The following is a 57,671-nucleotide window of genomic DNA, read 5'->3' as shown; positions in this document are numbered from 1 at the left end:
CAGGGTCAATTTGGCCAGGTATCGCGGGTCGCGGTATTGGGATTCCCAGACCTGGAAGTTGCTGTGGTAGGTCTCGGCGGCTTTGATATCGCTGACCCATTGGGTGTAGTCGCCGTCGTCCGGCGCCAGCCAGGTGGGTGGCAGGGCAAAGCCGTCATGGTTGTCGAAGTAGCGCAGGAAGCCCTGGCGATCACGTTCCAGGGCCGGTTGCGGTTCGGGGAAGGCGGACCACGACGGCAAGTCTTGCATCGCACGTGCGGTGCCGAGCATATGCCGATGCATGAAGAAGAAGTCGATGCCCGAGCCGTTGCGATCCTTGAGCTTGCCCCGTGCGTCGCGCTCCTTGCCCCGTGGGCCGGGCTGCCAGCCGATGCCACGCAAGGCGTCGCGTTTTTCCTCGGAGAGCTTGTGCCATTGGTCGCGCGTGGCGTGCCACAGTTGGTGGAACAGGCGGTGCTCGGGGGAAATCAGCCAGGCCAGCAGCGAAGGGTTGAGACCGATGCGTTGGCGGGCTTCGGGAAACGGCTGTTTGTGGGCAACAAAGCGATTATCCGGCGCGGTCAGCGCCAGGGGGCGGTCGAGGTCGAGGATCTGCCCGCTGAGGGTGCCGCTGCCGGCGTTGCCGAAGATGCCCCAGACTTCATCGACGGTCATGCTGAATTCATAGGCCGGCGCGCCGTCGGCTGCATCACGGTCGATCAGCCGCCAATAGAGCTCGGTGCCCTCGCCCGCGAGCAAGTCACCCAACACGCGATAACGGGGTTCGCCATCGCCGCGCAGGTGCTCGGCCGTGTCGAGATAACCACGCAAACCACGCCCACGCGGCGCGACATCGAGCAGCAACGCCAGGCCCCGCGCGGGCAAACCCTTGAGGCCGGCATCGCGGCCTTCAAGCCGCAGGTTCCACACCCCGCGCAACGTGTTCGCCAGGTGCTGGCCGGCGGTATCGGCAAGATCCACCGTGGCTTCGCCGGGGGTGATGGGGAATTCTTCACGCGTCCACTCGCGATGGGCATATAAGGCCGCCGGCACGGCGGCGCCAGTCAGCGCCAGGCCTGCGATGAACCCACGTCGAGAGATCGTCATTGTCTACCTTAGGAAACGGCGTTATCAGAGCTAGAACGTTTACTCGCGCGGGAAATTTACCGCGCCGTCGCCGAGGCCTAAATTTCCGCGCTCATCGCTCGTTCTTCCCAGATAGCAAAGGCCTCAACTGACTGAGACGGCAATGACAAAACCACGTTCGAAAAAGGCGCTGTTTATCGGCCTGGCATTGGCCATCGGCGCCGGGGCCGGTTTCCTGGCCTGGGATCATTGGTTCCGAGGCAATGCCGGCTACCCGCTGGCGGTGATCAAGCAGGCCAACGACCTGCAGGAGCGCCTGTTGTCGTTCGACAGCCATATCACCGTGCCGCTGGATTTCGGCACCGCCGGCAATGAGGCCGACCACGACGGCAGCGGCCAGTTCGACCTGGCCAAGGCGCGTCGCGGGCGATTGTCCGGGGCGGCGCTGACGGTTTTCGGCTGGCCGGAAATCTGGAACGGCGCCAATGCTCCCCACAGGCCCGGCGACGGCTTTGTCGAGGAAGCCCGCCACGAGCAGGAGGTGCGCTACAAAATCATCTCCGGCATGGTGCGCGACTTCCCCAACGAAGTGGGCATCGCCTACACCCCGGATGACTTCCGGCGCCTGCATGGCGAAGGCAAATTCGCGATCTTTATCAGCATGCTCAACGCCTACCCGCTGGGCAGCGACCTGAACCAACTGGACCTGTGGACAGCACGCGGCATGCGTATGTTCGGCTTCAGCTATATCGGCAATAACGCCTGGTCCGACTCGTCGCGGCCACTGCCATTTTTCAATGACTCCACCGACGCTCTCGACGGCCTCTCGGACATCGGCCAGCAAGCGGTACACCGCCTCAATGACCTGGGGGTGATCATTGATGTGTCGCAAATGTCGACCAAGGCCCTGGAACAGGTTGCGCAGTTGAGCCGCACGCCACTGGTGGCCTCCCACTCGGCGCCACGCGCGGCGGTGGATATCCCGCGCAACCTCAGTGACAAGGAACTGCAACTGATCAAGCGCAGCGGCGGCGTGGTACAGATCGTGGCCTTCTCCGCCTACCTGCGCCCGCTGAGCCAGCCGACCCAGGACAAGCTCAACACCCTGCGCGCCCGCTTCGACCTGCCACCCCTGCCCAACCTGGCCGTGGCCCTGATGCCGGGCGACGCAATCATCGCCGCCTGGCCCGAGCACACGTTCGGCGAGTACGCCAGCGCGCTGTACGCGATCCTCGATGACGAACCCAAGGCCACCCTCAAGGACCTGGGCGATGCCATCGACTACACCGTGCGCAAGATCGGCATCGACCATGTCGGCCTGGCGTCGGACTTCAACGACGGCGGCGGTATCGACGGCTGGAACAACGTCGGCGAAATCCGCAACGTCACCGCCGAGCTGATCCAGCGCGGCTACTCCGAAGCCGACATCGCCAAGCTGTGGGGCGGCAACTTTCTGCGGGTGTGGGAACAGGTACAAAAAGCCGCCAGGCCCTTGGCCAACCGCTCATCACCCTCGACGTAAGCCCGCGAGCACAACATGACCGTGCTGAGCCAGCGGTGGCGACGCACGCCCTTTGCCCTTTGAACGAGAGGCCCACATGACGCCATCCGCCCCCCTGACCGCTTTGGCCCTCACCGCCCTGTGCGCAGCGCTGCTGCCCAACCTGGCCGAGGCCGCCACGCCGCAACCCGGCAAAGTGTTCAAGGACTGCAAGGACTGCCCGGAAATGGTCGTGCTGCCCGCCGGCACTTTCACCATGGGCACGCCCGACGATGAGGTCGGCCGCGAGCCGGACGAAGGCCCGATGCATGCCGTGACCTTCGCCAAGCCGTTCGCCATGAGCCGCTTCCAGATCACCGCTGGCGAGTGGGACAGCTATATCCGCCAGACCGGGGTCAAGATCGCCGACGGCGATACCCGCCCCGGCCGCGAATGCATCGCCAGCAAGCCGCGCTACCCCCAGAGCCCGCGTCAGCCGGCAGTGTGCATGGACATGGACGACATCAAACACTACGTGGCCTGGCTGTCGAAAAAGACCGGGCAGCCGTACCACATGGTCAGCGAAGCCCAGCGCGAATACGCCGCGCGCGCCGGCTCCAGCGGCCCCTTCCCGTTTCCGTTCGACGAGGGCAAGGGTTACAGCATTGCCGAACATGCCAACACTTACGGTCCGGCGGATGGCTACAGTTTTTCCTCGCCGGCCGGCAGCTACCCGCCGAACGCATTCGGCATGTACGACATGCACGGCAACGTCTACGAGCGCGTGGCCGACTGCGAACACCCCAACTACGTCGGCGCACCGACCGACGGCAGCGCCTGGGTGGAACCGAACTGCGAGAGCTACCAGATCCGTGGCAATGACTGGGGCGAAGCGCCAGTGTTCTCGCGCTCGGGCAATCGCAACAACATCTACCCGCAGACACGCGGGGACTGGATCGGTTTTCGGGTAGTGCGAGACCTGTAACAACAAATCCCCTCACTGCACCTACTGCACCTACTGCACCTACTGCACCCGCTGCACCCACTGCATCCGCTGCACCCGCTGCACCCACCGCACCCACTGTAGGAGCGAGCTTGCTCGCGAAGCCCCCGAGTACGCCGCGTTTATCCAGGATAAACGCGTTATCGTTGGCGATTTTCGCGGGCAAGCCCGCTCCTACAGGGGGCGTGCGTCAGCCCTGCCGAGCCAACCGTTCCAAACCTTCATGCAACGCCGGAAACAGGCTGTTGTTGAAGTTGTTCCAGCGCAATTCGAGGATGGTGTCGTCCGGGGAAATCTCGGTCTTGAGCACGTCGTGGAACACTTCACCGGAGTCGATGCCGTTGTCCACGTAGTGGAACGACGCACCGGTCAGGTACAGCGGCTCGCACGGCTGCGTCTCCTTGGTCGTCCAATCCACCACCGCCTGGCCACGGGCACCGTACAAGGCGTTCCAGGTAGCGTAGGCGCCCCGGCGCTCGTAGGGCGATTCGATACGGGTAATGCCCGGGTGAATGTTCATGATCCGCCGCGCAAATGGCGCACCCGGGCGCACCAGCTCATCGAGGATCACCAACAGGCCGTCCAGCACCACGATATCGGCCTTCAGCTCCACCAGCGTGTCGCGCAGGCGGCGTTCGAAATCCTGCTTGCCGGCGACGTGTTGCGCGCTGCCACGCGGCAGGCGGCGGTAGGTGGACGGCACGCTCAGCAGCAAATCGTTGACCAGACGCCCCTGCACCCGCAGGTCCGCCGGGTACAGCCACTGGCGGCCCGGCGCATAGGCAAAGCCATAGTCGGCGACCAATTGCCGGTCACGCGGGTTTTGCTCGTCGTCGTCATACACCACGCCCACCAGGTTATAGGCCTCGCCCAGCGACGTATCGTTGAGCGAGCCCACCAGAAACTCCAGCACCGACTTCATGTAGCGCTCGTGGTCCTTATAGGCCACTGGCTGCCCGGCCTTGTCGGCGGCGGCATTTCTCAGGGACCACACATACACCAGGTTCTTTTTCGTCATTGGTTCGCTCTCACTGGATAGATCCGGCACGCGACCCTACGCGTGCGCCTACCCAACAAGAACGAACCAGGCAGCGGGCAATTTATCCGCCACCGCCACCGCCGGGCACGCCGCGCTAAATACTCGCGCCGACGCTTCGTTTGTCATGGGTAAGGGTCTGTGTGCCCAGCCCCCTCCATTCACTTTCCGGGAAGTACCTATGACCGACCCCAAGCGCGGCGCCTTCAGCGGTTTGCTCGCATTGCTCAGGCCCTTTCGCGCCATCGTGAGCGTCTCCGTCGCCCTGGGCATGGCCGGTGGCCTGGCCATCACGCTGCTGCTGGCGACTATCAATAATGCGCTGCACTCCTCCGCCGGGATGACCCAGGGGGTGATTCTGACGTTTGCTGCGCTGTGTGTACTGGCGCTGGTCAGTTCGATCATTTCCGATATCGGCACCAATTACGTCGGCCAACGGATCATTGCCGCCCTGCGCAAGGACCTCGGCGAAAAGGTGCTGTCGGCGCCGATCGGGCAGATCGAGGGTTATCGCTCCCACCGGCTGATCCCGGTACTGACCCACGACGTCGACACCATCAGCGATTTCTCCTTCGCGTTCACACCGCTGGCCATTGCGGCCACAGTGACCCTGGGTTGCCTGGGCTACCTGGCCTACCTGTCGGTACCGATGTTCCTGATGATGGTGGTCGCCATCGTGATCGGCAGTGCCGTGCAGTTCATCGCCGGCGGCAAAGGCATCCAGGGCTTCGACCTGGCGCGCAGCCACGAGGATGAGCTGCAGCGTTACTACAACGCCATTGCCTCCGGCGCCAAGGAACTGCGCATGCACCGGCCCCGGCGCTTTCGCATGAACACCCAGCGCATTCAGGAAACCGCGGACCGCATCGCCGACATCCAGGTGCGTTCCGTGAACATCTACATCCTTGCCAAGACCTTTGGCTCGATGCTGTTCTTCGTGGTGATCGGCCTGGCCCTGGCGATGCAGGCCTATAACCCCAACCCCGACCCTAGCGTGATCACCGGTTTCGTCCTGGTGCTGCTGTACATGAAAGGCCCGCTGGAACACCTGCTCGGCTACCTGCCGGTGGTGGGCAAGGCGAAGATTGCATTTGGTCGTATCAGTGAGCTGTCACAGCGCTTCTCCTCGCCGGAACCGCACCTGCTGATGGATGACAGCGAAGCCCCGCAACCGGTGGTCAACAGCCTGGAATTGCGCGGTGTGCGCTACAGCCCGCCGGCAGTGGCAGGCAGCGAACCGTTCCACCTGGGGCCGATCGACCTGAACATCGCCCAGGGCGATATCGTGTTCATCGTCGGCGAAAACGGCAGCGGCAAGACCACCCTGATCAAGCTGCTGCTGGGGTTGTACCCACCGCAGGCCGGGGAAATCCTGCTCAACGGCAACGCTGTGAGCGACCCCGAGCGCGACGACTATCGCCAACTGTTCACCACGGTGTTCGCCGATTACTACCTGTTCGATGACCTGGTCCAGGGCAGCGCCGCCCAGTCACTCGACAGCGCGACAAAATACCTGGAACGCCTGGAGATCGCCCACAAGGTCAGCGTCAAGGACGGCGTGTTCAGCACCACCGATCTGTCCACCGGCCAACGCAAGCGCCTGGCGCTGGTCAACGCCTGGCTGGAAGAACGCCCGGTGCTGGTGTTCGACGAGTGGGCCGCCGACCAGGACCCGGCCTTCCGCCGGATCTTCTATACCGAGCTGCTGCCGGACCTCAAGCGCCTGGGCAAGACCATCATCGTGATCAGTCACGACGACCGCTATTTCGATATCGCCGACCAATTGGTGCGCCTGCGCGCCGGCCAGGTCGTGCGCGAAATGACGCCGGCGTGAATTTTCTTTTCCGGTTTCCCGGGATAGGAACGTCTCACTAGTGGTAATGAGAACCAGACTCAATAAACACTTATAATTGCCCACTTAAAACATAGAAGAGAAAACACCCATGCCAGCACGACTCGGTCTCAGCCCACTGAGCAAAGCGCTATCCATGCGTCGGGCCCTGAACATCAACCTCCTGCCGAACGCCCTGGCCCTGGCCATATCACTGCCGGTGGCCGGCTATGTGCAGGCACAAGAGATCGAGTTGGACATTCCCGCGCAGCCGCTGGGGAGCGCGCTGCAGGCCTTCGGTCATCAGGCCAACATGCAGGTGCTCTACAGCCCGACCGACGTGCAAGGCAAGAACAGCACCGCCGTCAAAGGCAAACTGGACCCGCAACAGGCGATCAATACCCTGCTGTCAGGAACGTCGACCACCCACAGCCTCAATGGCAATTCGCTGACCGTCACCGCCGCCGGTACCTCCGCCGGGCTGGAACTGAGCCCGACCCAGGTGACCGCCAACCAACTGGGCAACGTGACCGAAAACACCGGTTCCTATACCCCAGGCTACATCGCCACCTCGACCCGCCTGGTGCTGACGCCCAAGGAGACGCCGCAGTCGGTGACCGTCATCACCCGCCAGCACATGGACGACTTCGGCCTGAACAACGTTGACGACGTGATGCGCCACACGCCGGGCATCACCGTCTCGGCCTTCGATACCGAGCGCAGCAACTACTACGCCCGTGGTTTCTCCATCAACAACTTCCAGTACGACGGCATTCCGTCCACTGCGCGCAACGTGGCCTATTCAGCGGGTAACACCCTGAGCGACATGGCGATCTATGACCGGGTCGAAGTACTCAAGGGCGCCACAGGCCTGCTCACTGGCGCAGGCTCCCTGGGTGCGACCATCAACCTTGTGCGCAAAAAGCCCACCGCAGAGTTCCAGGGCCACGCCAGCGTGGGTGCCGGCTCCTGGGACAACTACCGCAGCGAGCTGGATGTGAGCGGCCCGCTGACCGAAACCGGGAATGTCCGGGGTCGGGCGGTGGCAGCTTACCAGGACAAGCATTCCTTCATGGACCGCTATGAGCGCCAAAGCCCGGTCTACTACGGCATCATGGAATTCGACCTGTCCCCGGACACCATGCTGACCGTGGGTGGCGACTACCAGGACAGCCTGCCAAAAGGCTCGTCCTGGTCCGGCAGCTTCCCGCTGATCGACGCCCAGGGTAATCGCAACAAGGTGAAGCGCTCGTTCAACAACGCCGCCGACTGGAGCAGCTGGGAGCAGTACACCCGCACCCTATTCGCCATAGTCGAGCACGACCTCGGCGATGGCTGGGTCACCAAGCTGCAACTGGACCACAAGATCAACGGCTACCACGCGAAGATGGGCTCGATCCAGGGCAGCACTCCCAACCTGGACGGCACTTCGCAGCTGACATCGGGCAAGTACACCGGCGAAACCGTCAGCGACTCCGCCGACCTATATGTGAGCGGCCCGTTCAGCCTGGGTGGCCGCGAGCATGAGCTGGTCCTCGGCGGCTCCATCAGTTCTTCCGAGTGGAACGGCAATGGCTACTGGAACCTCGCCCCCAACCTGGTGAACTTCCACAACTGGCACGGCAACGCGACCGAACCGGATTGGGGCACACCGCAGTCGAAGATCGACGACACCGTGCGCCAGACCGGCGCGTACATGACCACCCGCCTGAACCTCGCCGACGACCTCAAGCTGCTGCTCGGCGGCCGCGTGGTCGACTACACCGTCACCGGCAACAACCCGACCTACAAGGAAACCGGACGGTTCGTGCCGTATGCCGGTGTGGTCTACGACCTGAACGACACGTACTCGGTCTACGCCAGCTACACCGATATCTTCATGCCGCAGGAAAGCTACAACCGCGACCGCAACAACAAGCTGGTCGAGCCGGATGAAGGCCAGAACTGGGAACTGGGCGTCAAGGCAGACTTCCTGGACGGTCGTGTAAACGCCAGCGCCGCCTACTTCGAGATCCACGAAACCAACCGTTCCGTGTCCGACGACGAATACAACAACCGCACGCCGACACCGTCGAACTACGCGTTCAAGGGCACCAAGGCCGTGACCAAGGGTTACGAAGTCGAAATGTCGGGCGAACTGGCACCGGGCTGGCAGCTCCAGGGTGGCTATACCCACAAGGTTGTGCGCGACGACAACGACATCAAGATCTCGACCTTCGAGCCGGAAGATCAGGTCAGCGTCTACACCTCGTACAAGTTCAAGGGCAACCTCGACAAGCTGACCGTCGGCGGCGGCGCTCGCTGGCAGAGTGTTGGCTGGCAGGACATCTACAACAGCCCGAAAGGCGGCTACGAGGAGTTTTCCCAGGAGTCCTACTGGCTGGTGGACCTGATGACCCGCTACCAGTTCACCAAGAACGTGTCGGCAACGTTGAACGTCAACAACATCTTCGATAAGACCTACTACACCAACATCGGCTTCTATAACTCTGCCGCCTACGGCGAGCCACGCAACTTCATGCTCAGCACCCGCTGGGACTTCTAAGACCTGCTCGTAGCCGCCCTGGCGGCTACTGAGGGTTCCAACCCTAACGCCCCGTGCATTCATTGCCCGGGGCGTTTTTGCAGGGGCCGGTCGTTGAACCCCACCCCACGAAAAAGCCCCCGGTCACCATCAGTGGCCGGGGGCTTGTTCGTTCAGGCCCGGTGTTACGCCATCGCGTCGGCGAAGCTGCGCACGAACGCGGCGTTGTCGATCAACCGATCATGACTGGTCTCGATCAGCACCGAACGTTCAATCCGGGACTGGCCGGCGACCTCCAGCATGCTCGCCTCAATCAACCGATGATGCACACCCGTGCGGCTCAAGGTCGCCCACCAGCAACTGATCGGCGCCTTGATCGCCTTGAAATCGGCATCATGCAGGCGCTGGCCCAGCATGCGGTCGACCTCCCACGAGATTTGCGCCTCATGGCCGCTGAGCAACTCTTCCTTGAGTTCATGGAAGCGCTCACCCAGCACATCCCCAGCCCACTGGTTGAACCCGGCCCATTGCTCATCGTCGCCGTCAACCGTGGCCTGCTGGCCCGACCACTTGGCATGGATCTGCGCCGTGAACTCAGGGAACATCGCGCCCAACAATTCCACGCGCCGGTCATTGGCGGATATTTCGCGCTCATCGACCATCACCGCCGTGTCCCAGAAGGGCTTGACCCACTGGGGTGGCGATGCGTCGATCCAGCCCACGCACTCCACTTCCCGCCCAGCCTGCTCCAGGCCATGGGCAACTTCCATCGCCAGGTTGCCGCCCAGGGACCAGCCCGCCAGACGGAAGGCCCCCTCCGGCTGCGCCGTCAACAATTGCGCGGTGTAGTCCTCGACCATCTCGTGCCAGGCCGGCACTTCACTGCCCTCCTCGGCCAACGCCCGGCAGATCACGCCCATTACCGGCCGCTGCTCGCGCAACGCCAGGGCAATGGCCTTGTAGCAATGCACCGAACCATAGCTGGGGTGAAACAGGTACAACGGTGTGCCACGGGTCTGGCTGTTCAACCTGACGATCAACGAGTTGCCGGCCTGACCATTAACACAGGCGACCTGCCCCGCAACCGTCGGGTTGAGCATCAGCTGACTCACCGAAAGCTCCACGCCGGTAGCCTTGCGGATACGCTCCTTGAGCATCAACACCAGCAACGAGTGCCCGCCCAGCTCGAAGAAGTTGTCCTCCACCCCCACCTGTTCAAGGCCCAGGACCTCGCGCCAGGCGAGCACAACGGTGTGCTCCAGCGGGTTGCTCGGCGCAACGAAGTGCCGCTGATGCACGCTGGCGTCCGGTGCCGGCAGGGCCTTGCGGTCTAACTTGCCGTTGGGGCTCAAGGGCATGCGGTCCAGCACGACCCATTGCGCAGGCACCATGTAGTCGGGCAAATGCGCCAGCAAGTGATGACTCAGGGCATCACGCCAGGCGGCGGCCGGGTCGTGCAACACCAGGTAGCCCACCAGATGCTTGCCATCCTGAACTTGCACCGATGCTTCACGCACCTGCGGATGCTCCAGCAGGCGCGCTTCGATTTCGCCCAGCTCGATCCGCAAACCACGCAACTTGACCTGATGATCCAGGCGCCCCAGGTATTCAATCACGCCATCCCTGCGCTGACGGACCCGGTCCCCGGTACGATACAACCGCGCGCCAGGCTGGAACGGGCACGGCACAAAGCGCTCGGCGGTCAGGCCGGGACGGCGATGGTAACTGCGCGCCAGCCCGACACCGCCCAGGTACAACTCACCGGCAACACCCGCCGCAACCGGCTGCAACTGCGCATCCAGCACATGGGTGCGCAGGTTGGCGATCGGCTGGCCAATCGGCACGCTGTCGCGGTTTTCATCGACACACGTCCAATGGGTCACATCAATGGCCGCCTCGGTCGGGCCGTACAGGTTGAACAGCCCGGCCTTGGGCAGTTTGGCGAACACCTGTTGCTGGGCGTCCACCGGCAGGGCTTCGCCGCTGCAAATGATGCGTTGCAGGCCCTGGCAACTGCCGGCCTGCGAGTCCTGGAGGAACGCCTGCAACATTGAGGGCACGAAGTGCAAAGTGGTGACCTGGTGTCGATTGATCAACGTCACCAGGCGCGACGGCTCTCGATGATCACCCGGAGCCGCCATGACCAACCGTGCGCCGCTCATCAACGGCCAGAAGAACTCCCAGACCGACACGTCAAAACTGAACGGCGTCTTTTGCAGCACCGTATCACTGGCATCCAGTGCATACGCTTGTTGCATCCACAGCAATCGGTTGGTCAATGCACAGTGGCGGTTACCGGCGCCCTTCGGCTGCCCGGTGGAACCGGAGGTGTAGATGACATAAGCGAGGTTTTCGGCCTCGACGGCGACCTCGGGATTGAAGGTGGCAAACCCTGCCAGCCAGCTGTCACCCTGCTCCACTACCAGGCACTGTACGCAGTCACCGATGGGCAACGACGCTACCAGATGCGCCTGCGTCAACAGCAGTTGCACCCCACTGTCCTGCAGCATGTAGGCCAGGCGCTCGCGCGGGTATTCCGGGTCCAGCGGCACATAGGCGCCGCCAGCCTTGAGCACGGCCAGAAGCGCCACCACCATCTCCACCGAACGCTCCATCGCCACGCCCACCAGCAGGTCTGGCCCGACACCGGCCTGTATCAGGCGGTGCGCCAGGCGGTTGGCACGAGCATTCAGTTGGGCGTAAGTGAGCACTTCGCAATCAAACAGCAATGCCTGGGCATCCGGCGTGCGTTCGGCTTGCGCTTCGATCAACTGCTGCACGCTCTGCTGCAACGGGTAATCCTGCGCCGTGTCGTTCCACTGCTCGACCATCACCTGCTGCTCCAGACGCTCCAGCATCGGCAACTGGGTGACCCGCTGATTCGGATCGCCGAGCATGCCCTGCAACAGGTTCTGCCAATGGCGGGCCATGCGCTTGGGTGTCGCGGCGTCGAACAGATCGGTGGCGTAGGTCAGGGTCGCCCACAGCCCTTCGGCGGTCTCCTGGGTGTCCAGGCTCAAGTCGAACTGCGCGGTCTGCGCGCCCCACTCCAACCCTTCAACCCTCAGGTCGGCAAGCTGCTGGCCGCTGTTGGCCAGGCGCGCTTCGCTCTGGTGATTGAACAACACCTGGAACAACGGGTTATGGCTCAGGCTGCGCTCGGGTTGCAGCGCCTCGACCAATTGTTCGAAGGGCAGGTCCTGATGGCTCTGGGCATCCAGGGCCCGCCGCTTGGCCTGCTGCAACAATTGGGTGACGGTCAGTTGAGCATCGATATCGGCCTTGAGCACCTGGGTATTGACGAAGAACCCCACCAGCCGCTCGGTTTCGACCCGGCTGCGGTTGGCGATCGGCACACCGACGCGAATATCCTGCTGGCCGCTGTAACGGTGCAACAGGGTCTGGAACGACGCCAGCAGTACCATGAACAACGTGACCCCCTCACGCTGCGCCAGGGCCTTGAGCCCCGTCACCAGCGCCGGGTCCAGGACGACATCCAGGCTCGCCCCGCGATAGCTCTGCACCGAAGGTCGCGGCCGCTCGGCGGGCAGTTCCAGCACCGGCTGTTCACCGCCCAGCAGCGTTTGCCAGTAAGCCAATTGACGCTCGCGCTCCCCGCCCGCCATCCAGTCGCGCTGCCACTGGGCATAGTCGGCGTATTGAATCGGCAGCGCCGGCAGTTGCTGCTCCTGGCCTTGGCTGTAGGCCGCGTACAGTTGCACCAGCTCGTCGACCATCACCTGCATCGACCAGCCATCGCAGACGATGTGATGCTGCACCAGCACCAGCACATGTTCGTCGTCAGCCAGGCGCAGCAGGGTCACCCGCAGCAGCGGGCCTTGTTGCAGGTCAAACGGTCGCGCGATCTCGGCTTGCACCAGGCGCTGCACATCCGCTTCGTCGGCGTCGGCATGCAGGATCTCTACGGCACCCGCATCACGGATCATTTGCCGGGCGCGGCCTGCGTCCTGGTACACCTGGGTGCGCAGGCTTTCATGGCGCGCCACCAGCGTTTCGAAACTGCGTTGCAGCGCGGCCTGGTCCAGCCAGCCACGCAGGCGCAGGGTGCTGGGGATGTGGTACGCGGCGCTCTGGGGGTCCAGTTGCCAGAGGAACCACTGGCGCTCCTGGGCATAAGACAATGCCAACGGCTGCTGGCGACTGACGGGCAGAATCGCCGGCGCACTGTCCGTCTCGGCTGCCGAACGCTGCAGCGTCTCGACAAAACCCTGCAACCGCGGGTGTTCAAACAGGGTTCTGAGGGGAACTTCCCGGCCCAGCAACTGGCGCAGACGGGAGATGACCTGCATCGCCAGCAACGAGTGCCCCCCCGATTCAAAGAAGTGGTCGGCCAGGCCAACCCGTTCCAGGCCCAGGATTTCACCCCAGATCGCCGCCACGTCCTGCTCCAGCTCGCTCTGTGGCGCCACATACACCTGCTGCATCTGGCTCACATCAGGACGCGGCAGGCCCTTGCGATCGAGCTTGCCATTGGGGGTGAGCGGCATGCGCTCCAGGAACATAAGGTGCGAGGGCACCATGTAGTCCGGCAGGCGGGTTTTCAGGGCGCGGCGCAGGTTTTCACGGCAGGTGGACTGGGCCACCGCATCGTCCATCAGCACCGGATCCAGTGGCACCACATAGGCCACCAACTGCTTACCGTTCGGGCCTTCCTGGGCCACCACCACGGTTTCGCCGACGCTGTCCTGCTCGCGCAGACGCGCTTCGATCTCGCCCAGCTCGATACGAAAACCGCGGATCTTCACCTGGTGATCGACACGGCCGAGGTAATCCACCACGCCATCCGGGCGGCCACGGGTCAGGTCGCCGCTGCGGTACACGCGGCTGCCGGGTTTGCCGAACGGGTCGGGGACGAAGCGTTCGGCGGTGAGTGCCGGACGTTCCAGATAACCACGCGCCACGCCCTCACCGCCCAGGTACAGCTCGCCAGCGACGCCGATGGGTTGCAGGTTGAGTTGGGCGTCGAGGATGTAGCCGCTGCGGTTGCCCAACAGCGTGCCGATCGGTGCGTACACGGCGCCGCAGGGATCGCCCTTGTGTGCTTTCCACAACAACGGCGTAACCACAGTTTCGGTCGGGCCGTAGCCGTTGAACAGATAAGTGGGTTTCAGCGCACGCCAGGCCAGGTCGTAGCTCGCTTGCGCCACCGCGTCACCGCCAAAGCAATACACGCGCACCTTCGGCGGATTACCGTCGCGCTCGGCATGCTCGGCCAGTTGTTGCAGGTACACCGGCGGGAACACGGCCATGGTCACGTTGTGACGGTGCATTTGCGCGTAGGTGTATTCCGGCAGCCACAGGCTGTCATCGCGGATCAGCACGCTGGCGCCGTTGATCAGCGGGTGCATCCAGCCTTCGTGGGAGCCGTCGAAAGCGAAGGACATGAAGTGCAATTCGCAATCGGCCGGGCCGGTTTCGTAGCGTTCGCCGGTGGCGATGATATGCGCCACCAGCGGACCGTGGGCCACCGCCACGCCTTTCGGCATGCCCGTAGAGCCCGAGGTGTAGATCACGGAGGCGAGGTTGTCGCCGTCCAGAGCTACCGACGGCACAGTGTCGCTGAAGCCGCTCCAGGCTTCGGTGCAGTCGATAGCGAGCGTATCCAGGCCTTCGGCAATCGGCAGTTGCTGCTGCACGGCGGTATGGGTCAGCAGCAGCTTGGCGCGGCTGTCCTGCATCATGTACAGCAGGCGGTCGCGTGGGTACTCGATATCCAGCGGCACGTAAACGCCGCCAGCTTTCAGCACCGCAAGGAACGCCACCATGATCTCCGCACTGCGCGGCATGGCAATCGCCACGCGCACTTCCGGGCCGACACCCCGGGCGATCAACGCGTGGGCCAACTGGTTGGCCTGGCGGTCCAGCTCGCCGTAGGTCAGGGTTTGTGCGTCAAACTTGATCGCGATTGCCTGCGGGTTTTCCCGCGCACGCTCGGCCACCAACTCGTGTACCAGGCGCTGGGCCGGGAAGCCGGCGTCGGATTGATTCCACAACTGCAGGATGTGCCGCTGTTCATCCTCATCCAGCAGGTTCAACTGGCCGAGGGTCTGCTGCGGATCGGCGACCATCGCCTGCAACAGGTTCTGCCAATGCCGCGCCATACGTTGCACGGTCGAGGCTTCGAACAGGTCCTGGGCATACCCCAATGTGGCCCAGATACCTTCGGTGGATTCTTGAATATCCAGGTCCAGATCGAAATGCGCGGTCCGGCTTTCCCACTCCAGCCCTTCTACCCGCAGCGTCGGCAATTGGTGCTGGACCTGGGCCTGGCCGACGTCGGTCTGGTGGTTGAACATCACTTGGAACAACGGGTTGTGGCTCAGGCTGCGCTCGGGTTGCAACGCCTCCACCAATTGCTCGAACGGCAGGTCCTGATGGGCCTGCGCCTCCAGCGCCCGTTGCCGGGTCTGCTGCACCACCTGCGCGACGCTCATCTGCCCGTGAATGTCGGCCTTGAGTACCTGGGTGTTGACGAAAAAGCCGATCAGGCGCTCGGTTTCACTGCGGTTGCGGTTGGCGATCGGCACGCCGACGCGGATGTCTTCCTGGCCGCTGTAGCGGTGCAGCAAGGTCTGGAACGAAGCCAGCAACAGCATGAACAGGGTCACGCCCTGTTGCTGGGCCAGGGCCTTGAGGTCGCGGGCGAGCGCGGGCGCCAGTTCGATCGGCAGGCGTGCGCCACGGTGGCTTTGCACCGCCGGGCGCGGGTGGTCGAACGGCAGCTCCAGCACGCTCTGCTCACCGCCGAGCCGGTCGCGCCAGTAGTTCAGTTGGCGATCCTTCTCGCCCGCCTCCATCCAGCGGCGCTGCCACACGGCGTAATCGGCGTACTGGAGCGGCAGCGCCGGCAATACCAGGGTCTGACCCTGGCTGTAAGCCGCGTAGTGCTGCACCAGTTCCTCGACCATCAGTTGCATCGACCAGCCATCGGAGACGATGTGATGCTGCACCAGCACCAGCACATGCTCATCGGCGGCCAGGCGCAGCAGGCAGACGCGCAGCAACGGCCCTTGTTGCAGGTCGAAGGGCTGGGCGATCTCGGCTTCTACCCGGGCCTTCAGCGCAGCTTCATCGACATCGGCGCATGCGATGTGCAACGACACCTGCGGTTCAATCACTTGAACCGTGCGCTCGCGCTCCTGGCGCAGGGAGGTGCGCAGGCTTTCATGACGGGCCAGCAAGGCGTCGAAACTGCGCTGCAACGCCGCGCGGTCAAGCTGGCCTTTCAGGCGCAGCGCGCTGGGGATGTGGTACGCCGCGCTGTGCGGCTCCAACTGCCAGAGAAACCACTGGCGCTCCTGGGCATACGACAGCGGCAACGGCTGGTCGCGCCCGGCCGGCAGCAGGGCCGGGGCTTTCGGGGCGGCGGGATCGGAGGTCGTCAAGGCAGCGACAAAGCCTGCCAGACGCGGCTGCTCGAACAGCGTCTTGAGCGGGACTTCCAGGTCCAGGGCCTGGCGAATGCGCGAGACCACTTGCATGGCCAGCAGGGAATGCCCGCCCAGTTCAAAGAAATGATGGGCCAGGCCGACACGCTCGACGCCAAGGATATCGGCCCAGATCGCCGCGATCTGTTGCTGCAGCGGCGTGACCGGTGCCAACCATGCCTGCTGTGCCGAGCCGCCGACGGGTGTCGGCAGGGCCTGGCGGTCGAGCTTGCCGTTGGGGTTCAAGGGCATGCGCTCGAGGAAGATCAGGTGCGCCGGCACCATGTAATCGGGCAGTTGCTCGCGCAAGGTGGCCTTGAGCTGTTCGGCGGCGCTCACCTGCTCCGGCTCGGACAATGGCTGCGTCGCCACCAGATAGGCCACCAACTGATTGTCGGCGGCCAGCACGAAGGCCTCACGGACGGCATCCTGGGCCAGCAGCAGCGCCTCGATTTCACCCAGCTCGATACGGAACCCACGGATCTTCACCTGGTGATCGACGCGGCCGACGTATTCGATCACCCCGTCGGCGCGATAACGCGCCACGTCGCCGGTGCGATAAAGACGCTCGCCCAGGCGGCCGAACGGGTCGGCGACAAAGCGCTCGGCGGTCAGGCCCGGGCGTTGCAGGTAAGCACGCGCCAAGCCGCTGGCACTGGCGATGTAGAGTTCGCCCACGGCGCCGACCGGCAACAGGTTGAGGTCGCCGTCCAGCACATACAACGCCCGCCCCGGCAACGCGCGGCCAATCGGGCTGGCGCTGCCGCTGATCACCCCATCGTCGGCGCTGCAATCGAGCACGCTGGACACCACCGTGGCCTCGGTGGGCCCGTAGGTGTTGAGCAGCCGCACATGCCCCAGCCCGGCCCGGCGCCACATCGCCGGGCCGTCCAGGGGCATGGCTTCGCCGCCGATATGCACCTGGCGCAAGGCCCCGTAAGACCGTGGGCCCGCCGCCAGGCAATCGTGCAGGAACAGTTTCCAGTAAGCCGTCGGCAAGTCGGCCAGGGTGATGCCCTGATCGATGATCTGCCGGTACAGGTCGGCGCCGTCCCACAACTGCGGGCCGCGCAACACCACGGTGGCGCCCAGGGTCAGCGCCGGGTACAGCTGCTCGACGAAGCCATCGAAGTTCAAGGTGGCGAACTGCAGCACCCGATCCTGTGGGACCAGGCGCGAGTAGTCGGCCGCGATGCCGGCGAACTCACTCAGCGCCGCGTGGCTGATGGCAACGCCCTTGGGTTTGCCGGTGGAGCCCGAGGTGTAGATCACGTAGGCCAGGCTCTGCGGCTCGACGTCGAGCGTCGGAGCGTGTTCGGCATACGGCGCCAACGTCGCGTGGGCCAGGTCGATATCCAGGCAGGTCAACGACCCGGCCAACGGCAGGCGCTCACGCAGGTGAGACTGAGTCAACACCAGGCGCACGCCACTGTCCTCGATCATATGCACCAGGCGCTCGCGCGGATACTCAGGGTCAAGCGGCACGTAGGCACCGCCCGCCTTGAGCACCGCCAACAGGCTGACCACCATGGCAAAGGAACGCTCGACGGCGATACCGACCAGGCCGTCCGGGCCGATCCCCTGGTCGATCAGGTAGTGCGCCAGACGATTGGCCTGGCGGTTCAGTTCGCCATAGCTGAGCGTCTGGTCATCCAGGGCCAGCGCCTGGCGTTCAGGATGCTGGCGGGCCTGGGCCTCGAACCGGTGGTGTACGGCTTGTGCGACGGCGACGCTGGCCGGCGCGTTCCAATCCTGGAGCATCGTCTGCTGCTGCGCACGGTCGAGCATCGGCAGCGCGCTAAGACGGCTGCGCGGCGCACTCACCAGCGCCTGGAGCAGGTTTTGCCAATGTTGCGCAAAGCGCTCGATGGTCGCCGCCTCGAACAGGTCGGTGGCATAGGTCAGCGCGGCCCACAGGCCTTCAGCGGATTCATGGGTGTCCAGGCTCAGGTCGAAATGGGTGGTCTGGTTGTCCCAGTCCAGTTCCGTCACGCGCAGGCCGGGCAGGTGCTGGCCGTCACCGCTGGCCTGGGTGTCGGTCTGGTGGTTGAACATCACCTGGAACAACGGGTTGTGGCTCAGGCTGCGTTCGGGCTGCAACGCCACCACCAACTGTTCGAACGGCAGGTCCTGGTGCGCCTGGGCTTCCAGGGAACGACGCTTGGTCTGCTGCAACAGTTCGGCAAACGTCATCTGCCCGTCGAGGTCGGCCTTGAGCACCTGGGTGTTGACGAAAAAGCCAATCAGCCGCTCGGTTTCGACGCGGTTGCGGTTGGCATTCGGCACGCCGATGCGAATATCCGCTTGGCCGCTGTAGCGAAACAGCAGGGTCTGGAACGACGCCAGCAGGAGCATGAACGGCGTCACACCTTCTTGCTGCGCCAGGCGCTTGAGGCCCGTCACCAGGTCCGCCGGCAGCTGCACCTGCAGGCTCGCGCCGCGATGGCTTTGCTGCGCGGGGCGCGGGTGATCGAGGGGCAATTCCAGCACGGGTTGCTCACCGCCCAGCAGGTCCTGCCAGTACGCCAACTGGCGGGCCCTCTCCCCGGCCTCCATCCAGTTGCGTTGCCACAGCGCGTAGTCGGCGTACTGGATCGGCAGGCCCGGCAGGCTAAGGTCCTGGCCCTGACTGTAGGCGGCATACAACTGCACCAGTTCCTGGACCATCACTTGCATCGACCAGCCATCGGAAACGATGTGGTGCTGCACCATCACCAGCACATGCTCATCTTCCGCCAGTTGCAACAGGGTCACGCGCAACAGCGGCCCTTGTTGCAGATCGAACGGGCGGGCGACCTCGGCTTCGACCCGCGCCATCAGTTGCGCCTCGTGAACAACCTCCTGCCGGATCTCGACACGCGCCTCGGGCTCGATGGCTTGCGACAGTTGCTCACCGTCCTGGATCAGCCGGGTGCGCAGGCTCTCGTGGCGCGCCAGCAGGCTGTCGAAGCTGCGCTGCAACGCCGCCAGGTCCAGGCGCCCCTGCAAGCGCAATGCGCCGGGGATGTGGTAGGTGGCGCTGTCCGGGTCCAACTGCCACAGGAACCACTGGCGTTCCTGGGCATAGGACAGCGGCAGGCGTTGGCCGTCCTCGCGGATCGAGGCAATCGGCAGTTGGGCGAAGCTCATGCCACGGCTTTGCAGGCGCTGGTAAAACTGCTGGCGCTGTTCCAGCGGCAGGCGAAGAAAGCGCGAAACCAGATCGATATTAGGGTTGGAACGCATGGGTCAAATCGCCTCTAGTTCGCTCAAAAAGTCACGAAGGTCGTCGAAATCTTGCGCGCTGCCGGCGCGGAAGATGGCAGCGGCCTGCACGTAGGCGCGCAGGGTTTCGGTCTGGAACACTTCCACCAGCGGCACTTCCAGGCCCAGTTCGGCCTGGACCCGCGAGGTGATCTGGATCGCCAGCAACGAGTGGCCGCCGACCTCGAAGAAGTTGTCGTTCAGGCCCACGTGCGGCAGGCGCAGCACCTCGGCCCAGATCGCGGCGATCTGCTGTTCCAGCTCGGTTTCGGGGGCGACGTAGGCCTGTTGCATCAGGCTCGCGTCCGGCTCGGGCAGGCCCTTGCGGTCGAGTTTGCCGTTGGGGGTCAGCGGCATTTGCGCCAGGAACATGAAGTGCGCGGGCACCATGTAATCCGGCAGGCGGGTTTTCAGGGCGCGGCGCAGGGTGTCGCGCCACTCGGTGTGGTTGGCCAGGCTGGCATCTGCCGGCACCACGTAGGCCACCAGTTGCTTGCCGGTCGGGCCTTCCTGAGCCACCACCACGGTTTCGCCGACGTTGTCCTGCTCGCGCAGACGCGCTTCGATCTCGCCCAGCTCGATACGGAAACCGCGGATCTTCACCTGGTGATCGACACGGCCGAGGTAATCCACCACGCCATCCGGGCGGCCACGGGTCAGGTCGCCGCTGCGGTACACGCGGCTGCCGGGTTTGCCGAACGGGTCGGGGACGAAGCGTTCGGCGGTGAGTGCCGGGCGTTCCAGATAACCGCGCGCCACGCCCTCGCCGCCCAGGTACAGCTCGCCAGCGACGCCGATGGGCTGCAGGTTGAGTTGGGCGTCGAGGATGTAGCCGCTGCGGTTGCCCAACAGCGTGCCGATCGGTGCATACACGGCGCCGCACGGATCGCCGCGACGTGCCTTCCACAGCAACGGCGTAACCACGGTTTCGGTCGGGCCGTAGCCGTTGAACAGATAAGTGGGTTTCAGCGCACGCCAGGCCAGGTCGTAGCTCGCTTGCGCCACCGCGTCACCGCCAAAGCAATACACGCGCACCTTCGGCGGATTACCGTCGCGCTCGGCATGCTCGGCCAACTGTTGCAGGTACACCGGCGGGAACACGGCCATGGTCACGTTGTGACGGTGCATTTTCGCGTAGGGGGATTCCGGCAGCCACCGGCTGTCATCGCGGATCAGCACGCTGGCGCCGTTGATCAGCGGGTGCATCCAGCCTTCGTGGGAGCCGTCGAAAGCGAAGGACATGAAGTGCAATTCGCAATCGGTCGGGCCGGTTTCGTAGCGTTCGCCGGTGGCGATGATATGCGCCACCAGCGGACCGTGGGCCACCGCCACGCCCTTGGGCATGCCGGTGGAGCCGGAGGTGTAGATCACGTAGGCGAGGTTGTCGCCGTCCAGAGCTACCGACGGCACAGTGTCGCTGAAGCCGCTCCAGGCTTCGGTGCAGTCGATAGCGAGCGTATCCAGGCCTTCGGCAATCGGCAGTTGCTGCTGCACGGCGGTATGGGTCAACAGCAGCTTGGCGCGGCTGTCCTGCATCATGTACAGCAGGCGGTCGCGTGGGTACTCGATATCCAGCGGCACGTAAACGCCGCCAGCTTTCAGCACCGCAAGGAACGCCACCATGATCTCCGCACTGCGCGGCATGGCAATCGCCACGCGCACTTCCGGGCCGACGCCACGGGCGATCAACGCACGGGCCAACTGGTTGGCCTGGCGATCCAGCGCGCCGTAGGTCAGGGTTTGCGTGTCGAACTTGATCGCGATTGCCTGCGGGTTTTCCCGCGCACGCTCGGCCACCAATTCATGTACCAGGCGCTGGGCCGGGAAGCCGGCGTCGGATTGATTCCACAACTGCAGGATGTGCCGCTGTTCATCCCCGTCCAGCAGGTTCAACTGGCCGAGGGTCTGCTGCGGATCGGCGACCATCGCCTGCAACAGGTTCTGCCAGTGGCCGGCCATGCGTGCGATGGTCGCCGGGGCGAACAGGTCGGTGGCGTAGCTCAGGGACGCACGCAACAGCGTCTGGCTTTCCTCGACGTCCAGCGCCAGGTCGAACTGGGCGACGCCTTCATCCCAACTCAGGACCTCGACGTCAAGCTCGGTGAGGCGCTGCCAATGGCTATCGACCGACGTCACGCGGTGGTTGAACAACACCTGGAACAGCGGGCTCAGGCTCAGGCTGCGCTCGGGCTGCAAGGCCTCCACCAACTGCTCGAACGGCAGGTCCTGATGGGCCTGGGCCTCAAGGGAGCGTTGACGCGTCTGGTGCAGCAAGTGCTCGACGCTCATCTGTCCGTGAATGTCGGCCTTGAGCACCTGGGTGTTGACGAAGAAGCCGATCAGCCCTTCGGTTTCCAGGCGATTGCGGTTGGCAATCGGCACGCCGACGCGCACGTCCTCCTGACCGCTGTAGCGGTGCAGCAAGGCCTGGTACGACGCCAGCAACACCATCGGCAACGTCACCCCGGTGCGCTGTGCCAGGCTGCGCAAACCGGCGAGCAACGGCGCCGCCAGCTCAATACCCAGGCGCGCGCCACGGTGGCTTTGCAGCGCTGGGCGCGGGTAGTCGACCGGCAATTCCAGAGCCGGTTGCACACCGCCCAGTTGCTCACGCCAGTAAGCCAGTTGACGCGCGGTCTCACCGGCCTCCATCCATTGACGCTGCCACAGGGCGTAGTCGGCGTACTGGATCGGCAAGGCCGGCAGGTGCGGCGTGGTCCCCTGGCTGAACGCGGCGTAGAGCTGCACCAGTTCTTCGACCATCAGTTGCATCGACCAGCCATCCGAGACGATATGGTGCTGCACCAGCACCAGCACGTGGTCATCCTCGGCCAGGCGCAGCAACGTGACCCGCAGCAACGGCCCGCGCAGCAGGTCGAACGGACGCGCGACCTCGGCAGCGACCTGCGCCTTGAGCCCGGCTTCGTCGCTGTCGGCCTGGTCGACGTCGATCAGGCCCGATTCTTCAATCACTTGCCGTGTGCCGCTGGCGTCCTGATGCAGATGGGTGCGCAGGCTTTCGTGACGCGCCAGCAAGGTGTCGAAACTGCGTTGCAGCGCCGCCAGGTCCAGCGTGCCTTTCAGGCGCAGGGCGCTGGGGATGTGGTACGCGGCGCTGTGCGGGTCGAGTTGCCAGAGGAACCATTGGCGTTCCTGGGCATAGGACAGTGGCAACGGTTGGGTGCGGTCGGCCTTGAGCATGGCCGGTGCGACCACGCCCTCCTCGCCCAGCGCCGCGACGAAGTCACCCAGCGCCGGGTGTTCGAACAGGGTCTTGAGCGCCACTTCCAGCGCCAGCGCCTGGCGGACCCGCGACACCACGCGGGTGGCCAGCAGCGAATGCCCGCCCAGTTCGAAGAAGTGGTCGTCGAGGCCGACCTGGGGCACGCCCAGCACCTCGGCCCAGATCGCCGCCACCTGCTGTTGGCGCAGTGTGACGGGGGCGACATGGCCTTTGCGCAACAGGCTGGCGTCCACGCTGGGCAGAGCCTTGCGGTCGAGCTTGCCGTTGGGGGTCAAGGGCAGGCTGTCGAGGCACATCAGGTACGCCGGCACCATGTAGTCCGGCAAACGCTCGCGCAAGGCAGCTTGGTAGACCTGCGGCGTCTGTGGGGCGGAGGTCACCAGATAGGCGATCAAGCGGTCGTTGTCGGCCAGCACCACGGCTTCGCGCACGCCGGGGTGTTCGCGCAGGCAGGCTTCGATTTCGCCCAGTTCGATACGGAAACCGCGCACCTTGACCTGCTGGTCGACCCGGCCGATGTACTCCACCACGCCGTGGTCGCGGTAGCGCGCCAGGTCACCGGTACGGTACAGGCGTTCGCCCGGCGCGCCATAAGGGTTGGGCACGAAGCGTTCGGCGGTGAGCGCCGGCCGTGCGTGGTAACCGCGCGCCAGGCCGACACCGCCGATCAGCAGCTCACCGGCCGCGCCCAACGGGCATGGGCTGAGCCCGGCGTTGAGGATGAACAACGCGGTATTGGCAATCGGCCGCCCGACAAAAGGCTGCGGCGCCAACAGCCGATGGGCCGCCGACCAGATGGTGGTTTCCGTGGGGCCATACAGGTTCCACACCGGGCCTTGCAGATCGAGCAGACGCTGGGCCAGGTCGGCCGGCAGCGCTTCGCCGCCGCACAGCGCCTTGATGCCATGCAGCCGCTCGGCACGCGGGCTGTCCAGCAGCATGCGCCAGGTCGACGGCGTGGCTTGCAGCACGTTGGCGCGCTGGTGGTGCGCCAGGTCGATAATCGCCTCCGGGTCGAGGGCCAGGGCCTGCTCGCTCAGCAGCACCGTGGCGCCAACCGTCAGCGGCACGTACAGCTCCAGGGCGAAGATGTCGAACGAGAACGTGGTCAGCGACAGCACTCGCGCCTCCCGGTCGATATCCAGGCTGGCGGCCATGCCGCTGGTAAAGCTGCACAGCCCGCGGTGGCGCACCATCACGCCCTTGGGCTGGCCGGTGGAGCCGGAGGTGTAGATCACGTAGGCCAGGTGTTCCGGGCTGAGGTCCACTTGCGGGTTGTGTTCGCCAGCGTCGCTGTCATCGACCAGCAGCACATGCAGGCCTTGCGGTTGCGCCAGTCGGCCGATCAGCGCTGGCTGGGTCAGCAGCACCCGGGCGCGGCTGTCTTCGAGCATAAACGCCAGGCGCTCCGCCGGGAACTGCGGGTCGAGCGGCACGTAGGCGCCACCGGCCTTGAGGGTCGCCAGCAGGCCGACCGCCATGTCCAGGGAACGCTCCACATGCACCGCCACCAGCACGTCCGGGCCGACACCCGCCGCGATCAGGCGGTGGGCCAGGCGATTGGCGCGGCGGTTGAGTTCGGCATAACTCAAGGCGTCGTCGTTGAATTGCACAGCGATGGTGTCGGGCTGGGCCAGGGCCTGCGCTTCGAACAGCTGATGCACACAGCGCTCGCGGGGGTAATCGAAGGCCGTGTGGTTCCACGCTTCGAGCATCTGCCGCCACTGCGCCGCGCTGAGCAGCGCCAGCTCGTCCAGGGGTTGGGAGGCATCGCGCACCACGGCGCGCAGCAGGTTCTGCCAATGCTCGGCCAGGCGCTCGATGGTCGCCGGTTCGAACAGGTCGGTGGCGTAGGTCAACGCAGCCCAGAGGCCATCGGCCGACTCCTCGGTTTCCAGGTTGAGGTCGAACTGGGTGCTGTGGCCGGCCCAATCCACCGGTTGCAGGTCCAGGCCAGGCAACTGCAGCGGGCCGGCACGCAGGTTGTCCTGGTGATTGAACATCACTTGGAACAACGGGTTATGGCTGAGGCTGCGCTCCGGTTGCAGCGCTTCCACCAGTTGTTCGAAGGGCAAGTCCTGATGGGCCTGGGCCTCCACCGCACGTTGCTTGACCTGGGCCAGCAAGCGGTCGAAGCCCATCTGCCCATGCAGCTCGGCCTGCAGTACCTGGGTGTTGACGAAGAAGCCGATCAGCCGCTCGGTTTCCAGGCGATTGCGGTTGGCGATCGGCACCCCGACACGGATCGCGGACTGGCCGCTGTAGCGAAATAGCAAGGTCTGGAACGCGGCGAGCAGCAGCATGAACAGGGTCACGTCCTGACGCTGGGCGAGGGCCTTGAGTTCGGCGACCAGCGCGGCGTCCAGATGCAGTTGTCGGCGCGCGCCGCGATGGCTTTGCAGCGCCGGACGCGGGTGGTCCAGGGGCAGCTCCAGCAGCGGATGTTCGCTGCCCAGGCGGGCGCACCAATAATCGAGTTGGCGCTGTTTCTCCCCGGCGGCCATCCACTCGCGTTGCCACTGGGCATAGTCGGCATAGTGCAGCGGCAACGCCGGCAACGGCGCCTGGCCCTGATACAGGGCCAGCAGTTCGTCGACCATCACCTGCATCGACCCACCATCGGAGATGATGTGGTGCTGGGTGATTACCAGCACGTGGTGCTCCGCTTCGACGTGCAGCAACGTGACGCGCATCAGCGGGCCGTTGACCAGGTCGAACGGGCGCTGGATCTCCTGCGCCACCGTCGCTTCGATCGCGGCTGCAGCGATGTGCTGATGCGCCAGCGCAATCGCCAGGTCGGGGTGGATCACCTGCCAAGTCTGCTCGCCCTCCTCCACGAAGGTGGTGCGCAGCGGTTCATGACGCTGCACCAGGGCGCGGAAAGCGTGTTCCAGCGCAGCGATATCCAACGGGCCGCGCAGGTGCAGTGCGGCGGGGACGTGATAGGCGGCGCTGGTCGGGTCCAGTTGCCAGAGGAACCATTGGCGCTCCTGGGCGAACGACAACGCCAGCGGCCGGTCACGCCCGGCCGCCTGCAGCGTCGGTGCCGTGTCGCCCTGCACGCCGGCGCACGCGGCCGCGAAGGCCTCCAGCGTCGGCTGCTCGAACAGCGCGCGCAACGGCACTTCCAGCTTGAGGTCATGGCGCACGCGGGAGATCACCTGGGTGGCCAGCAACGAATGGCCGCCGCGCTCGAAGAAATGGTCATCGAGCCCCACGCGCTCGACCTGCAACACCGCTTGCCAGATCGCCGCCAACCGGATCGCCAGCGGGCTGTGCGGGGCGCGGTGGGCCTGTCGGGGCTGGTTCAGGTCCGGCGCCGGCAGTGCGCGGCGGTCCAGCTTGCCGTTGTTGTTCAACGGCAAGGCATCGAGCACCACCCACTGCGCCGGCACCATGTAGTCGGGCAACGCACGGTGCAAGGTCGCCGCCAGCGCCTGGGTGTCCAGGCGCTGGCCCTGGGTCGGCACCAAGTAGGCCACCAATTGCGCACCCACGGCGCCCGGCTGCGCGATGACTGCCGCCTCGCGCACCTGCGGCAAGCCTTGCAGGCTGGCCTCGATTTCGCCGATTTCGATACGGAAACCGCGAATCTTCACCTGATGATCGATGCGCCCGACGTACTCCAACGCACCGGCCTGGTTGTAACGGGCCAGGTCGCCACTGCGGTAGAGCCGCGCCCCCGGCACGGCGGAAAACGGGTCCGGCAGGAAGCGCTCGGCCGTCAGCGCCGGGCGGTCGAAATAACGCTGGGCCAGGCCGTACTCGGCACCGATGCACAGCTCGCCGACGCCCTCGGTGGCCAACAGCTCGAACGCACTGTCGAGCACATACAGCGAACGGCCTTCGATGGCCTGGCCGATGGGCACGCCGAACGCGTCACTGGCATCCAGCAACTGGCAGTCATGCACGCTGGACACCACCGTGGCCTCGGTCGGCCCATAGGTGTTGACCAGCCGCACGTGGCCCAGGCCGGCGGCGTGCCAGGCGCGCAGGCCTTCCACCGACATGGCTTCGCCGCCCACATGCACCTGGCGCAGATTGCCCAGGGCGCGGTGTTCGACCGCACATTCCTTGGCCAGCAGGTACCAGTACGCCGCCGGCAAGTCAGCGAGGGTCACGCCCTGCTCGACGATTTCCCGCGCCAGTTGCCCGGCGTCCCACAGTTCATCGCCACGCATGATCAACGCAGCGCCCACACACAGCGGCGGGTAGCACTGCTCGACAAAGCCGTCGAAGCTGAACGTGGCGAACTGCAGTACACGGTCCGCCGCACGCAGCCGGCTGTAGACCGCGGCGCTGTCGCAGAACTGGCCGAGGGCAGCGTGATCGATGGCCACGCCCTTGGGTTGGCCGGTGGAGCCGGAGGTGTAGATCACGTAGGCCAGGTCGACGGCGCCCACGTGGCTGGGCGGATTGGCACGCGGGTAAGCGGCCAACTCAGCGCCGGATGCGCTGAAGTCCACACGGATCAGACCTTGCGGCAGCGGCAGGTCGTCGAGCAGCCCGGTTTCGCTGAGCAGCAGGTCCACACGACTGTCCGCCAGCATGTAGGCCAGGCGTTCGTTGGGGTATTTCGGGTCCAGCGGCACATAGGCGGCGCCGCTTTTAAGCACCGCCAGCAGGCTGACGATCAACTGCGGGCCACGTCGGCAGGCCAGGCCCACGCGCTGCCCAGGCCCCACGCCCAGCGCCAGCAGGCGATGGGCCAGGCGGTTGGCGTGGTCGTTGAGCTGGGCATAGCTCAAGCGCGCTTCGCCGGCCTGTACCGCCAGCGCATCCGGGGTGGCGGCGGCCTGGGCGGCAATGCGTTGATGCACGTGCAGCTCACGTAGGGCCGCGCCGGGTGCCCGGCCCAGGGCGAGCACGTCGCGCTGCGTGGCGGGGTCGAGCAGGCGCAAGTTGCCGAGCGGCGCCTGCGCATCGACGAGCAGTTGCACCAGCAGGTGCTGCAGGTTGGCGCTCAATCGCGCGACCTGATCGGCACTGAAACGCGCGCGGTCGTAGCTCCATTCCAGGCGCAGGTTCGCCCCCAGCTCAATCCCCAGGGTCAGCGGGTAGTGGGTGCGTTCATGGTTGTGCAGGCGGCCAAAGGTCAGGCCTGCGGGCGCGCCCTGTTTCAGGGCTTCGGCCACCGGGAAGTTTTCGAACACCAGCAAGGTGTCGAACAACGCGCCCTGCTGGCCCGCCCAGCCCTGGATGTCGTAGAGCGGCACATGTTCGTGATCGCGCAGGCTCAGGTTCAGCGCTTGCAGCTCGCTGAGCCAGCACGCGGCCGATTGGGCCGGCGCGGCCAGGCTGACGAGCGGCAAGGTGTTGATAAACAGGCCCAGTTGCTGCTCGATCCCCGGCAGCGGCGCCGAACGCCCGGCGACGGTGGCACCGAACGCCACGCAATCCTGGCCGGTGTAGCGCTGCAGCAACAGGCTCCACGCCCCTTGCAGCAAGGTGTTGAGGGTGATTTTCTGGCGGCGGGCAAACTCGCCGAGCGCTTGGGTGAAGTCGCTGTCGAGCACCACCTGATGGTCAGCCATCCCTGTGGCGTGGGCCGGCACGCGCAGCGCCTCCGCCAGCAAGGTGGGCGCTTGCAACGGCGCCAGCGTGGCTTTCCAGAAGGCTTCGCCCGACCCTTGTTGTTGCAGCCAACCCAGGTAGTCGCGGAACTGTCCCAGCGGTGCCGGCACGGTATGGCCGGCATAGTGGGCGATGACTTCGCCCAGCAACTGGGCGTTGCTCCAGCCATCCATCAGGATGTGGTGGCTGGTGAAAATCAACTGCCAGGTCGCACCGGCACCGCGTACCAGCAACAGGCGAAACAGCGGCGCCGCGTCGAGCGCGAAGCCCTTGTCGCGCTCGGCTGCGGCGAGGGCCTCGACGTCGGCGTCGAGGTCTTCGATGACTTGCAACGGCAAGTCGACCTGCCGCTGGATCAACTGATGGGCACTGTCCAGGCCCAGCCAGTGGAAGCTGCTGCGCAGGATGTCATGCCGCTCCAGCGCGGCCTGCCAGGCGCGACCGAACGCCAAAAGATCAAGGCCGCCGATGTCCAGGCGCAACTGGTTGATATAGGCCTGGGCCTCGGGCTCGTACAGGCTGTGGAACAACATGCCCTGCTGCATCGGCGACAGCGGGTAGAGATCGGCAATGGCCGGTCCCGCGACGGGCAGCCCATTCAACTGGCGCTGGGTCAGACGCGCCAACGGGAAGTCCGACGGGGTGACCTGCCCTGCCGGCGTGGCACAACAATGCACGATCAGGGCCTTGAGTTCCGCCGTATAGTCATCCGCCAGGCGCTGGATTGTCGCAGCCTCGAACATTTCACGGCTGAAGCCCCATTGCAGGGTCAATTCCCCGCCGTACACCTGCCCTTCCAGCGTCAACCAGTTGGCCAGCGGCGCTTCGGGGTCCTGGGCCTGACCGCTGCCGCAAGTGGCGGGTACGAACAGCGCCGATTGGTTGAACTGGCGATCGAACTGGCCCAGGTAGTTGAAGGTGATGCGCGGCGCGGCAAGGCTTGATAGGGCTTCGCGGGCGTCCGGTGTGCCGAGGTAACGCAACAGGCCGTAGCCGATGCCTTTATCGGGCACGCCCCGCAGTTGCTCCTTGACCGACTTGATCGCATCCGCCAACCCGCCCTCGGCCTGCAGGCGCAGCGGGAACAGGCTGGTGAACCAACCGACGGTACGGCTCAGGTCGACATTGTCGAACAGGTCTTCACGGCCATGGCCTTCCAGCTGGATCAGCGCAGCCGTCTGGCCGCTCCACCGGCAGATCACCCGCACCAATGCGCTCAGCAGCAGGTCGTTGACCTGGGTGCGATAGGCGGCCGGGGCGTCTTGCAGCAGTTGACGGGTGTGTTCGGCGTCAAGGCGGATTTCCAGCTTGGCGCCCAGGCGATTTTGCAGGCCGCCTTGCGGGTTGTCGCAAGGCAAATTGGTGTCGGCCGTCTGCGCCTGCCAGTACGCCAGTTGCGCGTTGAGGGTCTGTGCATGGGCCTGCAACTGCCGGGCCCACACTTGGTAGGCGCAGGTCTTGGCCGGCAGCGGCGCAGCGCCGTAAGCCTGTTGCAGGTCTTCGAGCAGGATGCGCCAGGAGACGCCGTCCACCACCAGGTGATGGACCACCAGCAACAGGCGCTGGGTGCCGTCGGCCATGCTCACCAGGGCGGCGCGCAGCAGCGGGCCTTGTTCAAGATCGAGGCTGCGCTGGGCCGCCTCGCAGAGTGCGACCAGTTCCGTGTCGTCGCTGGCGTGGGATTGCCACAATCCGGGCGCGGTGATCGGCGCGGCATGGGTTTGCTGCCAGCCTTCGGCCTGCTCGACAAAACGCAGGCGCAAAGCGTCGTGATGATTGATCACCTGGGTCAAGGCCGCGTCGAGACGCGCAGGCTCCAGGGCTTCACGCGGGATCAACAGCAACGACTGGTTCCAATGTTCGCGCACCGGGATGGCCTGGGCGAAGAAGCTCTGCTGCACCGGGGTCAGCATCACCTCACCGCTGACCGGGCCCTGGTCGACGCTCGCGGCCTGCTCGAAGGTCGCCACCAACGCCAGGCTGCGCACGCTCTGGTACTGGAACAGGTCGCGCGGGCTGAGGCGAATGCCTGCCTGGCGCGCGCGGCTGACCACTTGGATGGAGATGATCGAATCGCCGCCCAGCTCGAAAAAATTGTCGTCCAGGCCGACCTGCGGGATGCCGAGCACATCGCCCCAGATTGCGGCCAGCGCCTGCTGCACGGGGCTTTGCGGGGCGCTATAGGCCTGCTGCGCGGCGGCGTCCGGCACTGGCAGCGCTTTGCGATCCAGCTTGCCGTTGGCGGTCACCGGCAATTGGTCCAGGTGCAGCATATGGGTCGGCACCATGTACTCCGGCAGGCTGCCGAGCAGCCACGCCTTGAGGTCGGTGGGCGCTTCGCCTTCCAACACCAGGTAGGCCACCAGTTGCTTGCCGCCCTGCACCAGCACCACCGCCTCACGCACGCCGGGATGCTGCAGCAGGCGCGTCTCGATTTCGCCCAGTTCGATGCGCAGACCGCGCAGTTTGACCTGATGATCGAGACGGCCGAGGTACTCGATCACGCCGTCGGCCCGCTGGCGCACGCGGTCGCCAGTGCGGTACACACGTGCGCCGTCAGCGAACGGGCTGGGCACGAAACGCTCGGCGGTCAGGGCCGCACGCCGGTGGTAACTGCGCGCCAGGCCGCTGCCGCCCAGGTAGAGCTCGCCGGAGACGCCGGCCGGCACCGGGTTGAGCTGGGCGTCGAGCACGTAGGTATGGAGGTTGGCGATCGGGCGGCCGATGGGCACGCTGTCGGCGCCTTCATCGACACAGCTCCAGTGGGTCACGTCGATGGCCGCTTCGGTCGGGCCATAGAGGTTGAACAGAGCGGCCCGTGGCAGTTTGGCGAACACTTGGCTCTGCGCATCCAACGGCAAGGCCTCGCCGCTGCAGACGATGCGCTTGAGGCCAGTGCAGGCCTGCACGCCCGGCTCATGGATAAACGCCTGGAGCATCGACGGCACGAAATGCACGGTGGTGATCGCGTGTCGGCCAATGGTCGCAATCAGGCGCGCCGGCTCGCGGTGTTCGCCAGGGGCCGCGACCACCAGGCGCGCACCGGTCATCAACGGCCAGAAGAACTCCCACACCGACACGTCGAAGCTGAACGGGGTTTTCTGCAGCACCGCATCGCTGGCCTCCAGCGTGTAGGCCTGTTGCATCCAGCACAGGCGGTTGACCAGCGCGCGATGGCTGTTGCCGGCGCCCTTGGGTTGGCCGGTGGAACCGGAGGTGTAGATCACGTAGGCGAGGTTCAGCCCGTGAATCGCCACGGCGGGCGCTTCGCAGCTGTAGCCGTCGAGCCACAGCGCGGGCGCGTCCAGGGCAATCACCTGGACAGCCGCGACCGGCAGCGACGGCAGCAGGCTTTGCTGGCTGAGCAGCAGCTGGATGCCGCTGTCTTCGATCATGTAGGCCAGGCGTTCCGGGGGATATTCGGGGTCGAGCGGGACATAGGCAGCGCCGGCTTTGAGAATCCCCAGCAGGCCGACCACCATTTCGATCGAGCGCTCGATGCAAAGACCCACCAAGGCATCGGGGCCAACCCCCTGCTCGCGCAAGGCATGGGCCAGCTGGTTGGCGCGGGCGTCGAGCTGGGCGTAGGTCAGCGTGGTCGCACCGAACACCAGCGCCGGCGCCTCCGGCGTGGCGCGCACCTGGTCTTCGATCAACTGATGAATGCCGCGCTCGCTCGGATAGGCCTGCGCGGTCTGGTTCCAGGCGCTCACCAGGACCTGCTGCTCATCGGCGGCGAGCATCGGCAACTCACCGACGCGCTGCTCGCCATCGGCGACCATGGCCTGCAACAGGCTGATCCAGTGCCGTGCCATGCGTGCGATGGATGGCGCGTCGAACAGGTCGTTGGCATAGGTCAGCGCGGCATGCAGGGTGCCGGACTGTTCGTAGGTGTCGAGGGTCAGGTCGAACTGGGTGGTGCGGCCCTGCCACTCCACCGCGGCCAGCTCCAGGCCGGAGGCCGTGCGGATCGAGGCGATGTCGGCCACCACCGGCTGGTGGTTGTACATCACCTGGAACAACGGCGTATGGCTCAGGCTGCGCTCGACGTTCAGCGCTTCCACCAGGCGTTCGAAGGGCAAGTCCTGATGGGCCTGGGCGCCCAGGGCGTGCTCCTTGATGGCGTGCAGCAGCTCGCTGACGCGGGTTTGCCCGGTCAGTTCGGTGCGCAGCACTTGGGTGTTGACGAAGAAACCGATCAGCCCTTCGACTTCGGTCCGGTTGCGGTTGGCGATCGGCACGCCGACGCGGATGTCGCCCTGGCCGGTGTAGCGATGCAGCAGCACATTGAACGCACCGAGCAGCAGCATGAACAGCGTGACGTTGTGTGTTTGCGCGCAGCTGCGCAGTTGCGCGGCCAGATCCGGATCGATCGCGAAGGTGTGGCGCGTGCCCCTGTAGCTGGGCATGGCCGGGCGTGGGCGGTCGCTGGGCAATTCCAGAACCGGATGCTCATCACCCAGCCGCGCTTGCCAGTATTCCAGCTGACGCGCCTGCTCCCCTGCTTCCAGCCAGCGGCGTTGCCACAGGGCATAGTCGCTGTACTGGATCGGCAGCGCCGGCAGTTGCGGCGCCTCGTTGCGCTCATGCGCGTCGTAGAAACGGATGAACTCGTCGATCAAGACGTTCATCGACCAGCCATCGGAGACGATGTGGTGCAGGGTCAGCAGCAGCACGTGTTCCTGCTCGTCGAGTTTCAACAGCTGCACGCGCAGCAGCGGACCGTGCTCCAGATCGAACGGCAGCAGCGACTGGCGGGTGGCCGCGGCGTTGACGGCCTGCTCGCGCTCGGCGGGGGCCAGGTCGCTCAGGTCGTGCTGCTCGATCGCCAGCGCCGGCTGTGCCGCCACCTGCGCCAGGCGCTCGTCGGCCTGGCGCTGGAACACCGTGCGCAGGGTTTCGTGACGCTCGACCAGGCTGGCGAACGCCTGCTGCATCGCGCCAAGGTTCAGCGCACCCTTGAGCCGCACGGCGCCCGGCAGGTTGTAGGCGCCGCTGGCCGGGTCCAACTGCCAGAGAAACCACATGCGTTGCTGTGCGTAGGACAGCGCATCGCGGTCCTCCACATCCACCCCGGCAGGAATCGGAAACCGCGAAAAATCCACCCCTTCCTTCTGCAACGCCTGGAGGAACAGCTGGCGTTTTTCCAGGGGCAACCCGATAAACCGGCGAGCAAGTTTCAAGGAGTCTTCAGCATTCATTTCTTGGAGTCCGGAGCAATAGGCGGGAAGCACAAAGGCACGTCGTCCCTATAAAACGAACCGGAGAGGGAAAAATTAGCGGGGGGATGGGAGGCTGTTGACTGCGAGGAATGCGGGCTGCCGGGAAATGCCCTACACGAAACCCGTATGCAACTGATACTTCTTGAAGCGCTTCGGGCCTAGGTTAAACGGCGCCAGATCCTAAGAACCATTACGCACAGGAGCAGCGGCTCAATGAATCGCCGACTTAAATACAAGGGTCATACCGGCTCAATAGAAACCAGCGTCGAAGACAACTGCCTGTTTGGGAGGCTTTTGAACATCGACTCACTGGTCAGTTATGAAGGGCAAACCGAAGCGGAACTGGAGGCCGCCTTTCGCCAGGCGGTGGATGACCTCCTCAGCGGTGAGTGCATCGCTCATCCGTCACCCTAACCGCCGATACCCCAACACCGCCGAACCCAACACCACCGCCCCCGCCGCCAGCGCCACCCAGAACCCGCTGGCCGCGCCGAAGTGGTCGATCATCCAGCCGGAGCTGGCGGCGCCGATGGCCACGCCGATGCTCAGGCCGGTGATCAGCCAGGTCATGCCTTCGGTCAAGCGGCTCGGTGGCACGATCCGCTCCACCAGGGCCATGGACACGATCAGGGTCGGGGCGAAGAACAGTCCGGAGATGAAGATCGCCACGGCCAGGCCGGGGATGTTGGTGACCAGCAGCAACGGCAAGGTGGTCAGCGCCGTGGCGACACCACAGCACAGGAACTGCCGGGGCAACGGCGCCTTGAGTTTCAACGTACCGAACGCCAACCCCGCCAGGCACGAACCGATGGCATACACCGACAACACAATGCTCGCCGCCGCCGGTTGGCCCTGGTGCTGGGCGAAAGCGACGCTGACCACATCCACTACCCCGACAATCACGCCCATGGCCAGCAGCAGGATCATCAGGATCAACACCGAGGGCGAAGCGATCAGCCAGCGCCCGTGATGATCATGGCGCTCATGCACGGGCGGCTCGGTCTGGCGTTGCATCACGAACACCGTGACACCGACCGCCAACAGCAACGCCGCCAGCAAAGGCCCGGCCTCGGGAAACAGCACCACGCACAACCCCACCGAAATCGGCGGGCCGATGATAAAGCACACCTCATCGAGCACCGACTCCAGGGCAAACGCGGTCTGGAGCTTGGGCTGGCCGCGGTACAGCTCGGTCCAGCGCGCCCGGACCATGGCTGACATGTTGGGCATGCAACCGGCCAGCGCGGCGAACACGAACAACGCCCAGTTCGGCGCCTGCAAACGCGTACACAACAACAGCAACAACAACGCACCGCCGCCGATCAGCGCGGCGATCGGCAGTACCCTGCCCTGGCTGTAGCGATCCACCAGCCGCGATACCTGCGGCGCGCAAAATGCCGTAGCCAAGGCAAACACCGCCGCCACCGAGCCGGCCAGGCCGTAGCCGCCATGCACCTGCGAGAGCATGGTGATCAAGCCGATGCCGGTCATGGAGATGGGCATGCGCGCGAGCATGCCGGCCAGTACGAACGCCCGGGCGCCGGGCGCCTGGAACAACTCGGCGTAGGGGTTTGCCATGATTGAAACGCCTTCTTTCCTTGATTTGCGCAACCTTTTATCACACCAGCCGTGTGATCTGTTTATGCCGCCACACCAACCGGTAATACGCGGTCTGCAAGCCGAGCATCGCCAGGTACGTCACCGGAAACGCCATCCACACCCCTTCCAGGCCGTACCGCGCATTGAGCAGGTAGGCCACCGGCAATTCCACGCCGAGCACACAGAAGATCGAAATCGCCACCGGGATCAGCACCACGCCGCTGGCGCGCATGATCCCGCCTATCACGGCCTGGAAGCCGAACACCAGGATGCTCCACAGCATGATATGCAGCAGGTGTTCGGCCTTGATCCGCGCGGCGTCGTCGGTGATGAACAGGCCGAGCAACCAGGGCGACAACAGGTAGCCGAGCAGGATCAGGCCACCGGTCAGACAGGTATTGATCAGCAACCCGGTGCGCAGGATCGGCCCGATCCGTTCCAGGCGCCCGGCACCGATGGCCTGGGCGCCGAGGATCGAGGCGGTGATGGCAATCGACAGTGCCGGAAACTGCACGTAGTTGACGATCTGCGTCACCGCGCCATAGGCCGCCGTTGCCTGGGAACCGTGGTTGTTGACCAAGGCCAGGATGACCAATTCGGATAATGACAGCACCACCATCTGTAGCCCGGTGGGCAGCCCGATGCGCAGGACTTTGCCGAGAATCACCCGGTCCAGCCGCAAGGCCGCGAGCAATGCGCGGTCCGGCGCCATCACGTGGTTTTTATGCCGCAGGCGCAGCACCAGAAACAGCATCGCCGCGGCGTTACCCACCAGGCCGGCATACACCGCACTCTGGATGCCCATGGGCGGCAGGCCGATCCAGCCGCGGATCAGCGCCGGCGTCAGCAGCAGACCGACGAATGTCGAGACCATCAGCGCCAGCAGCGGCGAAATCGTGTCGCTGACGCCGCGCAGCAGCTGGGTATAGAGGATAAACACCAACAACAGCGGCATGATCAGCATCATCACCTGGGCATAACCTACCGCGTCATCCAGCACATCCAGCGGCGTGCCCAGCGCCAGTAACGCCGGACGCGCAAACAGGCTGCCAAGCACCGCCGCCACCAAACCCACCAGCGCGCCAAGGGTCAGGGTGGCGCCGGTGATCGCCTTGACCATCGAGGTTTCCCGGGCTCCCCAGGCCTGGCCGATCAACACCGAGGCCCCCGCCCCCAGGCCGATCACCAGGGCGATAAAGAAAAACACGATGGGGAACATCCCCGACACCGCCGCCAACGCCTGGGTACCGAGCATTTGCCCGACATAGATGCCATTGAGCGTGCCGGTAAAGCTCTGCAGAAAGTTCGACAGCACCATCGGTGCGAGGAAGACCAGGTAGATCTGCCATAGCGGGCGTTGTTGGGTCACTTCCATGGTAGTTCGAGTCCCTGGATGATGATCAGGCAGTGAAAGCGTTGCGCGACAGCCAGGCCAGGTACGTCTGCACGTCCACCGGCCAGAGCGCGATCTTGTTGGAAAAGTCTGCGGCGTTGTGGGCAAACAGCGCCCGCGAAGCCTCTTCGAAACCCGGCAGGTCACCGCCGATGGCGCTCATGAAGCGATAGCTGGCCTCTTTGGCCTGGCGCATTTGATCACGACTGGCATGGGCATTGCGCGCTTCATCCACCAACCGCCGCAACGCAGCCGACGCGCCGCCACGCTGCTGGCTCAACCACTCCCAATGGCGCGGTAGCAAAGTCACTTCGCGGGCGACCACGCCCAGCTTGGGGCGCCCGACCGCAGGGGACGTCGGCGGCTCATCTGGTGCCTCTGCGGGCGCGGGTAGCTCGGGTGCATAACCCGGGGGCCAAGGGTAATCGACCTGGGTGCCGGTGGCATCGTCGAATACCAAGAAGCTGCCGGCCGGCAGATCAAGGTCTGCCAACGCCTGGGCAACGTGGGCATAGGGACCGTCCGTCACACGTCGGTGGTGAACGAAAGCGGTGCAACGAGGGGGATGTTGAGAATCCATGATTTATACCCGGGTAGTATTTGTTTTACCCGGGTTATATTAGAGGGGAATTTTCAGACTGCAAGTCTTATTGCGCAGAACTACCGAGCGTATGCCCTACCCCGCGGTTTTTCCGTGGCCGTCATGGGGCAATTGCCCGACCGGGCAGGCGGCGACGCCCACGGTGCCGCGGGTGATTTTCTCCACGTTCTCCTGGGCTTTTTGCGCATCGAGCACCCAGGTGCGGTAGAACTCGAACGGACAATCGGCCACGCCCTTGTCGCCATCGCCCGAGGCATGCATACCGGTGTAGCCGCGGTGCAGCAGCTTGAACAGGTGGTTCTGCGACTGATCATTGGCCCGCGCATCGCGGATCTGCGACACCGATAGCTGGGCGTACTGGATGCCCATCTCCTCTTCGCCGCATTCGCCTAGCGTGCGCCCGTCAAAACCGATGATCGCCGAGTGACCGAAGTACGAATACACACCATCGAACCCGGCGGCGTTGGCCACCGCCACGTAGCAGTTATTGGCCCAGGCCATACTCTTGGACATCAGCACCTGCTGCTCCTTGGCCGGGTACATGTAGCCCTGGCAGCGCACGATCAACTCGGCGCCCTTCATCGCGCAATCGCGCCAGATCTCCGGATAGTTGCCGTCATCGCAGATGATAAGGCTGATTTGCATGCCTTTGGGCCCATCGCAGACGTAGGTGCGGTCGCCCGGGTACCAGCCTTCGATGGGGCACCAGGGAATGCACTTGCGATAGCGCTGCACGATCTCGCCGAGGTTATTGATCAGCACCAGGGTGTTATAGGGCGCCTTGTGCGGATGCTCTTCGTGGCGCTCGCCAGTCAGGGAAAACACGCCCCAGGTATTGGCCTGGCGACACGCGGCGGAAAAGATGGCGGTCTCTTCGCCGGGGATGCTTGCGGCGGTGGCCATCATCTCGTCGCGGTCGTACATGATGCCCATGGTGCTGTATTCCGGGAACACCACCAGGTCCATGCCCGGCAGACCCTGCTTCATGCCGAGGATCATCTCGGCAATCTTCTTCGCGTTCTCGATGACCTCGGCCTTGCTGTGCAGGCGCGGCATCTTGTAGTTCACCACCGCGACACCGACGGTGTCCGGGCTGCTGGAAATATCGCCATGACGCATTGCAATGCTCCTGGTCTAGTGACTGATCATCCACGGCCGTGGACCGGTCTTGGTCTTGAGGCCCAGCGGGTTGGCCTTGCTCGGCAGCACCTTTTTGCTGGTGCCGCAGCAACTGCAACCGGCCGGGTGGCGACGGTTTTCCTGGTACTCGCCGACCGTTTGCGGCGCGTTGGCGCTGCGCTCGTTGCCGGCGATGGCCTTGCGCTGGTTGGTCGACAGCAGTTGCAAGGCCGGGGCCGACACCTGCAACGGCCCTCCCGGCCCGGCGCAGTACGGGCACTGGCTGGGTTCGTTGCGCTGGGCGATCGGCCGCAACATCGTGAACGTGCCGCACGCCTCGCAGGCGTATTCGTAGGTCGGCATGGCTACAGGTCCGGTGCGATGGGCAGGTCGACGCTGCCGTCGAGGAACTTGGTGGGACCGTTGGCGTTGGGGTTGATGTCGAACTCGAAGATTTCCGTAGGCAGCCACAAGGTCGCGCACGCATTCGGAATATCCACCACACCGCTGATATGCCCTTGTACCGGTGCCGAGCCAAGCAGCGCATAGCCCTGGGCCGGTGAGTAGCCGAACTTGGTCAGGTAGTTGATCGCATTCAGGCACGCCTGGCGGTAGGCGATGTTGACGTCCAGGTAATGCTGCTGGCCCTGCTCGTCGACCGAGATGCCTTCGAAGATCAGGTAATTCTTGTAGTTCGGCGTGATCGGGCTCGGCTTGAACACCGGGTTCTTGATCCCGTACTTGGCCATGCCGCCCTTGATCAGCTCGACCTTCATATGCACCCAGCCGGCCATTTCGATGGCGCCGCAAAAGGTGATTTCGCCGTCGCCCTGGCTGAAGTGCAAGTCGCCCACCGACAGCCCGGCGCCCTTGACATAGACCGGGAAGAAGATCTTCGAGCCGCGGGACAAATCCTTGATATCGCAGTTACCGCCATGCTCACGCGGCGGCACGGTGCGCGCGCCGGTGGCGGCGGCATCGTCGCGGGCCTGGCCCTTGAGCTTGCCCATGTGCGCCGTGGCGGCCAGCGGCGCGTTGGCCAGCGGCGGGACACGGGTCGGGTTGGTGTCGATCAGTTCCTGTTCGCGACGGTTCCAGTCGGCGAGCATCACCGGGTCCGGCAGGCAGCCGATCAGGCCAGGGTGGATCAGGCCGGCGAAGTTCACCCCTGGAATGTGCCGCGAGCTGGTGAACATGCCCTTGAAATCCCAGATCGCCTTTTGCGCACTGGGGAAGTGATCGGTGAGAAAGCCACCGCCGTTCTGCCGCGAGAAAAAGCCGTTGAAGCCCCACTGGGAATCGGCCTTGGCGCCGATGTCGAGCAGGTCCACCACCAGCAAATCGCCCGGCTCGGCGCCGTGTACACCCACCGGGCCGGACAGGTAATGCACGGTGGACAGGTCCACATCGCGCACATCGCTGGCGTCGTCGTTGTTCTTGATCGCGCCGGCGGTCCAGTCGTAGGTTTCGAGGATGAAGTCATCGCCCGGCTTGACCCAGCAGGCCATTGGGATATCTGGGTGCCAACGGTTGTGGATCTGCTCGTTTTCGGTGACGGGTTGGTTGAGGTCGACTTTGATCAGCGTTTCGGTCATGGACTGGCTCCTGGACGGATGGCTTGTGGCGTTGAAACCAGTCTCGTGGAGCGAGGTAAAACGGGAAATACGTTGGATGACGTATGGCTCTGCCAGAGAGTGAAACCCAAACAAAAATGTAGGAGCTGGCTTGCCAGCGAAGGTCGTTAACGATGACGCGCGTCGCCAGGATGAACGCGGCGCCTGGGCGTTTTTCGCCGGCAAGCCGGCTCCTACAGGGGGGTTCGCGGGTGCGCGTTTCTGTAGGAGCTGGCTTGCCAGCGAAGGTCGTTAACGATGACGCGCATCGCCAGGATGAACGCGGCGCCTGGGCGTTTTTCGCCGGCAAGCCGGCTCCTACAGGTCGGTTCGCAGCCCTGCGTTTCTGTAGGAGCTGGCTTGCCAGCGAAGGTCGTTAACGATGACGCACGTCGCCAGGATGAACGTAGCGCCTGGGCGTTTTTCGCCGGCAGGTTCGCAGGTGTGCTTTTCTGTAGGAGCTGGCTTGCCAGCGAAGGTCGCTAACGATGACGCACGTCGCCAGGATGAACGCAGCGCCTGGACGTTTTTCGCCGGCAGGTTCGCAGGTGCGCTTTTCTGTAGGAGCTGGCTTGCCAGCGAAGGTCGTTAACGATGACGCACGTCGCCAGGATGAACGCAGCGCCTGGGCGTTTTTCGCCGGCAAGCCGGCTCCTACAGGTGGGTTCGCAGGTGCGCGTTTCTGTAGGAGCTGGCTTGCCAGCGAAGGTCGTTAACGATGACGCGCGTCGCCAGGATGAACGCGGCGCATGGGCGTTTTTCGCCGGCAGGTTCGCAGGTGTGCTTTTCTGTAGGAGCTGGCTTGCCAGAGAAGGTCGTTAACGATGACGCACGTCGCCAGGATGAACGCGGTGCCCGGGCGTTTTTCGCCGGCAAGCCGGCTCCTACAGGTCGGTTCGCAGGTGCGCGTTTCTGTAGGAGCTGGCTTGCCAGCGAAGGTCGTTAACGATGACGCGCGTCGCCAGGATGAACGCGGCGCCTGGGCGTTTTTCGCCGGCAAGCCGGCTCCTACAATCGGTCGCTGCTAGACGGACAGGTAGCGGCTGATGGTTGCCTCGTCCACCCGGTCCCGGGTTTCTTCGATCACGAACCGGCCCTTTTCGATCACCAAAAAGCGGTCGGCGATTTCCAGGGTGAACGACAGCACCTGCTCCGAGACCACGATGGTCAGGTCCCTTAAGTTGCGAATCTCCTTCAGCGTGCGGGCGATGTCCTTGATGATCGACGGCTGGATGCCCTCCGTCGGTTCATCCAGCAGCAGCACCTTGGGGTTGGTCGCCAGCGCCCGCGCAATCGCCAACTGTTGCTGTTGCCCGCCGGACAGGTTGCCGCCCTTGCGCGACTGCATGTCGTAGAGCACCGGGAACAGCGCGTACAAATCCTCCGGCACCTTGCCCCGCGCCGAGGCAGGCAGGCCGGTCTGGATGTTTTCCAACACCGTCATGCTCGGAAAAATCATGCGGCCCTGGGGGACGTAGGCAATCCCGCGTTCAACCCGTTCATGGGTTTCCAGCGCCGACACATCGTGCCCGTCCACGCTGACCTGGCCTTTCCACTGCGGCAGGATGCCCATCAAGCTCTTGAACAACGTGGTCTTGCCCATGCCGTTACGGCCCATCACCGCGACGATCTCGCGCTTGGCCACGTTCAGGTCCAGGTCGTGGAGGATCTGGCTCTGCCCGTAGCCGCAGGACAACTGGTCGATCTTGAACATGCCGGACTCCTCAGTGGCCCAAATACACTTCGATGACTTTCGGATTACTTTGCACCGACTCCATGCTGCCCTCGGCGAGTACCTTGCCCTGGTGCAGCACCGTGACCTTGTGGGCGATGCTTTTGACAAACTCCATGTCGTGCTCGATCACCAGCACCGAGCGGCCCTGGCTGATGCGCTTGAGCAGCTCGGCGGTTTGCGCGCGTTCATTGACGCTCATGCCGGCCACCGGTTCGTCGAGCATCAGCAACTCGGGGTCCTGCATCAACAGCATGCCGATCTCCAGCCACTGCTTTTGCCCGTGGGACAGCAAGTCCGCCTGTTGTTGCAGCAAATCGCCAAGGAAGATCTCCCGCGCCACCTCCTCCACCCGTGCGATCACCTGGGCATTGCGCTTGAAAAACAGCGCGCCCCAGACCTTGCGCCCGGCCGGATAGGACATCTCGAGGTTCTCGAACACCGTGAGGTTTTCGTAGATCGACGGGTTCTGGAACTTGCGCCCGACCCCAGCGCGCACGATGTTGTACTCGCGCATCGTGGTCAGTTCCTGGCCGTCGAACTGGATGCTGCCGCTGGTGGCGCGGGTCTTGCCGCAGATCAGATCGAGCACCGTGGTCTTGCCGGCACCGTTGGGGCCGATGACCACGCGCACTTCATTGCGGTCGATATACAGGTTGAGGTTGTCGACCGCCTTGAAGCCGTCGAATGACACGGTCAGGCCCTCGATGGCCAGCACCGGTTTGTTCATTTCAAAGCCGACGGCGGTCATGGCTGGGTCTCCAGGATTTTGCTTTCAGTCTTGGGCTTGACCAGCGGCGCCACGGCTTGCACCGGAGGTTGACGGCGCAGCAGCCGGGCCAATGCCTGCCGACCATGGCTGTCCCACAAGCCGGCCAGGCCATTGGGGAAGTACATGACCACGGCGATGAACAGCCCGCCCATCAGGTACAGCCACAGCTCGGGAAAGGACTCGGAAAAGTAGGTTTTGCCATAGTTCACCAGCAGCGCACCATACACCGCGCCGAGCAGCGACATGCGCCCGCCCACGGCGGCAAAGATCACCATCTCGATCGACGGCACGATGCCCACGAACGACGGCGACATAAAGCCCACCTGCAACGCGAACATGGCCCCGCCAATCGCCGAGAACGCCGCGGCCACGCAGAACACGAAGATCTTGAAGCTGGCCACGTCATACCCGGAAAAGCGCACGCGCTCTTCCTTGTCGCGCATCGCCATCAACAACCGGCCAAGCTTGGACGCGAGGATGAAGCGGCCGATGAAGATGCAGCCGAACAGCAACCCGGCATTGATGAAGTACAGGATCAGCTTCGCGCTGTCGGTGCGCAGGTCCCAGCCGAGCAGGGTCTTGAGGTCGGTGATGCCATTGACGCCGCCGGTCAGCCCTTGCTGGCCGACGATCAGCACGGTGAGGATCAGCGCAATCGCCTGGGTCACGATGGAGAAATACACATCGCCCACGCGCCGCTTGAACAAGGCCATGCCGATAATGAATGCGAGCAGCACCGGCACCGCAATCACCGCCACCAAGGTAAAGCTGAAACTGTGAAACGGTTGCCACAACCAGGGCAGCTCGGTGATCTGGTTCCAATCCATGAAGTCCGGGATGCCCGGCGTGGACTGGATCTTGGTGCTTTCCGGGTCGGACGCTTCCAGCTTGAGGAACATCGCCATGCAGTAGCCGCCGACGCCGAAGAACACGCCCTGCCCCAGGCTGAGAATGCCGCCATAGCCCCAGCACAGCACCAGCCCCACCGCGACAAACGCGTAGGTCAGGTACTTGCCGACCATGTTCAGCCGGAACGCATCCAGGGTCAGGGGGAACACCACGAGAATCAGCAACGCCAGCAGCGCGATGCCGATCAGGTTTTGCTGGCCGCCCAGCAGCTTGTCTAAAGCCTTCATCTGCTCGCCTCTACTTGCGCACTTTGATGGAGAACAACCCTTGCGGGCGCAGCATCAGGATCAGAATCACCGAGGACAAGGTCAGCACCTTGGCCATCGAGCCACTGAGGAAAAACTCCGACAGCGATTGCGTCTGGGCGATCACGAACGCCGAGGCAATGGTGCCGAACAGGCTTTGCGCGCCGCCGAACACCACCACCAGAAAGGTGTCGACGATGTACTGCGAACCCGCCGTCGGCCCGGTGGAACCGATGGTGGTGAACGCCGCACCGGCCACCCCGGCCACGCCGCAACCGAGGGCGAAGGTCATGCGGTCGACCTTGCGCGTATTGATCCCGACCGCGCGGCTCATCAGGCGATTCTGCACCGTCGCACGCACCTGCAGGCCCCAACGCGAGCGGTACAGCATCAGGAAGATCGCCGCCGTCAGCAGCACGGTCAGGGCCATCATGAACAGGCCGTTACGCGGGATTTCAATCGCGTCGGTGAAGTTCACCGAGCCCATCAGCCAGGCCGGCGGCTCGGCGCTGACCTCCCGGGCGCCGAACACCGAGCGGAAGGTTTGCTGCATCACCAGGGACAGGCCCCAGGTTGCCAGCAAGGTATCCAGCGGCCGCTTGTACAAGCGGCTGATCATCGCCCATTCCACCAACCAGCCCACCGCGCCGGCAACGAGGAACGACAAGGCAATGGCGAAGAAGAAGTAATAGGGTTGAAAACTCGGCGCAAAGTGCGCGGTGAGGCTGGAACACACGTAGGTGGTGTAGGCGCCGATGGTCAGGAATTCTCCGTGGGCCATGTTGATCACGCCCATCTGGCCGAAAATGATCGCCAGCCCCAACGCCATCAGCAACAGCACGCAGAACACGGACAAACCGTTGAACCCCTGCATCGCCGCGATGGCTCCAAATTCCGATAGCCATTCCATGATGATGGTCTCCTGAGAGCGGGAGGTGATAGTTGGAATGCGATGTGCTTTTGCTCTATGTGGGAGGGGGCTTGCCCCCGATGGCGGTGGCTCAGTTATAGAGATGTCGACTGACACTCCGCTATCGGGGGCAAGCCCCCTCCCACATTTGAATCGGTGTGCTTGAAGGTTATTGGTAACCCTTTGGAAACGGATTCGGTTCGATCAGATCCGACTCGTAGATCACCTTGAACTGGCCGTTGGGCTGCACTTCACCGATGCGCGACTTGCTCCACAGGTGGTGGTTCTCGTGAATCTTCACGTAGCCTTCGGGCGCGGTTTTCAGTTCGATGCCCGGGGAGGCGGCGACGACTTTATCCACGTCGAAACTGCCGGCCTTCTCCACCGCCGCTTTCCACAGCCATGGGCCGAGGTAAGCCGCCTGGGTCACATCGCCGATCACCGCATCCTTGCCGTACTTGGCCTTGAAGGCTTCGACGAAGGCTTTGTTGTTCGGGTTGTCCAGGCTCTGGAAGTACTTCATCGAGGCATAGAAGCCGGCCATGTTTTCGCCGCCGATGCCGAGCAGTTCGTCTTCGGTCACCGACAGGGTCAACAGGGTTTGCTTGGACGCATTCACGCCCGCCGCGTTGAGCTGTTTGTAGAACGCCACGTTGGAACCGCCCACCACAGCGGCGAAGACCACGTCAGGCTTTTTCAGCTTGACCTTGTTGATCAGCGAACCGAACTGGGTGTTGCCCAGCGGGTAGTAGTCTTCGCCGACCACGGTGCCGTGCAGTACGTTTTCAATGTGCTTGCGCGCGATCTTCATCGACGTGCGCGGCCAGATGTAATCGGAGCCGACCAGGTAGAAGGTCTTGGCGCCTTTGGTCTTGGCGATCCAATCCAGGCTGGCGAGGATCTGTTGGGTGGCTTCCTGCCCGGTGTAGATCACGTTTTTCGACTGTTCCAGGCCTTCGTAGAAGGTCGGGTAGTAGAGCAGGCCGTTTTCTTTCTCGAAGATCGGCAGCACGGCTTTACGCGAGGCCGAGGTCCAGCAGCCGAACACGGCGGCGACTTTGTCGTTGACCAACAGCTTCTTGGCCTTTTCGGCGAAGGTCGGCCAGTCGGAGGCGCCGTCCTCCTGGATCACTTTGATCTGGCGTCCCAGAATCCCGCCCGAGGCGTTGATTTGCTCGATGGCCAGGCGTTCGGCCTGGATCGAGCCGGTCTCGGAGATAGCCATGGTGCCGGTGGCCGAGTGCAACTGGCCGACGGTGACTTCGGTCGGCGTCACGGCCAGGCCTTCGTTGTCGGCCAGCACGCCCTGGCTGAACAGCGCGGCCGCCAGCAACGACAGGGCCAACAACGGTTTGGAGCGGATCAATCGTGGTTCCATGGGGCGACTCCTCTGCAATGAGGGCTCCAGCATGGCGGCACCAGGCCAGCGCGGGTATACGCAGCCTGACGTAACGCAGTACGTCATTTGACGTATGCCGTTGCGCACCAATGCAGGGCAGGATCGCGTCCGCCCAGCCACCGCTGACCCATGTGGGAGGGAGCTTGCTCCCGATGGCGGTGGGTCAGTCAACTGATTGGCGACTGACACAGCGTCATCGGGAGCAAGCTCCCTCCCACATTTGGATATCAGCGCAGTCGAGGGCATGGAACTTGCTCACTCCCTTCGTCCACCCTGCGGAGCCTCACCATCGTGCAATCCCCTCCCGGCACCCAGCGCATCGTCAAGATCCGCCGCGACTACAACTCCTGGGTCGCCGACGAGACCATGGAAGACTACGCCCTGCGCTACACCCCCAAATCCTTTCGCAAGTGGTCGGAGCTGCGCATCGCCAACACCGCCCTGGGCGCGGTGTCGTTCCTGGCGCTGGAGGCGATCGGCGGCGTCTTGGTGCTGAGTTACGGCTTCACCAACACCTTCTGGGCGATCCTGGCCATCAGCCTGGTGATCTTCCTCACCGGCCTGCCCATCAGCTATTACGCCGCCCGCTATGGCGTGGACATGGACTTGCTGACCCGTGGCGCCGGCTTCGGCTATATCGGTTCGACCATCACCTCGCTGATCTACGCCAGCTTCACCTTCCTGTTCTTCGCCCTGGAAGCGGCGATCATGGCGCTGGCACTGGAGTTGTATTTTCATATCCCGCTGGCCTTCGCCTATGTGATCTGCTCGCTGCTGGTGATTCCGCTGGTGGCCTACGGCGTCACGCTGATCAGTCGCCTGCAACTGTGGACCCAACCGCTGTGGCTGTTTTTGCTGGTGTTGCCGTATGGTTTCGTGTGGTGGAAAAACCCCGACGCGTTCAGCGACTGGACCAGCTTTGTCGGGCGCAGCGGCGACGGCGGCGGTTTCAACCTGCTGGCGTTCTGCGCCGCCTGTACCGTGGCGCTGTCGCTGGTGACGCAGATCGGCGAGCAAGTGGACTACCTGCGCTTTCTCCCGGAAAAGACCGCCGCCAACCGCAAGCGCTGGTGGGCCGCCCTGCTCTGCTCCGGCCCCGGCTGGATTATCCCCGGCGCGTTGAAGATGTTTGGCGGCGCGTTCCTGGCGTTCCTTGCCCTGCAACATGAAATCCCCATGGAACGCGCCGCCGAGCCGACCCAGATGTACCTGGTCGCCTTCCGTTATGTGTTCAGCTCGCCGGAGTGGGCCCTCGGCGCCATGGTGTTGTTCGTGTTCATCTCGCAGATGAAGATCAACCTGACCAACGCCTACGCCGGCTCCCTGGCCTGGTCGAACTTCTTCGCCCGCGTCACCCACAGTCACCCCGGGCGCGTGGTGTGGCTGGTGTTCAACGTGGCCATTGCGTTGATGTTGATGGAGCTGGGCGTGTTCGATGTGATCGATCAGGTGCTGGGGCTGTACGCGAATATTGCGATTGCCTGGATCGGTACATTGGTCGCCGACCTGGTGATCAACAAGCCCCTGGGACTGTCGCCCAAACACATCGAGTTCAAGCGCGCGCACCTCTACGACATCAATCCGGTGGGTGTCGGCTCGATGCTGATTGCCTCGCTGCTGTCGATCCTCGCCCACTTCGGCCTGTTTGGCGCCCTGGCCCAGGCCGCGCCGCCCTTTGTCGCCCTCGGCACGGCGCTGGTGATGGCGCCGCTGTTGGCCTGGATGACCCAGGGCAAGTACTACATCGCACGCACCAGCGACGCCCAGTTGATTCACCCAGTGGCACCCGCCACCCATGCGGTCTGCGGGCTGTGCAGCAACCCGTTCGAGACGGCGGACATGGCGTTCTGCCCGGCCTACAGCACGCCCATCTGTTCGTTGTGTTGCTCGTTGGATGCGCGCTGCGGCGACCGTTGCAAACCCCATGCGCGGCTGGTCAGCCAGTTCGAAGGCGTGCTGCGCCGGTTGCTGCCCAACAGCCTGATGCCGCGCCTGCATACGCGGCTGGCCCATTACCTGGGGCTGTTATCGGTGCTGGTGCTGCTGCTCGCCGGCGCCCTGGCCTTGATCTACGTGCAGGCGGCCCAGGGTTTGCCGCATTCCGAGACCTTGTACCAGGCGTTCTTCAAAGCGTTCCTGACCCTGTCGGTGCTGGCCGCCGTGCTCGCCTGGTGGGTGGTGCTGACCCGCGAAAGCCGCCGCGTCGCCCAGCAGGAATCCGACCGTCAGACCCTGCTGCTGATGCAGGAAATCGACGCCCACAGCCTCACCGACCAGGCCCTGCAACAGGCCAAGGAAGCCTCGGAAGCCGCCAACGCCGCCAAGAGCCGCTACGTCACCGGGCTGTCCCACGAGCTGCGCACACCGCTGAACAGCATCCTCGGTTTCACCCAGATCCTGCAGCGCGACAGCGCCATGCCCGAGCAGCACCAGGACGCGCTGGCGACCATCCTGCGCAGCGGCTCGCACTTGCTGTCATTGATCGACGGCCTGCTCGACGTGGCCAAGATCGAGGCCGGCAAGCTACGCCTGGAACTCACCGAAATCCCCTTCCCCGAACTGATCCACGACCTGGAGCAGATGTTCACCCCCCAAGCCCAGGACAAGGGCCTGCGCTTTCGCCTGGACTGCGTCGGCAAGATCCCCGCCGTGGTGCGCGGTGATGAAAAACGCGTGCGCCAGATCCTGATCAACCTGCTCGGCAATGCGGTGAACTTCACCGACAGCGGCGAAGTGTGCCTGCGGGTCAGCTACATGCGCGAGACCGCCAACTTTGAAATCATCGACACCGGCATCGGCATCGACCCCGGGCAGATCGAGCGGATCTTCCAGCCGTTCGAGCGCGGCGACCTGATGCGCCAGGACAAAGGCGTAGGCCTGGGGCTGACCATCACACGCATGCTCACCGCGCTGATGGGCGGCGAGCTACGCGTTACCAGCGAGCTGGACAAGGGCACCTGTTTCCAGGTGCGCCTGTTCCTGTCCCAGGTACGCGCGCCGCAGGCGGTGGTGCATGTGGAACACGACATCATCGGCTACCAGGGCGCACGCCGGCGCATTCTGGTGGTGGACGACCATGTGGACCACCGCAAGGTGCTCAGCGGCATGCTCACACCTCTGGGCTTTGAGGTGATCCAGGCGAGCAACGGCCAGGATGCGATTCGCCAGGTCGCGCTGCTGACGCCCGACCTGATCCTGATGGACCTGTCGATGCCGACCCTGGACGGCCTGGAAACCAGCCGGCTGATCCGCCGCAATGCGCTGTCCACCGCGCCGATCATCGTGATCTCGGCCAACGCCTTTACCGACGACCGCGAGCGCAGCATCGCCGCCGCCTGCAACGACTACCTGGCCAAGCCGGTGCGTACCCCGGAACTGCTCGGACGCCTGCAACAACACCTCGGCCTGCAATGGCTGCGGCGCACCAAAACCTTCGTCGCACCGCCACCACCCAGCGTGCTGCCGAGCGCCGACGACCTCGCCGTGCTCGCCGAACTCAGCGCGATCGGCTACGTGCGGGGCCTGCACGAAAAACTCGACACGATCCTCGAACGCCGCCCGGACGCCGCACCGTTCATCAGCAAAGTGCGCGGGTTGCTCAAGGGTTTCCGCCTGGATGAACTCAACCGAACCCTCAAGGAGGCCGAAGATGAATGTACTCACCCGTAGCACTGAACCCGGCGTGGTACTGATCGTCGACGACACCCCGGACAACCTGGCCATGCTCTCCGACGCCCTCGACGACGCCGGCTACATGGTGCTGGTGGCGCTCGACGGGCTCAGCGCGCTGAACCGCGTGCAACGCCGGCGCCCGGACCTGATCCTGCTGGACGCGATGATGCCGGGCCTGGACGGTTTCGAGACCTGCCGCCGGCTCAAGGCGTTACCTGCCAGCGCGGACATCCCGGTGGTGTTCATGACCGGGCTGACCGACAGCAAGCATGTGGTGCAAGGCTTTGAAGTGGGCGGCAGCGACTACGTGACCAAGCCGATCCAGACCGACGAGGTGCTGGCGCGCGTGGCGGCGCATTTACGCACCTCGCGCATCCTGCTGTCGGCGCGGGCGGCGACGCAACCGAGTGTGTTGACCCTGGAGGATGAGCCGGCGCACAAGCTGTTGTCGGCACGCTTTCAACTGACCGAGCGCGAGGTCGAGGTGCTGCGCTGGGTGGCGTGCGGCAAGACCAATCGGGACATCGGCGATATCTTGGGGCTGAGCCCGCGGACGGTGAACAAACACCTGGAACATGTGTATGTGAAGTTGGGGGTGGAGACGCGCACGGCGGCGACGTCGGTGGCCTTGGCCGCGATGAGCCCGAGCCGGGCGCCCATGTTGGCGACGCTTTAATGTGGGGGCTGGCCAGTGCCCGCATCGGCTTGTCGTTGCTTGTGTACGCCAGCCAGTTCGGCGTCATCCTCGATGAGTTGTTCAACCGGGCCGAAACAGCGGCGCATCACCGTCACCAGCTCCGGATCAAAATGCACGCCCGATTGTTCAAGAATATAGGCCTGCGCCCGTTCAGGGCTCCAGGCCCGCTTATAGGGACGTTCCATACGCAACGCGTCATAGACATCACACAACGCGACAATCCTTGCCGACAGCGGAATGTCCTTTCCGGCAAGCCCTTGCGGATAGCCGCTGCCGTCCCATTTTTCATGGTGACCATAGGCAATGTCCGCGGCCATATCGGTCAGGTCCGTGGCGTGTGCATCTTGCAGGATTGCATGGCCGATGCGCGGATGCTCCATCATCTGCTGGCGTTCCGGCACGGTTAATGGGCCTTCCTTGTGCAAGATCCGATCAGGAATGCCGATTTTCCCCAAGTCATGCATCGGCGCCGCCAATCGAATCAGCTCGCACCACCTCTGCGGCATACCGATTGCTTCGGCCATCAAGGCCGCGGTTTCGCCAATGCGCAATACATGGGCGCCCGTTTCATCATCGCGATAGCAGGCCGCGCGACTCAATGCGCGGATCATGGCGCAATAACTTTCCTGCAACTGAGCGGTGCGCTCAAACACCCTTTGCTCCAACTCGCTGTTCAGGTCTTGCAGTTGGCGGGTGGCATGGGACAAGCGCAGAGCGTTGCGTATGCGCAATAGCAGCTCAGGCAAATCCAACGGTTTGGTCAGATAATCGTTGGCCCCCAGTTCAAGGCCGAGACGCCGGCTTTGCGGCTCGCTCAATGCCGTCAAGATAATCACGGGAGACCTTGAGCGATTGCGATCGCTGAGTTGGCGCAGAATCTCAAACCCATCGGGCGCGGGCATATCCAGATCCAATAGCAGCAGATCCCACGGTTGCTCTTTGAGCCAAACCAGCCCGCTGGCCGAGTCGGCGAAACTCAAGACGTTGCGCAAACCAAAGGCTTTCAGGCTGGACTCCAGCAAGCGCAGGTTCGCAGCCACGTCATCGATAATCACAATTCGGGTATCGGCGGGGATATCACTGAACATTCGGTTTCTCCACTTGCATCATCGCGCGTATGAGTTCGCGTAGCTCATTGGGTTCCAGCGGTTGTTTAAGCACTGCTTGAAACTCACACCCCAACGTCGCGAGCAGGTGTGGTGATGTACACAGCAGAATAAGAAGGATTTGATCGCCACCTGGCAAACGTCGTAACCGCGACAGCGCATCGATCAAGTCATTTCCCAGTAAGTCACAGTCAATCAGCATGACGTCCGGCGCCGTGTCGCGCCGTACCTGCTCCAGACACTGCGCAAGCGTTCCGTGGCGCAGTTCCACCATGCCCGTCAACGTGTCTTCAAGACAGCGCAGCGTCTTGTCGTCCTGCCCCACGAAACACAGCGAGAGCAAGCGCTTGTGGACCTTGGGTGCCGCGATGCCTTGGGGCAGATCGACCCAAAAGCGACTGCCGACGCCCGTTTCGCTGATGAGCCCCATGCTGCCGTTCATCAACGTGGCGAGTTCTCGGCACAACGCAAGGCCGATACCGGTGCCTTGGATCGCGGTGTTTTCCTGGCCCAAACGCTGGAACGGCTCGAACAACGCGCCTTGCAGGGCCGCGGAAATACCTGCGCCGCCATCTTCGACAAACACCCGCACGCGCCCCTTGTCATGGAGTTCAGCCCCCATGAACAAGCGACCGTGAGGACGGTTGTACTTGATGGCGTTGGACAGCAGGTTCAGCAGGATCTGGCGCAGGCGTCTGGCATCGGCCAGCACACTCAGCGCGGGGCTCGTCGACTGCAACTCAAGGTCAAGACCCGCAGCCTTGGCCTGGGAACGGACCATTTCGGCACATTCGCGCATCAGTCCGTCGACCTCCAGGACACGCATCTGCAAGCGCGGCGCCTCCGCCTGCAGGCTCGACCAGTCGAGCAAATCGTCGACCAGGTGAGCCAGGTGCTGGCTGGCGCCCAGGATCTCATCAAGGGATTTGGCCTCCTCCTGCCCATCGGCCACTTGCAGGCGCAATAACTGGGCGAATCCATGAATCGAATTCAGCGGTGTGCGTAATTCGTGGCTCATGCTGGAGATAAAACGCGACTTCGCCTTGCTCGCCCCTTGCGCTTCAAGGGTACGGCGACGCAGATCCTCTTCAACCTGTTTAAGCGTGTCGATATCGACAAACGTACCCGCGGATAAACGCATGCGCGCATCGGGAGACTCGATCAGGCGTCCACGGCACAAAAACCAGATTGGCGAGCCATCGGGCCGCAATAAACGTAACTCCAGGTCGATCACCGACGCGGTGCCGGTGCGCAACGCGTTGAGCGCCTGATCAAGCGCCTGCACATCTTCGGGGTCGACGTGATCGTAAAAACAGAAGCGCTCCAGTTGGCACGCCGGCACCCCGAAACGCGTGCAGAACGCTTCGCTCAACGACAGGCGATCAGTATCCAGGCGGTATTCCCAGAGCCCGGCGGTGATGCTTTCAACGACAAGATTGAGGCGGTTCTGCGCCGCGTTGCGCCGTGCTTCACTGGATGACAGTTGGGCGCCCATTGACAGCACGTTGCCCGCCATTTCATCCAGCTCACGAATGCTCGAACGCGCGCGCTGCGGGAGCCACTGGCCGTTGCCAATTTGCTGCAGCATGTCTCTGATATCGCGGATCGGCCGCCGCAGGCTATGGCTCAATTTGCGCGCACGAATCCACATGTAACTGAAGAACGCGAGGTAAAACATCACCAGGCCGGCAATCATCAAATAGCCGATGTTGCGGTAATGGAGCGCCAAGCTGTTCGTGGCCGCCATGACGTCTTCTTCATCGGCGACCGCCAGCAATCGCCAGCCCGCCGGCTTCACTTCGGCCCATGCGACCAGATGGGAGCGCCCGTTGAGCACGATTTCGGCGCTGCCACGACTATTGCGCGCGACAGCGGCCGCCAACTCCCGAGGGTCCACCGCATCGATCAGATTTGAACCCGCAAGGTTGACCGCGCCTTCATTCGTGGCCTTTGCCCCCGAACCACTCCAGTTGCCTTTTTCAAAGTCATGTTCGGCTTCGGGCGGTAACACCATGATCTTCATGTCCGCGCCGACGAGCATCAAGTACCCGCCCCACGGCACCTTAAGCGTGGAAATTTCTTTCAGCAGATCGCCCACGGTGATATCCAGCCCGACCACGCCTTCGAGAAAGTTGCGCTCATAAACAGGCGCGATCGCGGACATCATCAAGCCATGACCCGCCGGGTCGAGGTAGACGTCAGTCCAGCGAACCCCTCGCTGCGGGTTATGTTCGGCATCGGCCAGATAATAAAAGTTATAACCGGGTATCTGCATATCATGCGGATATTGTTCATCGGCACGAATCCACGGATAAATCCGGTTGTAACTGTCCCACGTATTGAAATAGACACTGGCGACCATCGCTTCATGATCTTTGATCGCACGCATCAATGGGTCGAGGCTGGACAACTTCTGCACTTTACCCAGGTTCTGTTGCGCGACAGGTGTGACCGACGAGTAGAACGACGCCGCTCCGCCCAGGTCTTTTCCACTGTAAAGAGCCCCATCGGCAGAAGTGCTTAATGTTTCACTCAAGGGTGTTGAGGCGGCACGCAGTGAGTTGGCCGTCATATCCGCAAATAGCTGAGTGACATCGGCGATGTGGGTTAATTGATCTTGGATGATTCGGGTGTTTTGGTCGGCAGTTGCGCCAAGGCTTTCAATTGCACTGCGTTCCAAATAATCGAGTTGCGATACACGGATCGCCTGATTGGTCAGCAGGTAACAAGCAATCAGAATCGTCTCCACCAGGACCAACGGGATTAATGCACTCTGCATGAACGCCCGCCAGATCCACTGACGCAAGCCTATTTGAGAAGAGCTTTCATTCACTACCAGCACTCCTGCAAATGGCATCAGCCTGTTATTTGAATAGTGGCAATACGATGTCAAAAAAACGATAGCTCATTCGGTGAAACGTTTCCATACTTTTTATGAGGGCAATCATTGAAAATGACTGGAGCGCTGTACTGCGCGCCGCAAGCGAAATGGAAGAATCAAGCGCGGCGGTCAATCGTCTGCTGACTGGGCTTGGCTCGCATCAAGGCGGATAAATCCAGGGCAAACAGCTTCCGCGTTTAGGCAGACACCATCGCACCAAGCAAGAGTGGCATGAGGTCGTATTCGCCTGGCATACGTGCTCCCATACTTGCCGGTAAGATTACTCGCCGCTGGCCTTATCGATCAGGCTATGATCGCGCTCTATGAATCGGATATCCCCCATGACTTATGGCCGTTGACCTACAAGCGCTCTACCCCAAACTGATCCATCTGATGTTGGATACAGTGTTTGTGGTTGATAGAGACGACCACATTGTTTTTGTGAGTGATGCCTGTGAGGCCCTGCTGGGTTACCGTCCTGACGAGCTGAACGGCACCCCTATCACCCGCTATATGCATCCTGAAGACCTGGCTAGCACACGGGACTCGATTGCCCGCGTCATGAATGGTCAATTCCACTTCGATTTCCGCAACCGTTACATCCGCAAGGACGGAGGCGTCGTGTACATCCTGTGGGCGGCATTCTGGTCGGAAGAGGTTGGTGCAAGGATTGGCGTCGCACGCAACGTGACGGCTTTGACTCAGGCCGAGGAGGAGTTACGTTTCCTCGCGCATCATGATCCGCTGACAAAACTAACCAACCGCTCGATTTTCAGTGATCGACTGAAATCTGCCCTGCACGTCGCGCACCGTCACAATAGTCAGTTGGCTTTGCTGTTTCTGGATATCAATGACTTCAAGAGTATCAATGACGTCCATGGCCACGCCGCGGGGGATCGTATTCTTTGCATGATTGCTCGACGTCTAGAAAGCTGCATACGTGAGACGGATACCGTGGCCCGGATGGGCGGCGATGAATTTACGGTGCTGTTGACCGATATCCAGTCGAGAGACGCCATTTCCAAGAAGTTAGAACAGATTCACGACGTCATGGCTGCGCCACTACCGCCTGAATTCGGCGCACTCAAGATGCCGTCGTGCAGTATCGGCGTTGCCTATTATCCCGAGGACGGCAAGGATGCCGACACACTGCTCACCTACTCGGATAATGAAATGTACCGGATGAAAAGGCATCGTTTTTTAGACAATAAAGAGCCCGGTACATAAGTCAAACTCAAGAAGTGCGTCCGCCCGGCCAAGTCATCCAGCGGACGGCGCGAAACCAAGACATGGTATTCACTTACGTGGTCACCCGCCCATCAGATGAGAAATCGTTGAGGGCAGTTGAGTGGTTGGATCAATCCGAGGCGGGTGCGGGTTCTTGCTTCGGTTTGCTCTTGCTGAGAACGAACCACACCGCTAAACAAATAAGCCCGCCGCCGTACAAATGTGCGGCCGAAAGACGTTCACCAAGGAACATCACACCCCACAGTACGCCAAAGGGAGGGATAAGGAAGGTCACGGTCAGCGAACGCACCGGCCCGATATCCGCGATCAGGCGGAAATACAGAATGTACGCACACGCGGTGCAGATGAAACCCAGCGCAACCAGTGCTATCCAAACCTGCGGGTTACCCCAGGTCGTCGGTGGGTTTATCGCGGTTGAGATTCCGAAGAACGGCACGAGAAACAGCGTCGCGCCAATCTGACTGCCAAAAGCTACGAGTTTCGCGTCCAGCCCCCCCTTGTCAGCTACCCATCGTTTAGCCAGAAATCCGGCTGCGCCGTAACAACTGGTGGCGACTAAACACGCCAGCGCGCCCATGACCACGCTCATTGAAAGTGTGACGGGGCCGGTGCTGGTCAGCAACGTAATGCCCATAATCCCGATCAACACGCCGGCAGCTTTTTTCAGTGTCAACGGATCGTTGAAACACATCCAACCGATCAAGACGCCCATCATCGGTGTGGTCGCATTGAAAATGGCTGAATAGCCGGCAGGTAACAGCAGTGCCGCCACGCTATACATCAAAAATGGGATGCCCGAATTGATAACACCCAACACCATGATCTGCCGGAGCTTGCCGTTGAAGTCGACGCTAGTGTTTAAAATGGCAAGAATGACGGCCAAGCCAATGGCCCCCAACAACACGCGGAAAAATGCCGTCGGCAATGCGCCCAGAACAGGAGCCGAGATACGCATGAAGAGAAAACTGGCGCCCCAGATCGCCGCCAGCGCAAGTAGTCGAACATAATCGGATAATTTCATGGGTTGCCTTCGGCGCTGTTCGTTAACTAAAAAGATGACTCGAGAGTTGCATCGCTGATGTCGGGCAATCCAAAAAGTTGTTGGCGTGGTTAAGGGGAAAAGAGCAGCTATACGGAAGCCATGGTGGACGCCTCTAAGTTTGGAGTCTCACCGTAAGGGTGTTCGAAATGTACCCGCACTCCGATTCTTGCTGCCGAAAACGGATGTGCGGCAAGGGGCTTGGACGCTACGCTCTGGAGCTGGCGCGCAATCTGGATGACCTACCCACCAAAGGTCTGTGAGGGCCGGCGCAGCGTCGGATCAAACGGATTGATCCGGGGCCCGATCGCCGCTGCTTCGCGCTTGAGCAACTCCACCACCATCGGCAAGCGACTCGGCCCCAATCGGTCGCTGATGGTCGCCACGCTCAATGCTGCCACCGCGTGGCCGTCCCGGTTCAGGATCGGCACCGCCAATCCCGCCATGCCTTCCAGCACACCGGTATTGCGCGCCGCATAACCCAGATTGCGCACGTTCTCCACTTCCGAACGCAACAGCACCTCGTCATACAGGTGAAAATCCTTGAGCCTTGGCAAGTTGTAGCGGATCACCGTCTCGCGCTCTTCCTCCGGCAAAAAGGCCAGGATCGCCAGGCTGCCCTGCCCCACGCCCAATGCCACGCGCCCGCCGATATCACCCGTGAAAGTACGAATCGGGTACGGGCCTTCGCTGCGGTCCAGGCAGATCGCATCAAAGCCGCTGCGCGCCAGCAAAAACAATGAATCCCCCAGGGACGCACTGAGGCGCAGCATGCTCGGCCTTACCAGGTCGCGCAGGTTGCCGGTCTTGCCCGCGTTCGCCGCCAGAGCGAAGAACTCCAGGCTCAGGCGATAGCGTTTGCTGCGCGCGTCCTGCTCGACCATACCTTCATCTATCAGGCTGCGCAGCAGGCGGTGGGTGGTGGGTTGGGACAGGCCGACCTGTTGTGCGAGCTGGGTCACGCGTTCGCCGCCGTCGGGCACGCCGCCCAAGGTACGCAGCAATGCGAACAAGCGAGACACGCCGCCCGCCCCCACTTCCTTGGTATTTTCATTCCGCTCAGTAG

General features: G+C 63.4%; 26 protein-coding genes and 1 pseudogene (1 of these 27 running past the window's edge). 8 read left to right on the top strand and 19 right to left on the bottom strand.

The features are described 5' to 3' along the window. Nucleotides 1-1,086 carry the 5' portion of a PvdJ/PvdD/PvdP-like protein gene (locus INT12_RS21755; protein WP_193040135.1) on the bottom strand. Its footprint begins 543 nt before the window's first position, so the window shows 1,086 of its 1,629 coding nt (coding positions 1-1,086); it begins with the start codon at nt 1,084-1,086; its stop codon lies off the left edge, out of view. A 142-nt stretch (nt 1,087-1,228) separates the two neighbouring features. Here INT12_RS21755 and pvdM point away from each other — a divergent pair, with 142 nt between their 5' ends. Together pvdM and INT12_RS21745 are read left to right on the top strand one after the other, a co-directional pair. Next, a complete protein-coding gene (gene pvdM, locus INT12_RS21750; protein ID WP_193040134.1) occupies nt 1,229-2,587 on the top strand; it encodes a pyoverdine-tailoring dipeptidase-like protein PvdM in 1,359 nt (452 codons plus the stop codon). A 76-nt stretch (nt 2,588-2,663) separates the two neighbouring features. Continuing rightward, a complete protein-coding gene (locus INT12_RS21745) occupies nt 2,664-3,530 on the top strand; it encodes a formylglycine-generating enzyme family protein (protein ID WP_193040133.1) in 867 nt (288 codons plus the stop codon). Nucleotides 3,531-3,738: 208 nt separating this feature from the next. On the opposite strand, the gene INT12_RS21740 is transcribed toward INT12_RS21745, so the two are convergent. Then, on the bottom strand, nt 3,739-4,566 hold the full coding sequence (locus tag INT12_RS21740; protein ID WP_193040132.1) for a N(5)-hydroxyornithine transformylase PvdF: 828 nt from the start codon (nt 4,564-4,566) through the stop codon (nt 3,739-3,741). A gap of 199 nt (nt 4,567-4,765) precedes the next feature. Here INT12_RS21740 and INT12_RS21735 point away from each other — a divergent pair, with 199 nt between their 5' ends. Continuing rightward, the gene (locus INT12_RS21735; protein ID WP_193040131.1) at nt 4,766-6,418 is read left to right on the top strand and encodes a cyclic peptide export ABC transporter; all 1,653 of its coding nucleotides are present in this window, start codon (nt 4,766-4,768) and stop codon (nt 6,416-6,418) included. A 109-nt stretch (nt 6,419-6,527) separates the two neighbouring features. After that, nucleotides 6,528-8,960, top strand: a complete 2,433-nt coding sequence (locus INT12_RS21730) for a TonB-dependent siderophore receptor (RefSeq protein ID WP_193040130.1) — start codon at nt 6,528-6,530, stop codon at nt 8,958-8,960. A 164-nt stretch (nt 8,961-9,124) separates the two neighbouring features. Here the strand turns inward: INT12_RS21730 and INT12_RS21725 are convergent, their stop codons facing one another. Both INT12_RS21725 and INT12_RS21720 read right to left on the bottom strand, forming a co-directional pair. After that, nucleotides 9,125-19,612 carry a non-ribosomal peptide synthetase gene (locus INT12_RS21725; protein ID WP_193059011.1) on the bottom strand — a complete coding sequence of 3,496 codons (10,488 nt, stop codon included), beginning with the start codon at nt 19,610-19,612 and terminating at the stop codon, nt 9,125-9,127. Between the two features lie 3 nt (nt 19,613-19,615). After that, complete coding sequence (locus INT12_RS21720; RefSeq protein ID WP_193059010.1) at nt 19,616-33,649, bottom strand: non-ribosomal peptide synthase/polyketide synthase; 14,034 nt, start codon at nt 33,647-33,649, stop codon at nt 19,616-19,618. Nucleotides 33,650-33,883: 234 nt separating this feature from the next. On the opposite strand from INT12_RS21720, the pseudogene INT12_RS21715 reads away from it, so the two are divergent. Next, a pseudogene (locus INT12_RS21715) lies at nt 33,884-34,051 on the top strand (type II toxin-antitoxin system HicB family antitoxin); the annotation flags it as partial. 24 nt (nt 34,052-34,075) lie between these two features. Here INT12_RS21715 and INT12_RS21710 read toward each other — a convergent pair. From INT12_RS21710 to urtA, 11 genes are all read right to left on the bottom strand, one after another. After that, nucleotides 34,076-35,248, bottom strand: coding sequence for an MFS transporter (locus tag INT12_RS21710; protein WP_046383747.1), 1,173 nt, complete (start codon nt 35,246-35,248; stop codon nt 34,076-34,078). A gap of 40 nt (nt 35,249-35,288) precedes the next feature. Beyond that, the gene (locus INT12_RS21705; RefSeq protein ID WP_046488356.1) at nt 35,289-36,644 is read right to left on the bottom strand and encodes an MATE family efflux transporter; all 1,356 of its coding nucleotides are present in this window, start codon (nt 36,642-36,644) and stop codon (nt 35,289-35,291) included. A gap of 25 nt (nt 36,645-36,669) precedes the next feature. After that, nucleotides 36,670-37,242, bottom strand: coding sequence for a DUF2239 family protein (locus INT12_RS21700; RefSeq protein ID WP_102618869.1), 573 nt, complete (start codon nt 37,240-37,242; stop codon nt 36,670-36,672). Between the two features lie 96 nt (nt 37,243-37,338). Continuing rightward, nucleotides 37,339-38,382, bottom strand: coding sequence for an aliphatic amidase (locus INT12_RS21695; RefSeq protein ID WP_126586076.1), 1,044 nt, complete (start codon nt 38,380-38,382; stop codon nt 37,339-37,341). A 15-nt stretch (nt 38,383-38,397) separates the two neighbouring features. Then, nucleotides 38,398-38,745 carry an FmdB family zinc ribbon protein gene (locus INT12_RS21690; RefSeq protein WP_046383751.1) on the bottom strand — a complete coding sequence of 116 codons (348 nt, stop codon included), beginning with the start codon at nt 38,743-38,745 and terminating at the stop codon, nt 38,398-38,400. Between the two features lie 2 nt (nt 38,746-38,747). Next, nucleotides 38,748-39,977, bottom strand: coding sequence for a formamidase (gene fmdA / locus INT12_RS21685; RefSeq protein ID WP_046383752.1), 1,230 nt, complete (start codon nt 39,975-39,977; stop codon nt 38,748-38,750). Nucleotides 39,978-41,019: 1,042 nt separating this feature from the next. Beyond that, nucleotides 41,020-41,709, bottom strand: a complete 690-nt coding sequence (gene urtE, locus INT12_RS21680; RefSeq protein WP_046383753.1) for an urea ABC transporter ATP-binding subunit UrtE — start codon at nt 41,707-41,709, stop codon at nt 41,020-41,022. Nucleotides 41,710-41,719: 10 nt separating this feature from the next. Further along, nucleotides 41,720-42,478, bottom strand: a complete 759-nt coding sequence (urtD, locus tag INT12_RS21675; protein WP_046383754.1) for an urea ABC transporter ATP-binding protein UrtD — start codon at nt 42,476-42,478, stop codon at nt 41,720-41,722. Beyond that, nucleotides 42,475-43,635 (bottom strand): urea ABC transporter permease subunit UrtC, encoded by a 1,161-nt coding sequence (gene urtC / locus INT12_RS21670; RefSeq protein WP_046383755.1) that lies wholly within the window; start codon nt 43,633-43,635, stop codon nt 42,475-42,477. Before urtC ends, urtD begins: the two co-directional genes overlap by 4 nt. 10 nt (nt 43,636-43,645) lie before the next feature. Continuing rightward, nucleotides 43,646-44,563, bottom strand: a complete 918-nt coding sequence (gene urtB / locus INT12_RS21665; RefSeq protein ID WP_010564283.1) for an urea ABC transporter permease subunit UrtB — start codon at nt 44,561-44,563, stop codon at nt 43,646-43,648. A gap of 169 nt (nt 44,564-44,732) precedes the next feature. Beyond that, nucleotides 44,733-45,941 (bottom strand): urea ABC transporter substrate-binding protein, encoded by a 1,209-nt coding sequence (gene urtA, locus INT12_RS21660; protein ID WP_024074866.1) that lies wholly within the window; start codon nt 45,939-45,941, stop codon nt 44,733-44,735. A 312-nt stretch (nt 45,942-46,253) separates the two neighbouring features. On the opposite strand from urtA, the gene INT12_RS21655 reads away from it, so the two are divergent. Together INT12_RS21655 and INT12_RS21650 are read left to right on the top strand one after the other, a co-directional pair. After that, nucleotides 46,254-49,631 carry an ATP-binding protein gene (locus INT12_RS21655; RefSeq protein ID WP_193040793.1) on the top strand — a complete coding sequence of 1,126 codons (3,378 nt, stop codon included), beginning with the start codon at nt 46,254-46,256 and terminating at the stop codon, nt 49,629-49,631. Beyond that, the gene (locus INT12_RS21650; RefSeq protein WP_046383757.1) at nt 49,612-50,310 is read left to right on the top strand and encodes a response regulator; all 699 of its coding nucleotides are present in this window, start codon (nt 49,612-49,614) and stop codon (nt 50,308-50,310) included. Before INT12_RS21655 ends, INT12_RS21650 begins: the two co-directional genes overlap by 20 nt. Here INT12_RS21650 and INT12_RS21645 read toward each other — a convergent pair. Together INT12_RS21645 and INT12_RS21640 are read right to left on the bottom strand one after the other, a co-directional pair. Then, nucleotides 50,307-51,419, bottom strand: a complete 1,113-nt coding sequence (locus INT12_RS21645; RefSeq protein ID WP_079443613.1) for an HD domain-containing phosphohydrolase — start codon at nt 51,417-51,419, stop codon at nt 50,307-50,309. The two genes, INT12_RS21650 and INT12_RS21645, sit on opposite strands and share 4 nt — an antisense overlap. Next, nucleotides 51,409-54,270, bottom strand: coding sequence for an ATP-binding protein (locus INT12_RS21640; protein WP_319017425.1), 2,862 nt, complete (start codon nt 54,268-54,270; stop codon nt 51,409-51,411). Before INT12_RS21640 ends, INT12_RS21645 begins: the two co-directional genes overlap by 11 nt. 396 nt (nt 54,271-54,666) lie before the next feature. On the opposite strand from INT12_RS21640, the gene INT12_RS21635 reads away from it, so the two are divergent. Then, the gene (locus tag INT12_RS21635; RefSeq protein ID WP_057004789.1) at nt 54,667-55,545 is read left to right on the top strand and encodes a GGDEF domain-containing protein; all 879 of its coding nucleotides are present in this window, start codon (nt 54,667-54,669) and stop codon (nt 55,543-55,545) included. A gap of 130 nt (nt 55,546-55,675) precedes the next feature. On the opposite strand, the gene INT12_RS21630 is transcribed toward INT12_RS21635, so the two are convergent. Together INT12_RS21630 and INT12_RS21625 are read right to left on the bottom strand one after the other, a co-directional pair. Next, on the bottom strand, nt 55,676-56,587 hold the full coding sequence (locus INT12_RS21630; RefSeq protein WP_102617900.1) for a DMT family transporter: 912 nt from the start codon (nt 56,585-56,587) through the stop codon (nt 55,676-55,678). A gap of 260 nt (nt 56,588-56,847) precedes the next feature. Then, a partial coding sequence (locus tag INT12_RS21625) for an IclR family transcriptional regulator (protein WP_193059009.1) occupies nt 56,848-57,671 on the bottom strand: 824 nt, incomplete at its 5' end.

The organism is Pseudomonas sp. K8 (assembly GCF_014889455.1).
GTDB lineage: Bacteria > Pseudomonadota > Gammaproteobacteria > Pseudomonadales > Pseudomonadaceae > Aquipseudomonas > Aquipseudomonas veronii.
Note: the sequence above shows the minus strand (reverse complement) of the source record. Positions and strands in the feature narration are given on the sequence as shown.

What these genes read in the sequence shown, in the direction of transcription:
- INT12_RS21730 (WP_193040130.1), top strand. Translation starts at nt 6,528, where the DNA reads ATGCCAGCACGACTCGGTCTCAGCCCACTGAGCAAAGCGCTATCCATG.
- INT12_RS21735 (WP_193040131.1), top strand. Translation starts at nt 4,766, where the DNA reads ATGACCGACCCCAAGCGCGGCGCCTTCAGCGGTTTGCTCGCATTGCTC.
- INT12_RS21635 (WP_057004789.1), top strand. Translation starts at nt 54,667, where the DNA reads ATGGCCGTTGACCTACAAGCGCTCTACCCCAAACTGATCCATCTGATG.
- pvdM (WP_193040134.1), top strand. Translation starts at nt 1,229, where the DNA reads ATGACAAAACCACGTTCGAAAAAGGCGCTGTTTATCGGCCTGGCATTG.
- INT12_RS21630 (WP_102617900.1), bottom strand. Translation starts at nt 56,587, where the DNA reads ATGAAATTATCCGATTATGTTCGACTACTTGCGCTGGCGGCGATCTGG.
- INT12_RS21705 (WP_046488356.1), bottom strand. Translation starts at nt 36,644, where the DNA reads ATGGAAGTGACCCAACAACGCCCGCTATGGCAGATCTACCTGGTCTTC.
- INT12_RS21645 (WP_079443613.1), bottom strand. Translation starts at nt 51,419, where the DNA reads ATGTTCAGTGATATCCCCGCCGATACCCGAATTGTGATTATCGATGAC.
- INT12_RS21710 (WP_046383747.1), bottom strand. Translation starts at nt 35,248, where the DNA reads ATGGCAAACCCCTACGCCGAGTTGTTCCAGGCGCCCGGCGCCCGGGCG.
- urtA (WP_024074866.1), bottom strand. Translation starts at nt 45,941, where the DNA reads ATGGAACCACGATTGATCCGCTCCAAACCGTTGTTGGCCCTGTCGTTG.
- INT12_RS21745 (WP_193040133.1), top strand. Translation starts at nt 2,664, where the DNA reads ATGACGCCATCCGCCCCCCTGACCGCTTTGGCCCTCACCGCCCTGTGC.
- fmdA (WP_046383752.1), bottom strand. Translation starts at nt 39,977, where the DNA reads ATGACCGAAACGCTGATCAAAGTCGACCTCAACCAACCCGTCACCGAA.
- INT12_RS21690 (WP_046383751.1), bottom strand. Translation starts at nt 38,745, where the DNA reads ATGCCGACCTACGAATACGCCTGCGAGGCGTGCGGCACGTTCACGATG.
- urtB (WP_010564283.1), bottom strand. Translation starts at nt 44,563, where the DNA reads ATGGAATGGCTATCGGAATTTGGAGCCATCGCGGCGATGCAGGGGTTC.
- INT12_RS21700 (WP_102618869.1), bottom strand. Translation starts at nt 37,242, where the DNA reads ATGGATTCTCAACATCCCCCTCGTTGCACCGCTTTCGTTCACCACCGA.
- urtD (WP_046383754.1), bottom strand. Translation starts at nt 42,478, where the DNA reads ATGACCGCCGTCGGCTTTGAAATGAACAAACCGGTGCTGGCCATCGAG.
- INT12_RS21725 (WP_193059011.1), bottom strand. Translation starts at nt 19,612, where the DNA reads ATGCGTTCCAACCCTAATATCGATCTGGTTTCGCGCTTTCTTCGCCTG.
- urtE (WP_046383753.1), bottom strand. Translation starts at nt 41,709, where the DNA reads ATGTTCAAGATCGACCAGTTGTCCTGCGGCTACGGGCAGAGCCAGATC.
- INT12_RS21720 (WP_193059010.1), bottom strand. Translation starts at nt 33,649, where the DNA reads ATGAATGCTGAAGACTCCTTGAAACTTGCTCGCCGGTTTATCGGGTTG.
- INT12_RS21740 (WP_193040132.1), bottom strand. Translation starts at nt 4,566, where the DNA reads ATGACGAAAAAGAACCTGGTGTATGTGTGGTCCCTGAGAAATGCCGCC.
- INT12_RS21650 (WP_046383757.1), top strand. Translation starts at nt 49,612, where the DNA reads ATGAATGTACTCACCCGTAGCACTGAACCCGGCGTGGTACTGATCGTC.
- urtC (WP_046383755.1), bottom strand. Translation starts at nt 43,635, where the DNA reads ATGAAGGCTTTAGACAAGCTGCTGGGCGGCCAGCAAAACCTGATCGGC.
- INT12_RS21695 (WP_126586076.1), bottom strand. Translation starts at nt 38,382, where the DNA reads ATGCGTCATGGCGATATTTCCAGCAGCCCGGACACCGTCGGTGTCGCG.